Annotated in this window: 48 protein-coding genes, 1 tRNA gene, 1 rRNA gene and 1 other annotated feature; of the genes, 14 read left to right on the top strand and 36 right to left on the bottom strand. The window is 40.3% G+C overall.

What is annotated here, in order from left to right; translation table 11 throughout:
• A 16S ribosomal RNA gene (locus tag ACI3K6_RS11505) occupies positions 1–1017 on the bottom strand; the annotation flags it as partial.
• Between the two features lie 646 nt (positions 1018–1663).
• The gene (locus tag ACI3K6_RS11500; RefSeq protein ID WP_435554933.1) at positions 1664–2566 is read right to left on the bottom strand and encodes a DMT family transporter; all 903 of its coding nucleotides are present in this window, start codon (positions 2564–2566) and stop codon (positions 1664–1666) included.
• A 104-nt stretch (positions 2567–2670) separates the two neighbouring features.
• On the opposite strand from ACI3K6_RS11500, the gene ACI3K6_RS11495 reads away from it, so the two are divergent.
• From ACI3K6_RS11495 to ACI3K6_RS11460, 8 genes are all read left to right on the top strand, one after another.
• Positions 2671–3366, top strand: coding sequence for an MgtC/SapB family protein (locus tag ACI3K6_RS11495; protein WP_335478590.1), 696 nt, complete (start codon positions 2671–2673; stop codon positions 3364–3366).
• Positions 3367–3448: 82 nt separating this feature from the next.
• Positions 3449–3521: transfer RNA gene (locus ACI3K6_RS11490), tRNA-Ala, on the top strand.
• 137 nt (positions 3522–3658) lie between these two features.
• On the top strand, positions 3659–4225 hold the full coding sequence (locus ACI3K6_RS11485; protein WP_435554932.1) for a TetR/AcrR family transcriptional regulator: 567 nt from the start codon (positions 3659–3661) through the stop codon (positions 4223–4225).
• A 17-nt stretch (positions 4226–4242) separates the two neighbouring features.
• Positions 4243–5367: an aromatic ring-hydroxylating oxygenase subunit alpha gene (locus ACI3K6_RS11480; RefSeq protein WP_435554931.1), complete on the top strand. Its 1125-nt coding sequence runs from the start codon at positions 4243–4245 to the stop codon at positions 5365–5367.
• A gap of 26 nt (positions 5368–5393) precedes the next feature.
• The gene (locus ACI3K6_RS11475) at positions 5394–6728 is read left to right on the top strand and encodes an APC family permease (protein ID WP_435554930.1); all 1335 of its coding nucleotides are present in this window, start codon (positions 5394–5396) and stop codon (positions 6726–6728) included.
• Between the two features lie 215 nt (positions 6729–6943).
• Positions 6944–7273 (top strand): DUF485 domain-containing protein, encoded by a 330-nt coding sequence (locus ACI3K6_RS11470; RefSeq protein ID WP_435554929.1) that lies wholly within the window; start codon positions 6944–6946, stop codon positions 7271–7273.
• Positions 7270–8808 carry a solute symporter family protein gene (locus tag ACI3K6_RS11465; RefSeq protein ID WP_435554928.1) on the top strand — a complete coding sequence of 513 codons (1539 nt, stop codon included), beginning with the start codon at positions 7270–7272 and terminating at the stop codon, positions 8806–8808. The genes ACI3K6_RS11470 and ACI3K6_RS11465 overlap by 4 nt, the downstream gene beginning before the upstream one ends.
• A 300-nt stretch (positions 8809–9108) precedes the next feature.
• Positions 9109–9684 (top strand): RBBP9/YdeN family alpha/beta hydrolase, encoded by a 576-nt coding sequence (locus ACI3K6_RS11460; protein ID WP_435554927.1) that lies wholly within the window; start codon positions 9109–9111, stop codon positions 9682–9684.
• Positions 9685–9739: 55 nt separating this feature from the next.
• On the opposite strand, the gene ACI3K6_RS11455 is transcribed toward ACI3K6_RS11460, so the two are convergent.
• The 5 genes from ACI3K6_RS11455 to ACI3K6_RS11435 all read right to left on the bottom strand — a co-directional run bounded on the left by ACI3K6_RS11455 (position 9740) and on the right by ACI3K6_RS11435 (position 12810).
• Positions 9740–10105 (bottom strand): SCP2 sterol-binding domain-containing protein, encoded by a 366-nt coding sequence (locus ACI3K6_RS11455; protein ID WP_435554926.1) that lies wholly within the window; start codon positions 10103–10105, stop codon positions 9740–9742.
• Between the two features lie 148 nt (positions 10106–10253).
• Positions 10254–11423 (bottom strand): vitamin-B12 independent methionine synthase, encoded by a 1170-nt coding sequence (locus tag ACI3K6_RS11450; protein WP_435554925.1) that lies wholly within the window; start codon positions 11421–11423, stop codon positions 10254–10256.
• A gap of 17 nt (positions 11424–11440) precedes the next feature.
• Positions 11441–12154: a sulfurtransferase TusA family protein gene (locus ACI3K6_RS11445; protein WP_435554924.1), complete on the bottom strand. Its 714-nt coding sequence runs from the start codon at positions 12152–12154 to the stop codon at positions 11441–11443.
• 14 nt (positions 12155–12168) lie between these two features.
• On the bottom strand, positions 12169–12531 hold the full coding sequence (locus ACI3K6_RS11440) for a DsrE family protein (RefSeq protein ID WP_435554923.1): 363 nt from the start codon (positions 12529–12531) through the stop codon (positions 12169–12171).
• Positions 12532–12576: 45 nt separating this feature from the next.
• The gene (locus ACI3K6_RS11435) at positions 12577–12810 is read right to left on the bottom strand and encodes a sulfurtransferase TusA family protein (RefSeq protein WP_435554922.1); all 234 of its coding nucleotides are present in this window, start codon (positions 12808–12810) and stop codon (positions 12577–12579) included.
• Between the two features lie 153 nt (positions 12811–12963).
• Here ACI3K6_RS11435 and ACI3K6_RS11430 point away from each other — a divergent pair, with 153 nt between their 5' ends.
• Complete coding sequence (locus tag ACI3K6_RS11430) at positions 12964–13860, top strand: selenium metabolism-associated LysR family transcriptional regulator (RefSeq protein ID WP_435554921.1); 897 nt, start codon at positions 12964–12966, stop codon at positions 13858–13860.
• Positions 13861–13887: 27 nt separating this feature from the next.
• On the opposite strand, the gene ACI3K6_RS11425 is transcribed toward ACI3K6_RS11430, so the two are convergent.
• The 3 genes from ACI3K6_RS11425 to ACI3K6_RS11415 are packed head-to-tail and all read right to left on the bottom strand — an operon-like array spanning position 13888 to position 15642.
• The gene (locus tag ACI3K6_RS11425; RefSeq protein ID WP_435554920.1) at positions 13888–15024 is read right to left on the bottom strand and encodes a zinc-dependent alcohol dehydrogenase; all 1137 of its coding nucleotides are present in this window, start codon (positions 15022–15024) and stop codon (positions 13888–13890) included.
• Between the two features lie 14 nt (positions 15025–15038).
• Positions 15039–15398, bottom strand: a complete 360-nt coding sequence (locus ACI3K6_RS11420) for a spore coat protein (protein ID WP_435554919.1) — start codon at positions 15396–15398, stop codon at positions 15039–15041.
• 13 nt (positions 15399–15411) lie between these two features.
• Positions 15412–15642, bottom strand: coding sequence for a spore coat protein (locus tag ACI3K6_RS11415; RefSeq protein WP_335478546.1), 231 nt, complete (start codon positions 15640–15642; stop codon positions 15412–15414).
• A 105-nt stretch (positions 15643–15747) separates the two neighbouring features.
• Here ACI3K6_RS11415 and ACI3K6_RS11410 point away from each other — a divergent pair, with 105 nt between their 5' ends.
• The gene (locus ACI3K6_RS11410; protein ID WP_335478544.1) at positions 15748–15954 is read left to right on the top strand and encodes a hypothetical protein; all 207 of its coding nucleotides are present in this window, start codon (positions 15748–15750) and stop codon (positions 15952–15954) included.
• Positions 15951–16250, top strand: coding sequence for a spore coat protein (locus ACI3K6_RS11405; RefSeq protein WP_435554918.1), 300 nt, complete (start codon positions 15951–15953; stop codon positions 16248–16250). The genes ACI3K6_RS11410 and ACI3K6_RS11405 overlap by 4 nt, the downstream gene beginning before the upstream one ends.
• Before the next feature lie 30 nt (positions 16251–16280).
• On the opposite strand, the gene ACI3K6_RS11400 is transcribed toward ACI3K6_RS11405, so the two are convergent.
• From ACI3K6_RS11400 to ACI3K6_RS11345, 12 genes are all read right to left on the bottom strand, one after another.
• Positions 16281–17774, bottom strand: a complete 1494-nt coding sequence (locus ACI3K6_RS11400) for an acyl-CoA synthetase (RefSeq protein WP_435554917.1) — start codon at positions 17772–17774, stop codon at positions 16281–16283.
• Between the two features lie 110 nt (positions 17775–17884).
• Positions 17885–18625 carry a 3-oxoacyl-ACP reductase FabG gene (gene fabG / locus ACI3K6_RS11395; protein ID WP_435554916.1) on the bottom strand — a complete coding sequence of 247 codons (741 nt, stop codon included), beginning with the start codon at positions 18623–18625 and terminating at the stop codon, positions 17885–17887.
• Entirely contained in the window at positions 18622–19524 is a 903-nt protein-coding gene (gene phaZ / locus ACI3K6_RS11390; protein WP_435554915.1) for an intracellular short-chain-length polyhydroxyalkanoate depolymerase, read from the bottom strand. The genes fabG and phaZ overlap by 4 nt, the downstream gene beginning before the upstream one ends.
• A gap of 1 nt (position 19525) precedes the next feature.
• Positions 19526–20539 carry a 3-oxoacyl-ACP synthase gene (locus tag ACI3K6_RS11385; RefSeq protein WP_435554914.1) on the bottom strand — a complete coding sequence of 338 codons (1014 nt, stop codon included), beginning with the start codon at positions 20537–20539 and terminating at the stop codon, positions 19526–19528.
• A gap of 15 nt (positions 20540–20554) precedes the next feature.
• On the bottom strand, positions 20555–20734 hold the full coding sequence (locus ACI3K6_RS11380) for a hypothetical protein (protein ID WP_335478530.1): 180 nt from the start codon (positions 20732–20734) through the stop codon (positions 20555–20557).
• 12 nt (positions 20735–20746) lie between these two features.
• Positions 20747–21745 carry a branched-chain amino acid ABC transporter permease gene (locus tag ACI3K6_RS11375; protein WP_435554913.1) on the bottom strand — a complete coding sequence of 333 codons (999 nt, stop codon included), beginning with the start codon at positions 21743–21745 and terminating at the stop codon, positions 20747–20749.
• A gap of 5 nt (positions 21746–21750) precedes the next feature.
• Entirely contained in the window at positions 21751–22611 is an 861-nt protein-coding gene (locus ACI3K6_RS11370) for a branched-chain amino acid ABC transporter permease (RefSeq protein ID WP_335478525.1), read from the bottom strand.
• 18 nt (positions 22612–22629) lie between these two features.
• Complete coding sequence (locus tag ACI3K6_RS11365) at positions 22630–23337, bottom strand: ABC transporter ATP-binding protein (protein ID WP_435554912.1); 708 nt, start codon at positions 23335–23337, stop codon at positions 22630–22632.
• Entirely contained in the window at positions 23330–24085 is a 756-nt protein-coding gene (locus tag ACI3K6_RS11360; protein ID WP_435554911.1) for an ABC transporter ATP-binding protein, read from the bottom strand. The genes ACI3K6_RS11365 and ACI3K6_RS11360 overlap by 8 nt, the downstream gene beginning before the upstream one ends.
• Positions 24086–24157: 72 nt before the next feature.
• Positions 24158–25336: a substrate-binding domain-containing protein gene (locus ACI3K6_RS11355; protein ID WP_435554938.1), complete on the bottom strand. Its 1179-nt coding sequence runs from the start codon at positions 25334–25336 to the stop codon at positions 24158–24160.
• Between the two features lie 141 nt (positions 25337–25477).
• Positions 25478–28726, bottom strand: coding sequence for a winged helix-turn-helix domain-containing protein (locus ACI3K6_RS11350; RefSeq protein ID WP_435554910.1), 3249 nt, complete (start codon positions 28724–28726; stop codon positions 25478–25480).
• 88 nt (positions 28727–28814) lie between these two features.
• Entirely contained in the window at positions 28815–29564 is a 750-nt protein-coding gene (locus tag ACI3K6_RS11345; RefSeq protein ID WP_435554909.1) for a glucose 1-dehydrogenase, read from the bottom strand.
• Between the two features lie 124 nt (positions 29565–29688).
• On the opposite strand from ACI3K6_RS11345, the gene ACI3K6_RS11340 reads away from it, so the two are divergent.
• Positions 29689–29832, top strand: coding sequence for a hypothetical protein (locus ACI3K6_RS11340; RefSeq protein ID WP_335478513.1), 144 nt, complete (start codon positions 29689–29691; stop codon positions 29830–29832).
• Between the two features lie 32 nt (positions 29833–29864).
• On the opposite strand, the gene thrB is transcribed toward ACI3K6_RS11340, so the two are convergent.
• From thrB to ACI3K6_RS11325, 3 genes are read right to left on the bottom strand one after another with little or no spacing between them, the layout of a single operon-like run.
• Entirely contained in the window at positions 29865–30782 is a 918-nt protein-coding gene (gene thrB, locus ACI3K6_RS11335) for a homoserine kinase (protein ID WP_435554908.1), read from the bottom strand.
• Positions 30769–31839, bottom strand: a complete 1071-nt coding sequence (gene thrC, locus ACI3K6_RS11330) for a threonine synthase (RefSeq protein WP_435554907.1) — start codon at positions 31837–31839, stop codon at positions 30769–30771. The genes thrB and thrC overlap by 14 nt, the downstream gene beginning before the upstream one ends.
• Positions 31836–33131, bottom strand: coding sequence for a homoserine dehydrogenase (locus ACI3K6_RS11325; protein ID WP_435554906.1), 1296 nt, complete (start codon positions 33129–33131; stop codon positions 31836–31838). Before ACI3K6_RS11325 ends, thrC begins: the two co-directional genes overlap by 4 nt.
• A 278-nt stretch (positions 33132–33409) precedes the next feature.
• Positions 33410–33622, top strand: a binding site (T-box leader).
• 146 nt (positions 33623–33768) lie between these two features.
• Between ACI3K6_RS11325 and serA the strand changes: the two genes are divergently transcribed.
• Positions 33769–35412, top strand: a complete 1644-nt coding sequence (gene serA, locus ACI3K6_RS11320) for a phosphoglycerate dehydrogenase (RefSeq protein WP_435554905.1) — start codon at positions 33769–33771, stop codon at positions 35410–35412.
• A gap of 436 nt (positions 35413–35848) precedes the next feature.
• Here serA and ACI3K6_RS11315 read toward each other — a convergent pair whose 3' ends face one another.
• From ACI3K6_RS11315 to ACI3K6_RS11270, 10 genes are all read right to left on the bottom strand, one after another.
• Positions 35849–36982, bottom strand: coding sequence for an HAD family hydrolase (locus tag ACI3K6_RS11315; RefSeq protein ID WP_435554904.1), 1134 nt, complete (start codon positions 36980–36982; stop codon positions 35849–35851).
• Between the two features lie 353 nt (positions 36983–37335).
• Positions 37336–38754: an NAD-dependent succinate-semialdehyde dehydrogenase gene (locus ACI3K6_RS11310; RefSeq protein WP_335474628.1), complete on the bottom strand. Its 1419-nt coding sequence runs from the start codon at positions 38752–38754 to the stop codon at positions 37336–37338.
• Positions 38755–38794: 40 nt separating this feature from the next.
• Positions 38795–40162: a 4-aminobutyrate--2-oxoglutarate transaminase gene (gene gabT / locus ACI3K6_RS11305; RefSeq protein ID WP_435554903.1), complete on the bottom strand. Its 1368-nt coding sequence runs from the start codon at positions 40160–40162 to the stop codon at positions 38795–38797.
• An 86-nt stretch (positions 40163–40248) separates the two neighbouring features.
• Positions 40249–41622 (bottom strand): putrescine aminotransferase, encoded by a 1374-nt coding sequence (locus tag ACI3K6_RS11300; protein ID WP_435554902.1) that lies wholly within the window; start codon positions 41620–41622, stop codon positions 40249–40251.
• 25 nt (positions 41623–41647) lie between these two features.
• Complete coding sequence (locus ACI3K6_RS11295; protein ID WP_435554937.1) at positions 41648–43120, bottom strand: aldehyde dehydrogenase family protein; 1473 nt, start codon at positions 43118–43120, stop codon at positions 41648–41650.
• Positions 43121–43429: 309 nt separating this feature from the next.
• Positions 43430–45562, bottom strand: a complete 2133-nt coding sequence (locus ACI3K6_RS11290) for a sigma 54-interacting transcriptional regulator (protein WP_435554901.1) — start codon at positions 45560–45562, stop codon at positions 43430–43432.
• Between the two features lie 114 nt (positions 45563–45676).
• Positions 45677–45925, bottom strand: coding sequence for a biotin/lipoyl attachment domain-containing protein (locus tag ACI3K6_RS11285; protein ID WP_335474616.1), 249 nt, complete (start codon positions 45923–45925; stop codon positions 45677–45679).
• A 23-nt stretch (positions 45926–45948) separates the two neighbouring features.
• The gene (locus ACI3K6_RS11280) at positions 45949–46239 is read right to left on the bottom strand and encodes an SAV0927 family protein (protein WP_335474614.1); all 291 of its coding nucleotides are present in this window, start codon (positions 46237–46239) and stop codon (positions 45949–45951) included.
• Between the two features lie 24 nt (positions 46240–46263).
• Positions 46264–47553 (bottom strand): Glu/Leu/Phe/Val family dehydrogenase, encoded by a 1290-nt coding sequence (locus ACI3K6_RS11275; RefSeq protein WP_435554900.1) that lies wholly within the window; start codon positions 47551–47553, stop codon positions 46264–46266.
• 735 nt (positions 47554–48288) lie between these two features.
• A complete protein-coding gene (locus ACI3K6_RS11270) occupies positions 48289–49629 on the bottom strand; it encodes an APC family permease (protein ID WP_435554899.1) in 1341 nt (446 codons plus the stop codon).
• Between the two features lie 355 nt (positions 49630–49984).
• On the opposite strand from ACI3K6_RS11270, the gene speB reads away from it, so the two are divergent.
• Positions 49985–50929: an agmatinase gene (gene speB, locus ACI3K6_RS11265; RefSeq protein WP_335474607.1), complete on the top strand. Its 945-nt coding sequence runs from the start codon at positions 49985–49987 to the stop codon at positions 50927–50929.
• 45 nt (positions 50930–50974) lie between these two features.
• Here speB and ACI3K6_RS11260 read toward each other — a convergent pair whose 3' ends face one another.
• A complete protein-coding gene (locus ACI3K6_RS11260; protein WP_435554898.1) occupies positions 50975–54094 on the bottom strand; it encodes an efflux RND transporter permease subunit in 3120 nt (1039 codons plus the stop codon).
• Positions 54095–54189 lie beyond the last annotated feature (95 nt).

Here is a 54189-nt window from a genome sequence, read left to right as displayed (position 1 = left end):
GTCCTATCTCTAGGAGTGTCAGAGGATGTCAAGACCTGGTAAGGTTCTTCGCGTTGCTTCGAATTAAACCACATGCTCCACCGCTTGTGCGGGCCCCCGTCAATTCCTTTGAGTTTCAGCCTTGCGGCCGTACTCCCCAGGCGGAGTGCTTAATGCGTTAGCTGCAGCACTAAAGGGCGGAAACCCTCTAACACTTAGCACTCATCGTTTACGGCGTGGACTACCAGGGTATCTAATCCTGTTTGCTCCCCACGCTTTCGCGCCTCAGCGTCAGTTACAGACCAGAAAGCCGCCTTCGCCACTGGTGTTCCTCCACATCTCTACGCATTTCACCGCTACACGTGGAATTCCGCTTTCCTCTTCTGCACTCAAGTCCCCCAGTTTCCAATGACCCTCCACGGTTGAGCCGTGGGCTTTCACATCAGACTTAAAGGACCGCCTGCGCGCGCTTTACGCCCAATAATTCCGGACAACGCTTGCCACCTACGTATTACCGCGGCTGCTGGCACGTAGTTAGCCGTGGCTTTCTGGTTAGGTACCGTCAAGGTACCGGCAGTTACTCCGATACTTGTTCTTCCCTAACAACAGAGCTTTACGACCCGAAGGCCTTCTTCGCTCACGCGGCGTTGCTCCATCAGACTTTCGTCCATTGTGGAAGATTCCCTACTGCTGCCTCCCGTAGGAGTCTGGGCCGTGTCTCAGTCCCAGTGTGGCCGATCACCCTCTCAGGTCGGCTACGCATCGTCGCCTTGGTGAGCCGTTACCTCACCAACTAGCTAATGCGCCGCGGGCCCATCTGTAAGTGTCAGCCGAAACCGACTTTCAACTTACCAACATGTGTTGGTAAGAGTTATCCGGTATTAGCACCGGTTTCCCGGTGTTATCCCAGTCTTACAGGCAGGTTGCCCACGTGTTACTCACCCGTCCGCCGCTAACCACCGAAGTGGTTCGCTCGACTTGCATGTATTAGGCACGCCGCCAGCGTTCGTCCTGAGCCAGGATCAAACTCTCCAAAAAGAGTGATTAGCTCATAAAATAAAACGTTGGCTTCATTTCGTTAGAAATGAATATTATTGTTTGTTGACGTTCTTGTTTGTTTAGTTTTCAAAGATCAATTTTCGCTTGTTTATTTTATCTTTCGTTCAAAGCGACTTTTTTAATATATCACATCTCTCTTCATTGTGTCAAACAGTTTTTTTGTTTTTTTATTTCTCTGTTTGTTCTTCCGAAGAGGACGAGATTTAATATAACATGATTAAAATATGATTGCAATATAATTTTTACTTTTTTTACGATTTTTTTTATTATGGCTGTGTTAAAGAACAGTGTTGATTTTTTACACTCTGTTGATTGGAGCGGAAGGTGCGAAGACTCCTCGAAAATGCTAACGCATTTCCTTCGTGCGTGGGCGAAATTCTAGGAAGAAAATCAATGTCCTGTGGGAGTACGGTTCTGGAGAGACCCCGCAGGCGCAAGCGCCGAGGAGGCTCGCCGAAACGCCCACGGAAAGCGAAGCACCTGGAGCGGAAATCAACAGACAAGTTTAACAGAGCCTTTATTAAAGGATTTGTTAAACAGACTGTTAATTTCTGCTCCCATTCATAGGGTTTAAATTCAATAGTAACTTTAACATAGCCTAATTAAAAAGAAATACCCTGCGTTTTTAAGCAGGGCTGTTTATTTGCTTTTTTATTTTCCGCTCATCGATTACAAATAACAAGATGCCGCCAATCACGATGATTCCACCTAAGATTTGAGTCCAAACAACCTTTTCATCTAGTAAAAAATAGGCCAGTATGGTGGCTCCCACCGGTTCAAATAAAATGGCCATGGATATAGTTGAAGTACTAAGCCATTTTAGTGACCAGTTAAATAATGAATGCCCTAATAAGTTAGGTAAAAGAGCTAATAAAATAAAATAGATCCAATCTTTAGCCGGATAAGGATAAAGAGGTTGATCCGCAAGTAAGGCATATACGAATAATGTAATGGTACTCATAAAATAGAGTACAAATGTATATGTAATTAGGGATACTCTTTTTCGAACATCCTGACCAAATAGTAAGTAACCAGTCACAAAAGCGCAGGCAATTAGGGCAAGGAAGTCCCCAAATAATGCCGTTCCACTTATTTGAAAATCCCCCCAACTAATAACTACACTACCAGCAACTGCAATGATACCGCTGAGGATTGCTTTTCCTGATAACTTTTCTTTAAAGAATAAGTAAGTACCTATAAAAGCAAAGATTGGCTGAAGTGTTACTAATACTGTTGAACTTGCCACAGAGGTGTAGTTTAGGGATTCGAACCATAAAATAAAGTGAAATGCTAGTAAAATTCCTGCAATAGCGGAATAGAGCCAGTCTTTTTTTGTAATCAGCCTCAGTTCCGCAATATGTTTTTTTGTTAAAAATAGTGGAAGCATAAGGATTACCGAAAAAAATAAACGATAAAAGGCAATTGTCCCGGATGGAGCCGAGCACAGTTTCACAAATATGGCTGAGGCCGATACAGATAATACACCGATTGCGAGAACTGCATACGGATTTATTTTTGGTTCTTCCATAATGAACTCCTTTATGTGTAGAATCTTGTTAGGGTATTTTTTCTTTATCGTATATTAAATCATCAAAAATGAACAATAATTGAATTGAAAATGGACGTGAAAATATGAGCAGTCTTGATATGCATATATTAATAAAGCTTGGTATTTCTGCTGTTTTTGGTCTGATAATCGGTCTTGAACGTGAATTAAAAAGAAAACCAGTGGGATTAAAGACTAGTTTGGTCATTTCTGTTGTCAGTTGTTTATTAACCATTGTTTCTATTGAATCAGCTTATACTTTCCCAGTCTCGAAAGAAGTAAAAATAACCATGGATCCATTGCGTCTGGCTGCACAGATCGTGTCAGGAATTGGTTTCTTGGGTGCAGGTGTTATCCTTCGAAGGGGGAATGATAGCATATCTGGTTTAACCACAGCAGCTATGATCTGGGGAGCAGCTGGAATTGGGATTGCAGTGGGGGCCGGATTCTATGTTGAAGCATTTGTTGGTGTTGCTTTATTAATTATAAGTGTAGAGTTTATTCCTTTTATTATGAAGCTTCTCGGTCCGAAGCAATTGCGAGAAAAGGAAATCATGCTTCAGTTATTTATTAGAGATCAAAACCAGATTGATAAAGTCTTTTCTTCGTTACTTGAAAAAAAATATATTATCCGCCGAATTCGGATTAAGGATCTAGACGATGGTGATCATTTGGTAAAAATTTTAGTAGCTGTGGATTATCGGGAAAAGATTACAGATGTATATGCTTCAGTTTCCGTACTTGAAGGAGTTCAGAAGGTTGAAATTGAGAGTATGAGTTAGATAAAAAAATTTTTGCCTCCCCAAAATTTCCTCTTGCAAGTTTATAAAAATGAGGATATAATTTCACTTGTACCTGAAATAAGGGGGCTTAGCTCAGCTGGGAGAGCGCTTGCATGGCATGCAAGAGGTCGTCGGTTCGATCCCGATAGTCTCCATACATTTAGACCTTGCTTGTTAGCAAGGTCTTTTTTTACGTCTATTTTATTTTTATAATTAATTTTCAGAATATATTGACATTAAACCGTCCGGACGGTACACTGATGATGAAAATAATGTAAAGGCGGTGTTTATTATGAAAACCTCAGCAAGATCTAAAACTAGACAGGACATCCTGGATGCTGCATACGCGTTAATTTTAGAAGAAGGGGTAAGCCGGTTAACGTTAAATGCCGTAGCAGCCAAAGCCTCTGTTAGTAAAGGGGGACTGCTCTATCACTTCCCTTCAAAGGAAGCTCTTATTACTGGAATGATTCAAGATTTATTTGGCCAATTCAATCAACAAATGAGGCATGAAACTAACGAGGATGAACACTCCCCAGGTAAATGGACACGTGCTTATGTCAAAACTACTTTTTTAAGCGGAGAACGTGAAGAGAAGGAATTGCGCATCAGTGCTGGTCTGCTTGCAGCTTTAGAGAATCGCTCCGAACTGTTGCAACCTGCACAAGCTTTTTATCAAGATTGGCAAGAGAAAATGGAAACTGACGGAATTGATCCTGCCATTGCTACTGTATGTCGTCTCGCAGCTGATGGCCTTTGGTTTTCAGAGATGTTTGGTTTAGCACCATTACTTGATATGGACATGCGCGAAAGAGTAATCAATATTTTGTTACGTCTATCCAATGGAGAAGTAAAATAACCGTTTGGAGGGGTATTATGGAAAACAAAGTTAATCGTTGGAAGCACCGCTATAACGAGAAGGCAGAACTCTCTTATACAATTCCTTCTTTCCTATATATAGAGCCCACCATTTTGGCCGAAGAACGCGAGGCGATCTTTTTCAAAAATTGGTTTTATGTTGGTCATGTTGAAAAAGTGGCAGTCCCCGGAGATTATTTTACGGTCGAACTTTTTGATCAAAATCTCTTTGTAATGAAAGGAAAAGATCATGTCATTCGTGCATTTTATAATGTGTGCCCCCATCGCGGTCACGAATTAGTCCAAAGGGAAGGTAAAAAGTCAATCATTGTTTGTCCCTACCATGCTTGGACTTTTAAAACGGACGGACAATTTAACCATGGACGTGCTGTCAATCAGATGAAAAATTTTGATTTCAATGAGGCTTGTTTACGGGAAGTGCGGGTAGAACAATTGGCTAATCTATTATTTTTAAATTTAGATCCAAATGCCAAGCCATTGAACGCGATGATGCCTGGATTGGAAGAGGACATTTCTAAGCTGGTTCCCGACTTAAATAAATTAACCTTTGCACACCGGACAGAATATAAGATTAAAGCCAATTGGAAAAATGTCGTTGATAATTATTTAGAATGTCATCATTGCGCTGTGGCCCATCCAGAGTTTGTGGAGATTGTCGACATGAGCAGTTATAACATTACCAATTTCCCCTATCATACGTTTCAATCGGGAAAAGGCAAGAAGCGACTTGGCTGTGAAATAGAAGCGGATACAGAAGATAGTAGTATCCCTACCTATGCCTCTTATTGGCTGTGGCCAAATCTGATGATTGATGTTATGCCTGGTGAACCAGGTTTGATCGTAATGAGTGTTTGGCCAATTAGTCCAGAGTTTACTATTGAATACCTTGATTTCTATTACCTTAGCAAGGAACCCTCAGAAGAGGGCTGGGCAAATATTGTATACCAAGACAAAGTGCTAACCCCAGAAGATATCGCCCTAGTGGAAAGTGTTCAACGAGGCTTACATTCTAAAGGATATGTGGATGGCCGCTATGTGATTGACAAAAAAGGATCATTCATTAGCGAACACGCTGTTCACCATTTCCATGGTCTTGTCCTAAAAGCATTAGGGGCCATCTAATCAAAATATTAAGGGGGGAACACTTAATGGAAGCAAATAATGGTTTGAAAAAACAATTAAAGCTTTGGCACGTATTGGCTCTTGGAATGTCATTAATGGTGCCAACTACTGTTTTCGATGTATACGGAATTGCCTCAGGAGCCACACATGGTCATGTTCCAATGGCTTATCTCTTCAGTGTATGTGCCATTTTGTTTACGGTTTTTAGTTATGTTCACATGGTAAAAGTGTTTCCCAGGTCAGGTTCGGCTTACACTTATGCCCAAAAGGTATTCAATCCCCATATAGGATTTATTGTTGGTTGGGCTGCCCTGTGTGATTACATGTTCCTCCCGATGTTATATGCCTTAACCGTAAAATTGTACATGTCCTCCTTCTTTCCCGGAGTACCTAGCTGGCTATGGGTTGTCGTATCAATCCTGTTGTTCACCTCTGCCAACATTTTTTCTGTAAAAGTAACCGTATCCTTCAATTCTATCTTCGTGATATTTCAGATTTTAATTACCGTCCTGTTCGCTTATTTTCTTATTAGGGAGTTAGGAACTGGAACCAATTTTTCTCTTAAACCATTTTATTCCGCCCATCTAAGTTTTTCAGCCATCCTGGCAGGCTCTGTCATTCTTGCTTACACCTTTATTGGGTTTGATGCCCTGTGCACACTTTCCGAAGAAACTTTTGATCCTAAAAAAACCATTCCCCGGGCCATGATCATACAAACTCTTTTTCTAGCAGCTGTATATACTTCCATCACCTATTTCATGCAATTACTTTATCCTGATGTTTCAATTTTTCAAGACCCAGATGCTGCATCTTCTGAGATCGCTCAAAAAATTGGCGGCATTTTGTTCGCTACCTTTTTCGTTGCCATTACGGTTACCGGTAATATCGTGGGCGGCGTTGCGGCACAGCTTAGTACCTCTCGTCTTCTTTATGCAATGGGAAGAGATAATACCATCCCAAAGAAGATATTCGGATACGTTCATCCTAAAACAGGGGCACCAATTTTTAATGTCCTGTTATCAGGATTATTTTCGATGTCGGCTCTATTCCTCAGCCTCGAAACAGCAGTTTCCTTTTTTAATTTTGGAGCCTTTACCGCCTTTACCTTTGTGAATCTGTCAGTTATTTTCTATTTTTTCTTTAAGAAAAAGCAGCGTAATCCTAAAGCAATTTTGCTTTACCTCCTATCCCCTATTCTTGCTCTTTGCTTTATTGGATTACTTTGGGTAAATATGGATTTAAAAGCACTGACTTTGGGGATTATTTGGAATGTGATAGGTCTAATCTATTTAATATTTTTAACAAAAATGTTTAAACAGCAGCCCCCACAATTTATCCTTGATGAAAATGTAAGTGGTTAGTTTAAAGGCCTCCAACTAATATGGAGGCCTTTTCTATTAAATAGTAAATATTTAGTAATTTTCATATTTATGCAAAAATCCCCTTGCAACTCAGATTATTTTATAATTATAATTAAAAACGTAAGAATATTTCAAAAGTTATTAAAAGTCAGTTTTTAGAAAGGAGACGTTATAAATTTGTAGTACTGCAAATTTTGAAAAAGGGGGAGCTTCAATTGGAGGCTAAAAAATTTAACGCAAATTCCGAAAGCGATTACACGTCGATTGTCCAGTCTTCTTCGTTTCAAAGACTTCTCTCCGAAAAGAAAAAATTCATCATGCCTTTAACCATCTTCTTTTTCTGTTTCTACTTTGCCTTACCGATCATGACATCCTACTCCACTGTGCTAAACAACAAATTTATTGGAAATATTTCATGGGCCTGGGTTTTTGCCTTTTTACAATTCGTAATGACTTGGGGGTTATGCACGCTTTACTCTAATAAAGCAGCAAAATTCGATAAATTAGCCAACCAAGTCATTCAAGAAAAGGAGGCTAATTCATGAATACTCCTGCATTTCTAATGTTTCTTGCCATTGTTTTTGTAACGTTAATCATCACTTATTTCGCTTCGAAAAAAACCAAAAATGCGAGCGAATTCTATACTGCAGGCGGTGGACTTACAGGCTGGCAAAACGGAATGGCGATTGCCGGTGATTATATGTCAGCTGCTTCTTTCCTTGGAATTGCTGGTGCAGTTGCCTTAACTGGATTCGATGGGTTCTTCTACAGCATCGGATTTCTCGTTGCTTATCTGGTTGTATTATATTTAGTAGCAGAACCACTTCGAAACCTAGGAAAATATACGTTTGCGGATATGATCGCAGCTCGGTTTAATGCTAAAAAAATTCGTGGGTTTGCGGCCATGAATACAATGGCAATCTCGATTTTTTACATGATTGCTCAGTTAGTTGGAGCAGGTGCACTTATAAAATTATTATTGGGATTGGAATATACTACCTCTGTTTTGATTGTTGGCGTGTTAATGACAATTTACGTTATCTTTGGTGGAATGCATGCGACAAGTTGGGTGCAAATCATTAAAGCTGTCCTGTTAATGGGTGGAACATTTGTCATCTCAATTATTGTATTTGCCAAATTTAATTTCAGTATAACCGATATGTTTGCTCAAATGAAAACGGCCACTCCCCTTAAGGAAGCTTTTTTAAATCCAGGAGTGAAATATAAGGACGGGCTCGATACCCTTTCCTTAAATATGGGGCTTGTGCTTGGTACGGCCGGCTTACCGCATATTCTTGTTCGATTCTTTACAGTAAAGGATGCAAAAACAGCCCGCTCTTCAGTTGTATATGCGACTTGGATTATCGGCTTATTCTATGTCATGACGATTTTCCTCGGCTTTGGTGCTGCAGCATTTGTTGGGAATGATAAGATTATTTCTGCCAACCCTGCAGGAAATATGGCTGCACCACTATTAGCGCAGGCCTTAGGAGGAAATATGCTGTTCGCTTTCATTTCGGCGGTAGCTTTTGCAACAATCCTTGCCGTTGTGGCTGGGCTAGTGTTAACCGCTGCCAGCGCCTTTGCCCATGACTTTTATAATGAAATCCTAAAAAAAGGAAAGGCCACAGAAAAGCAGCAGGTTTCGATGGCTCGTTATGCGGCAGTCGGAGTATCAATTATTTCGATCATTTTAGCTTTAGGAGCGCAAACACTTAACGTGGCATTTCTTGTTTCGCTTGCCTTCGCAGTAGCTGCGAGTGCCAACTTGCCAGTTATCATTTACACGATCTATTGGAAACGATTCAATACTACCGGTGCAATTTGGGCCATGGTTATAGGGCTTATTTCCGCTATTGGTTTGGTGCTAATCAGCCCGAACGTCTTCAGTCCGGAAGTTGGAAAAGCCATTTTTGTTGGGGAACCGCTATTCCCACTTACAACCCCTGGTATCATTTCTATTCCACTCGGATTTATCGCAGGCTATCTGGGAACCATCTTCTCCAGTGAAAAAGCCGATATAAGAAAATACGAGGAAGTACTAGTTAAATCCAATACCGGTATTAACCTAGGTAAATAAGGTTTTGCTTAAAAAAGGTGCTGTCTGGTGACAGGCACCTTTTTTAATTTGATTGATTCAGCCACTCTGTATCTGGCCGTTTTTTGGATTTTCCCCTTATTTTGTGGCTGATAAACCTCTTCTATCTGACCCTTTTTTGTTCTTTCCTTCTTTGTTGGTCAGATAGACAATTTTCTACCTCGCTAAGGATGATTTTTATCCATATATTCTTGCCAAACATAAACATAAAGGCTATAATGCTTTTAATACCAACTTAATCAATCGGAATTTATGGGTTTAAATGAAATCGGAGGGGTTTAAATGAAACAACACAGTTTTCTGATCATTCACGGATTGGGCGGAAGTGGAGCAGAACATTGGCAAACATGGCTTGCAGGTGCATTAAGAGAAAGTGGATATCATGTCAGTTATCCAACTTTCCCCGATTTTGACACACCTTTCTTATACGATTGGTTAGAAGAATTAGAGGCCGCGGTGAAATCCATCCCGGAAGGCAATCAGTTAATAGTTGTTACCCATAGTCTTGGATGCTTGCTTTGGACGCATTATGCAGCAAAACAAAATGAGCGGATTGCTCACCAAGCCATTCTTGTTGCACCACCTTCTCCAAGCAAAGTCATACCGGTCGCCAAGTCCTTTTACCCAGTTCCGCTAAATCAATACGATCTTTCAAAAGCTGCCGAAAATACTATATTTGTTCATTCCTCCAATGACCCTTATTGCAGCCTGGAAGATGCAAAAGCTTTTATCAATCTTGGACTACCATCCAAAATCCTGCCAAATGCAGGTCATATAAATATTCAATCCGGTCATGGAAAATGGCAGTGGATACTGGAAAAATGCCTATTAACTGTAGTGCAGACAGTAACCATTTAATAGCGTATTGTGAACATAAAAAAGGCTGCTGAGTCTATTCTCAACAGCCTACCTTTTAAAATGGTTCTTTAATATTATATTTTCGGAGAATACTCTCAATCTTTAATCCAGTACCCACACTGCCTTTAACCTTCACCTTGCCAGTCATTAAAGCCATGGTTCCACTTTGTTTCCCTAACAAAAACTTTTTGAAATTATCATATGACAATTGCATCGCAACATCCGGTTCTACTTCTACCCCTTCCTTGATGGTTAGTTTCCCATCCTTGAAAAAATGCTGGTAGGTTCCAGTGTCCTCACCGGTAACATCATACTGAACTACTGCCTCAAAGCCTTCCATTGGACCTGGATTTGCATTAAAAACTTCATCAATTCGCACCATTAATTCAGCTAAAGAATACTCGGAAACAGCCTTTGCCATTGATTCATTCCTCCTTGAGAAAACAAAGTCTATATATTTATGATACTAGTACGTATCCGTACATTGCAATAAAAATTTTTTGAACTTTTGGAAAAAGGTGCCTGTCACCATACTGGGATAGACACCTTAATATATTAGTATCACCAGCTTATGCCAATACCATCTCACGCAGTTTATTAGCTGCTTTAGTCATGGCTTTTAGTTTTTCAAAGGCAATTTCATCGCTGTTCATCGGGCGCTGGGCAAAGGTACCGAAGCCACAGTCAGGATTTAGGAAAATTTTTTCGTCAGGCAGATATTTTCTAATTTGCTGAACACGATCGACAATGATCTCGAAGCTTTCAATCTCTTCTGTACGTGGATTGACAATTCCAAACCCGAGTTCTTTGCCGCCAAATTCGCGGACTGCATCAAGTTCCCCAGCACGTGGAGTCGCATATTCTAGTATTAATTGATCTACTTGAACATTCGACAAGTATGGGATTAGCGGGTAGTAAGGTCCACGAAGCAGAACCTGCTCCTGTGTACTCCAATTGCCGCGACAAACATGCACTCCAATCCTTGTACCCCTTCCAAGCATTCCCTCTGTCACTTGATTCATCAGATCCAGCGCAAAGGCAATCTCTTGTTCGGCATCCGCTTTTGCCGTCAATGCCCCACACATAAAGGTCCTATTTGCATTTTTTTGGGTAAATACAAGTTCAGTTAAGACTGGCTCATCGAATTGGACAAACTCAACACCAGCAGCAATCAAATCCTCCAACTCTTCCCGCAACACTTTAATAATGTCAATCGCCAAATCCTCTTTTGTCGGATAGGCATCCTTTGACAGGCCTTCTACCCACATGGCCCTTGTCAATAAATAAGGACCTGGTAATGCAATTTTAACGGCTTTGTCCGTATGCTTTTTTAGAAATAAGTAATCGGACAACCCCAGCGGCTTTTTACGGCTGATTTTACCTACCACTGCTGGATTTGACATTGAAAATGCCGGTACATCCAATGTACCCAAAATTTCTTCAAAGCTTGCTTTATCCTCCACATATTCCAGCAACTCAGACACAGTAAGCATCCGGACATTATGTAAATGCTCCGCCACGAATGAAATGAAATTATCACGTCGCTGCTCACCGTCAGAGACGATATCAATGCCAGCCTCTTCCTGCCATTTTAAGCATTGAAGCACTGCCTCATCCGCAATTTTTTGAAATTCTTCCTCGCTGATCCTGCCAGCACGTTTATCACGCATAGCCCGCTTTACTTCATTTGAACGCGGCCAGCTGCCAATGACAGTCGTCGGAAATTTAGGTAACCCCATTACTTGTTTACCTCCTGTTAAAATACAATCGAAAATTTGATTTCAATTGGAATTGATTGCTTAAGAGTTTGATAGATTGGAGAACGTTCCAACGTCTTCTTCCAAATCTCCTCAAGTACTTCCTCCGACTCTGGCGAAGATACATAACAAGTCCCTGAAATTAGATTCAATTTCGGACTGCCTTCCTCATCCAATTCCAAATGGTACAAAACATTCTCTAAGCGGCCTTTTAACGAGATCTCAAGATGGTCAATCTCAAGATTTCTACGAGAGGCTTGTGCTTTATAACCCACTGTTAAACACGAACCCAGTGAACCCAACAAATAATCAATCGCGCTGGGTGCGGGTACTTTTGGGCTAAAATCAGCCGGCTGACCGACTGAAAAAGAATGATTTCGGGAATGTACTTTTGCAGTAAGATCCCGTTCACCCCGTACACGAACACTCCATTGGTAGCCCTTAGCGGCCTGCAAATCCTGTTCCAACTCCCTTTGATCCGAACCCTTCCGAATAAAATAGCGAGTGGTATTTTCGCCCGGTTCAGAACCTAGAAATCCGTGTTCAACCATACGGCACCAAGCCGGCAAGTCTTCCGCAACGGTTCTTTCCCTGCTGCGTACCTCCAAGACCTCACCAGGTGCTAATGGATCCATTGCTTTTTTTATAATCAGCAAAAGACCTGACCCACAATCCAAATCTCCGCCATCACATATTGCCTGAGGATTGTACATATGTTTCTCCTATATTAATAAGTTATAGAGGCTGCGCCTTGACTTAGGAACTCTACTAATTTTGCACCGCCGACAATGGTGGCACCTTCAATCAAATTTTCTTCATCCAAGCCACGTTTTTTAAAGCAAGGACTGCATACCCACAGTGTTCCACCAGCTTCCACAAACTGATCCATTAATTGTTTTAACGGAGCGAAGCCTTCCTCATGAATGTCATCAGCATATCCTTTAGAAGCAAGGTAAGCACCATCAACATTTAAAAATACAACTGTTTCCTGGCCTGATGCCACTGCTGCGTTTGCCACAACAAAACCAACTGTTGCTTTATCAGGATTGTTCACTGCATTTGTTAAACTCACTAAAAATTTCCCAGCCATTTATGATTCCTCCATATTTCATAGTAATATATGTAAAAGGCAGAATTAGCCTTTTTCAATAAAATAATGACTTACTTTGCCAAAATCTTGCCTCTCTACTAGATTATGCTGCTGCAAACGGCACCATGCGGGCAAGTCCTCTCTTGCCCCTGGATCATACGAAATAACTTTAATGATTTGTCCTTGATCCATTTTTTTCATTGTTAAAAATAAATTCATAATCAATTCTCCGCAACCTGTCGGACCCGCATCATAAAGCAACTCAAATGGACGTTCCATAGACAACTCCTTTTCAATGGAAAAATGTTAGAATCTTTTTAAATAAAGTGCACTATTTTATTATAAAAAACTGGTATGCTATTATAAATTCAATTTATCTATTTCACCAATCAATACAAATCGATTTTATAAATAGCTAAGGAGAACATTTATATGGATTTAGATTTGCACCAGCTTTTTGTGTTTACAAAAGTGGTGGAACATAAAAGCTTTTCTAAAGCGGCTGAGGATATTTTTTTAAGTCAGTCAACAGTGAGTTCTCATATTCATGGCTTGGAGAAATCACTCAATCTTCAGCTATTTGACCGAATCGGCCGAGAGATTATATTAACGCCACATGGTGAACGATTGTATCAATGGGCTCTGAAGCTGCTGCTTTTAAAGGATCAAGCCATCATGGATTTAAAACAAGGCCTGACTAAATTACGAGGGATGATTAGAATCGCTGCTAGTTCTGTTCCTGGAGAATTTATGCTGCCTAAAATGGTAAAAGAATTTCGGGAGCTTTATCCGGATATTATTTTTCATATTGATCAAGCCTCTTCGAAAAATGTTGCTGAAAAGGTATTAAACGGGTCTGTAGATCTCGGAATTTTAGGAGAGAAGTACGCTAATGAAAAGCTCTGCTATATTCCCATTTTTAAAGAAAAACTGGTTCTTGTCACTTCTAAGCAAGTTGACATTTCCGGCCCTGTCCAAATACAAGATATCCTTCATTTACCGTTTGTAATGAGAAGTTCGGATTCAGGCACAAATGCGATTCTTGAACGATTTTTAAAAAAGAAACACATTACAAAGGACCAGTTAAATATAATTGCCTATATTGAAGATGGGCAAAGTTTAATGCAATTCGTTGTGCAAGATGTCGCTATTTCTATTCTTTCGGAAATAGCAGCAAGAGAATACCAGCGGCTAAACATGTTAGAAATGCATGAAATCTGTGATTTTGATGATGAAAGATTTTTTTATCTCGTTTATAATGTTCAGAAAACCCAATCGATTTTTTCCAAATTATTTATTGATTATGCACCTGAACTGATAAAAAAATAAGCGGGCTTAAATGGCCCGCAAACTTCATTATGGTTTTAAAATTACTTTAATACAATCCTCCATTTTTGTATCAAATACCTCGTACCCATGTTTTGCCTCGCTTAATGGCAAGACATGGGTAATGATATCACCCGGGTCCAGTTTCCCCTTATTGATCATGTCATACAAAAACGGCATGTACGGAATAACCGGTGCCTGTCCAGTTTTCAAGTCAACGTTACGATTAAAAATATCTCCTAGTGGAAAAGCATTGTACCTGCCGCCATAAACTCCGGTTATTTGGATAGTGCCGCCTTTCCGAACTGCCTGACTAGCAATGACGATTGCTCCCATTGCCCCGCCGTGAAGTTTCATTCCGGAAGCCAGAAACTCAAGTGGGGTCATCTTCCCGTCCATTCCTACACAATCAATGACAATGTCAGCCCCGCCCTTGGTAATTTCCAATAGATAATCGCCAACGTTTTCGTGGTCTTCGAAATTCACAATTTCGACCTTATTGGTTCGTTTGGCATGCTGCAGACGGTAATTTACATAGTCCACAGCTATTACCCGCTTGGCTCCCTTTAGCCAAGCAAATTTCTGTGCTAATAGACCAACAGGCCCACATCCAAGAATAATTACCGTATCTCCATCTTTTACCCCTGCATGATCGACACTCCAATAAGCAGTTGGAGCAGCATCTGCCAATAAGGCTAGCTTTTCATCCGGCACTTCGCAATTATCAGGAATTTTAAACGGGGTAAAGTTTCCAAACGGAACGCGCATATATTCTGCTTGTCCTCCGGCATAGCCGCCAGTTGTTTCGGAATAGCCAAAGAAACCGGACCCCTGTCCATGCGGATTGCCGTTGTCACATTGGCTGGTCAAATCATGGGTGCAATACCAACAATGACCACAACTCACATTAAACGGAATAATCACCCGGTCTCCTTTTTTTAACTTTGTCACTTCAGGTCCAACTTCTTCAACAATTCCCATTGGTTCATGACCAATAACGAAATCCGTAGGCAAATTGGGAATCATTGCATGAATTAAATGTAAATCGGAGCCACAAATCGCAGAGGAGGTCACTTTGACTATAATATCATCCGAATTTTTTATGACTGGATCCTTTACCTCTCTTACCTCTACATTCTTAATACCTTGGTATGTAACTGCCTTCATCGCTGGACCCTCCTTTATTTATTTGGCGTCGCAAACATGCCAAGGCGGTCTGTATCACTTGGAAATAACTTCAATTCAGAAATTTGGATGGCTGTTTCAGCAGATTTTAAATCCACGGGGAATTGTTCCTTTAGATTATGCGGGTTCAGCCAGCCTTTTTTTATCATCAGGTTTGAAACTTCAGTATGCAGATCAATCGCTGATTCCATTTGTTTATGGAGCATCCTGCGTAGCTCTGGATTGGCCGTTTCCGTGATAGCAAATCCATAATTTCGAATTCCAGTTTTAATACCTAGCAAAAAGTCCATGGCAAAAGCGGAATCTGCCAAATTGGGCATTCCTTCTGCATTTCGCGGATCTAAATAATCCTCCATTTTTTCACCCCATTTATTGTAATAATTGGCTTTGCTTATAAAATTGAATCAACTCATTAAGATCTCGCTTTGATTGCAGAACATCTTTTTCCATGAGGGATTTCAATTCATTATCAAAACAAATTCCCATCATTAGTTTGGATTTTAATAAACAAACCGTCTTAAAATTAATCATTTCATGGGTTTCCATTGTTTCATGTGGTGCCAAACCTGTCATTTTGATACCCTCCTGAATAATTATCATAGTATTTTCCCCCCTAATGTTTTTCATTTATACAGAGTGTATAAAGAAGAGTTAATTTTGAAAGGATAACAAAGGAAAAATCACGTTCGAATGGGGGCAGCAGCAATGACAAAGCATTTGGCTCTTCATGAAACATTGGATCTTCATGAGTTGCTTGCTTTTAAAAATCTCTGTTTAACCAAGGCAGCAACAATGAGTAAACTGGCTCAAGATGTCGAATTGCAAACGATTCTGGCTGATGATGTAACGGTGGGAATTCAGCATATTCAGGAGCTACAAAAGTTTTTAACGGATCGGAGGGATAACGAGTGAATGGATTAATCCAAAACATCATGGGGATGGGTGGATTGACAGATCAGGTAATAGCGACTGACTTTCTGATTTCTGCAAAAGCAGCGGTAAGAAATTATGCAGTGGCCATTACCGAAACTACTACACCAGAATTAAAAGCAGCGTTACGGGAACAGATGAATACGGCGATTGCCACCCATGAGAAAATTATTAATTACATGATAGCTAAAGGATACTATCACCCGCATGATTTGAGTGAACAACTACAGCTGGATTTAAGCATATCAGAAACAGCTTTGAATCTTGCTCAGAAATGACAAAGGAGAACCCCCAGTAGAGTTCTCCTTTTATACTTGAATATTTTTTAATTGATTTTTATCAATTTTGCCCACATGGGTTTTCGGCAATTCTTCTAAAAACACAAATTGTTTTGGAATTTTGTATCTTCCCAACTTTACCTCACAATAGCTTATTAATTCCGCCTCCTTAATCGAACATGATGGCTTTAGCACAATGAAAGCCGTAACCATTTCCCCCCATTTGGGATCTGGTAAACCAATTACTGCAACCTCATCGATTGCTCTATGTGCGTTTAGCCATTGCTCAATCTCGAGTGGATAAACATTCTCTCCGCCTGTAATAATCATATCCTTTTTACGGCCAACGATATAATAAAAGCCCTGTTCGTCTTTTTTTCCCAGATCCCCCGTATGAATCCAGCCATCTTTCCACGTTTCCCGTGTGGCGCGGTCATTGTTCCAATACAACGAAAAAGAATGTTTTCCTTTTATTAAAATTTCTCCCACTTCATTTGATTCTGCCTCTACCCCATCCTGTTTGACAATTTTCACGGAATTAAATAACATCGATTTCCCCACTGAGCCTCGTTTCATTTTTGCCTGCTCCGGACTAATATAAAAATTATTCGGACCGGCTTCAGTTAACCCGTAGCCCTCCTTAAAAGCTAGACCTTTTTTTAGAAAGGCATCATAAACGGTTAATGGGCAAGGTGCCGCTCCGGATAAGAAAATTTTCATTGTTGGGAAGCTGCTTCTCTGAAATTCTTCTGTTTGGATGAGCATATGATACATCGTAGGAACTAAAAGAATGATTGTACAGCGATATCGATTGATAGAGTCCACCGCCTTTACCCCCGTAAATGCCCCCCCGATGACAACCGTACCGCCAATCATTAGAATGGGTATACTTAATGCATTCAATCCACCCGTATGGAACATTGGCATATAGTTAATAGTTACTTCATCTTCAGCTAACCCCCAGCTGATTATGGTATTCATAGCATTCCACAAGATAGATTGATGGCTTAAAACAACTCCTTTTGGTTTACCAGTTGTACCTCCCGTGTAAATCATCGCCAGCGGGTCGGCTTCATCAATATCATCTATAAAACCAGCAGTACCTTGAAATACAGCTATTTTTTCATATTCCTCATTGCCTATATAAAACGATTCTGGCACCTGTTTGGCCAATGGATGATATCGATCACGAAATTCCTGATGAATTCCAATCATTGCTGGTTCGCAATCCTCTATGATCTCCATGATTTCATGTATGGAAAGCCGCCAATTAAGCGGCACAAAAATTGCACCAATTTTTCCACAGGCAAAGAGTAAATCAAAATAACATAAATGGGAAGGAGCAAGCAAGGCTACCCGATCCCCTTTGTTTACGCCATTATGCTTTAGCCAACCGGCAACGGACCGAGCCCGATTATTTAACTCTGCAAATGTCCAAGCTTTATTTGTCACTTCCTCTATAATGGCCTTCTTGTTTGGGGATAATCTTGCTCGATTTTCAAGCCAATCCAGTTCCCACATCACCGAACAATCGCTCCTTCACTAGTAGATGGAATTATCTTACTTGCTGTTAGTTACAGAGAAGTTACATACCTATTTCCATAAAAAAAGCGACCACCATGGGCCGCTCTTGATTACATCATAATTCCACCATCAACATGCAAAACGGTTCCGTTTATATAATTTGCTTCATCAGAAGCGAGGAATAGATAGGCATTCGCAATATCCTCCGGCTTACCTAAACGGGCAAGCGGCACCATTTGTTTCATTTGATTAAGGATTTTCTCAGGAACTTTGGCGGTCATTCCAGTTTCAATGAATCCGGGAGCAACCGCGTTAACCGTAATCCCCTTACGCCCGAGTTCTTTTGCCCATGTCTTTGTCATCCCGACCACACCAGCTTTAGTGGCAGCGTAGTTGGTTTGCCCAACATTTCCATAAACTCCAGATACTGACGATGTATTGATGATTCTTCCTTTTCCCTTTGCGATCATGGAAGGCAGAACAGCCTGAGTGCAGTGAAATACCCCCGTTAAATTAACATCCAAGACAGTTTGAAAATCCTCTGCTGTTAGCTTTGCCAGCATGGCATCTCGGGTTATTCCGGCATTATTTATGAGAATTTCAATATCACCGTATTGATCAATTACTTGTTCAATCATAGAATCTACACTTTGGCGATCAGAAACATTCACCTGGAAAAAACGAACCTCATATCCCTGTTCACGAAGTTCACTTGCACGCTCTTCCCCTTGTTCTTTATTGAAATCAGCCATGGCTACCTTTGCTCCTTCACGGGCAAAGATCTCAGCAGCCTTCAAACCTATCCCATTAGCTGCGCCCGTAATAATGGCCACTTTCTCTTGTAGTCTCATACTTGTACCTCACGATCCAAAAATTGCTCCATCGCATTTAATAATTGCGGCAGGTCATCTACTAAAGCTGAATGTCCGCAGTTTTTTAATTCAACCACTTTTGCTTTCTTCCCTAAATCCGCAATCAATTCGTTCGTCATTTCCCTTATCACAACCATATCCCGCTCACCAAAGAGAACTAATACAGGCACATGGATAGCATCTACTTTCCCGTTACCTTCAACTAAACCATTAGACAGGTGGCTGATATTAAACGTATTTAAGGCATGATAAACCTCGGCCAGATTACGCTGTGTCCGCATATCCTGAACATATTCCTCATAACGGTCAGGCTCCGGCTGATTATGTGTATAAATCACCGAATTCCAAATTAGTTTTAACATGGCGACATCATTGGTGTCATAAGCGGTTTGAATAGGAATGGTCCGCATAAGGTCTTGCTTAATTTCCTCATGCATTGTCAATCTGCGTGGCACTTCATTTTCCGTCAATTTCCCATCCAGCGGATATCCTCTAGTTGATGCGGAAGCAAGTAATATCAGCTTATTACAATAACCGGGATAATCAGCAACAAATTGCATTCCAACTGCACCACCAGTTGACCATCCGGCGATCGCGAAATTCGATAATCCAATTTGATCAACAAACAGCTTAATGTCATCTGAAAAATCTTTAATAGACATAATTAGTTGATGGTAGCTTGAACGTCCAAAACCTCTTAAATCAACGGCATATACTTTAAATTTATCATCCATGTTTTCGATTACCAGGTCCCAATGCTTAGAAGAGGTCATATTTCCATGAACTAATAATACCTTTATGTCTCCGCCTTCTCTTTCTTGATAGGCCAAAGTTTCCCCATTTGGTAAAAGTACTTCCTTCATGATCACTTCACTCATACTATTCACCCTGCCCCCATTTAATCGTTGTGGCTCCCCAAGCGTAGCCGATTCCGGCACTGACAAAAACAATAACATCGCCTTCCTTTATTTTCCCTTTTTCTAATGCCAACTCTAAAGATAATATTTGATCCATTTGACCAATATGGCCGAAATCCTCCAGATAAATCGATTGTTCCTCTACCAAACCTAATTGGGCTAGTACATAATCATGTGCCGAACGCTTCATATGCAGCATCGCTAAATAGGAGATCTCTTTCTCAGAAAATCCACTTTTTCGTAAGGATTTCCGAATCACCTTTAAAAAATTACCCATCGACTTTTGCTCCAACCGCTGCTTCATTCCAACAGGATCAAGGACGTCCAGTGTATTTAGCCGTCTGTCAAGTGCTTCATGAGTGATTGGATGCTTGGTCCCACCGGCAACAACCACAACATCTTCTGAAAAAGACCCATCCGTAATGAGCTCGGTTTCTAGCAGCAGATTTTTTTGATAATCCTTTCTCAATAAAATGGCACCGCCACCGGCACCAAGATTATACATAAATCTTGTTCTCTGATTCTTGTAATCAATGAAATCAACATTCCGATAGCCGCCCGCAAGCAGGACCGTTTGAATATTCGGATCAGCTATCATCATATTTTTAGCCACTTTTAAGGCCATCACCGTTGTACTGCAGCGAAGGGCAACATCAAAGGCCCAAGCACGATAGGCCCCTAGCGCCTCCTGAAGCTTAATTCCAGCCGTCCAAAGAGGATATTCCTTGTGTTCCTCCCCAATATAGATCACCAGATCAATCTCTAAGGGGTCGATGCCCGCTTTTTCAATTGCCCTTTGGGCCGCAATCCTTCCCATTTCACATGTATGATCATCTGATCCGGGAATATGTTTTTTCTTAATTCCCATTTTCCCTTCGACAATCCCAACTGGAAGACCTGCTAGTTCTGCAATTTCTTTCCCAGTCATCACGCCTTTTGGTAAATAAGTTCCGGTGCTGAGTATACCAATTTGCAACCATCACAACCTCCTCTATGAATCTTCTGCTATTTTTTTCATAAAAGTCATCGCCTCATCGATAGACTCAAATAGCGTTTCCCTTTCCGCTTGGACATGTGTTACCTTTATTCGCCATTGCTTGTTCCCAGTTTTCTTCTCCACAGCAGCTACTTGAAAGCGGACAACGAAAGAAGCAATTTGTTTTGTGTTCATTTGTCCCTCCTTTTAGCTCGCAGCCTTTTGCTCTTTTTTAACTGCAAGGCTTTTCTTGCGTTTCCAGGTTATTTTCTTTAGCGTTCCGACAATGCCCTGCGGAAAGAACATGACGACTAAGATATAAATAATCCCAAAGAATATAATCCATCGCTCGAAAATCCAATGCTCCTTTGCCAGCCCGGTTAACCAGTGATGCGAGAATTCAATAATTCCCGCTCCAATAATGGCTCCAATCAGTGTTCCCACACCGCCAATAATCGTCATCAAAAGGGCATCTAAGGTAATGTCCATGGAAAAAACACTCGTGTTGACGTATCGGAGGGAAATCGCATATAAAATTCCGGCAATCCCGGCTAGAATACCAGAAACAACACTAGCGGTAATTTTATAATGGAGAACGTGAAAACCAAGCGACTCTGTCCTTTGTTCGTTTTCTCTTATTGCCTGCAGCACACGTCCTAACGGAGAATTAGTAAATCGTTTTAAAGCAAAGAAAACAACGGCCATGAGGATAAGGCACAGAAGATAAAAGTTAGTACGATCAATAAAAAGTTCCGGAACTCTGAAGGTAAACCCATCATTTCCGAAGGTTAAGCTCCGCCATTTTTCTGCAAGGACTATAAATAAACCAGATAACGATAGTGTTAACATGGCGTAGAAGTGGCTTTTCAAACGTAAAGTTAACAAACCTACAAGAAAACTGACGGCAGCCGTTAAGATTACCGTTGTGAGAACCGCCCACAAAAAGTAGACCATTTCCGGCTCAAACCGTTTCATAAAAATTCCAAATGAATAGGCGCCAATCCCAAAGTACATCGCGTGACCAAACGAAACAATACCTGTGAAGCCGATTAGCAAGTCATAACTCATGGCAAACACTGAAAATACAAACACTTGGGTCAATAGGATCAATAGGTTTCTAGATTCATAAACATAGGGTAATAGGAAAAGGAACACAATAAGAATAATAAAAATACCATTCCATCTTTTATCGGCAAATCTTCTCATTTCCCTCACCCCTTTGCACTAAACAGGCCTTGTGGCCGAATAATTAAGACGACAGCCATCAACATCATATTGACCGCCAATGATAAATCCGGGACATAGTAAGCCATAAACGCCCCAGAAAGTCCTACTAAAATAGCTGCCAATACAGATCCCTTAAAGTTTCCCATTCCGCCAATAACTACAACGATAAAGGCTAATATCGCAAATTCCATTCCCATTCCTGCATGGATCACCCCGGAATATGGGCCAAGCAACATACCGCCAAGTGCGGCCATCCCAGCGCCAATCATAAAGACAAACATAAAGACTCTTTGGATATTAATGCCAAGTGCCTGAACCATTTCCTTATTCATAACACCAGCTTGAACAACGAGTCCGATTTTTGTTTTTTTTAGCATAAATTGCACACTGGAAAAGATTAGCAGGCCTATTAAAATAATAAACACACGATATTTAATAATATTGATATCCCCAATCTCCCAGCTTCCCTTCAAATAGCTTGGGGGTGCTGCAGTTATCTGGTTTGGACCCCAAATAACCTTTAGCATTTCTGACAAGACCATCATGAGTCCCAGGGTAATTAAAATCTGCTGAACATGGTTCCCATAAACTGGTTTTATCACCCATTTCTCCATCATGACCCCTAGAATAAACCCAGTTATAATAGCCCCGATAATTCCGATGATAAAGCTGCCTGTCTTCGAATAAATCCAAAGACCACTGTATGCTCCCCAGGCGAATAACCCGCCGTGGGCAAAATTTAATACATCCATTAAGCCGAAAATGAGAGTTAGGCCGGCGGCCAATAAAAAAATCAGCATGCCCGTTGCCAAGCCATTTAATGCTAAATTCATAAACAAGTCCAAGGAAGCTTTCCTCCTCTCCTAGGCAATTCCCAAATATTTTCGTTTCATTTCTTCATCTTCCTTTAATTGCTTCATCGTTCCATGGTTTACCGTTCTGCCATCATCAATGATGTAGAAACAATCACCAATTGTACTTGCCATCATAAAATTCTGTTCTATCAATACGATTGTGGTTTGGTCCTTCATTTGGAGGATGGACTCCATTACTTTCTCGACTACAATCGGTGCTAGTCCTTTACTTGGCTCATCAATTAACAGCAGCTCATTTTCATTTACACAGGCTCTGGCAATTGATAACATTTGCTTTTGCCCACCACTGAGCAGGCCACCTGGTTTTTTCCAAAACTTTTTTAAATCCGGAAATAACTTTAATATCCACTCCATTCGCTTAACCGTTTCCTGATTCTCCTTCTGAATTGCCACCTTCATATTCTCTTCAACAGTCAATCCGGCAAAGATTCCTTGATCCTCGGGAACATATCCAATTCCCTTTTTGGCAATGCTATAGGTTGGCAGCGCATGAATGGGTTCTCCTTTAAAAACGACACTTCCACTAGAAGCTGGATTTAAGCCCATAATCGTTCTTAATGTAGTTGTTTTTCCCGCACCATTTCTTCCAAGCAAAACCGTTACTTCGCCCTGTTTTACTTCGAAGGATACCCCTTGAAGAATATGGTATTGTCCAATATGAGTCTCGATCTCGTTAAGCTTCAATAGGCTACTCATAATGCCCTCCTAAATAAGCAGACTGGACGGTTTCATTCTTCATGATCTCCTCCGGTGTTCCATCCGCTAATAACCTTCCATTAAATAACACCATGACCGAATCCGATAGATCCAATATCATATCCATTTTGTGCTCAATTAAGATTATGGCCCGATTCCCTTGGTTCTTGATCCGCTTAATTACTTTTAGAATCGCTGGTACTTCCTCAAGGGACATGCCAGCGGTTGGCTCATCTAATAATAGAACCTCTGTCTCCAATGCCAAAAGCATCGCCATTTCGAGTTTTCGTTTTTCCCCGTGGGCCAGATTACTGGCAAGAGAATCTTTTTTTTCCTCCAAAAGCACAAGGCGGAGCCATTCTAGTGCTTTTTTTTCAAAATCCCGATATTTTTTATAATGGAATAGCATCTGATAACGGACTCCTGCTCGTGATTGAACGGCTAATCTCACATTCTCAAGCACGGTTAAATTTGGAAAAACATTGGTGATTTGAAAGGAGCGGCCAATCCCGGCTCTCGTTCGTTTGGTTGGTGAAAAAGCGGTAATGTCCTTTCCTCTATAAAAAATCTTTCCCTTTGTCGGCTGTAATTGACCACTCAAAAGATTAAAGAATGTTGTTTTACCTGCCCCATTCGGACCTATGATCGACTTAAAATGCTTTTCAGGAACAGAAATATTAACAGAATCTACTGCTGTATGACCGCCAAAAGTAATCGACAGATCATTAGTTTCAATTAATGTTGCCATTCGTTCACCACCTTGTGTTTAAAAATAAGGAAGGGGCTAGCCATAGCGTACCAAGTAACCCCTTCACCATTATTACTTTTTATTGCGAATCGGAGGTGCCGTTTCCTCCGGAGTTAATTCCCTAATCAATACAGGCACTGGATAAGAAACGCCCTCTTTTTTCTCGAGTTTAATCGCGTATAAGGGTTGTAATGCCTGATGATCCTCCGGACGATAGGTCATTTTTCCTTTCGGCGTATCAAAACTCATCCCTTCCATCGTCTCAATAAGTTTATCTGCATCTGTGTCTCCATTTGTTTTCTTTAATGCTTCTACAATTGAAATCGCTGCGCTCATTCCACCTGGAGTAAATAAATCCGGAACCTCACCGTTATATTTTTTCTTATGTTGCTCTACAAGCCAGTCATTGATTTTATTTTTAGGCAGATCGTGATAATACACAGTGAACCCTTCCATCCCAACAAGTGGTTCCATGGTTGATAGTGCAGCAATATCCGGGGCTCCCGTTGAAATTTTGATTCCTTTTTCCTGAACCTTCATATCGCCAATTTGCTTCCATGGAGAGTTAGCTCCAGCCCAAACCACGAATAGGTAATCCGGCTTGGCATCAATAATTTTTTGGATATTGGACGTGAAATCTGTTGCGGTCGGATCCGCATATTCTTCTTTGACAATTTGTGCCCCCAGCTTTTTGGCAGCTTCTTTAAAGGCAGCTACTCCATCACGACCAAAAGAATAATCAGGAGCAAGTGTTGCAATCTTTACACCTTTTTTCGCAATGGCGGCCGCTCCGGCCATGGCATCTTGAGATGAATTACGTGCTGAATGGAACATATACTTATTAAACTCTGAGCCTGTAATACTATCAGCAGCGGCTGGTTCTACCACCATAATTTTTTGATATTCCTCAGCGAGCGGCAAGACAGCCAATGTATCCGCAGAGCTTGACGATCCTACTAGGAAATCCACATTATCTTCTTCTAGTAGTTTGGTTGCCTTTTGCACAGCAACTTCCGGCTTTGTTTCAGTATCTTCTACGATAAACTCGATCTTTCTTCCGGCTACTTCCATCTTTCCATCTGTCGCATACTCAAGCCCTAGTTCAAATCCTCTTAATGTTTGCTTTCCGTAAGACTCTAAAGCTCCTGTTTTAGAAGCAAGAACGCCAATTTTAACTGGATCTTTTTTTCCTGCTTTGCCCCCTGACTCTGTTGAAGATTTATCAGAGCTGCATGCGCTTGCAAAAAGCATCGTAAAAATAAGGAAACCTAATAATGCCCACTTTCTCCTCACATTTCTTCCCCCTTAACTTTTTGTAGTCTTTGGTCATGCTTGAATTCAGAATAAATAAGAGCAGTTGCAAAAAAGTTACAAAAAAAAACAGCCCTTAATCTAAGGCTGCTTCGGAGAATATTGGAGTTGTTCCGAATCAATAATCATTTCGTACATATGCTTTGTTGGCTCTAGTGGAGTCACACCTAGTTCCTCTTCTAAAACCTCTAAACACTTTTGGTACCATTTCATGGCTTGCGGCCGATTATTTTTCCGATAATAACAATACATCATTAATCGGTAGGCTTCCTCCCATGTTTGATCCCTTGCTAAAATTTGCTCACACCAATAAATGGACTTATCATAATTCTCCCTGCGAACCATAATTTGTGCCATTTTTTCAGCCCCGCGTAAAAAATAGACCATCAAGCTTTCGCGTTTCCCAATGCACCAATCATCATATCGCCGATCTGGCAAATAATCCCCATAATATAAGCGCAAACCCTTCTCTAGGTACTCGATGGCCTTATCATGATCCAATTCATTAAGACCTATTTGAAGCCATTCCTGGAACTTGACCATATCCAATTCAACGACTGCCAGTGGATTCATGCCATAAAAACCGCCATTTCGGATAATGAAAAAGGGATCGGTTCTCGCCTTTCGTCCAGGCTCCAATACATGATGGAGACTGTTTAATGCTACTTTAAAATCCCGATCAGCACTTTTTTTATCTTGATTTGGCCACAGAATCCCTAGGATCTGTTCTTTGGCTAAAGGCTCATACTTCGTCACCAATAATTGAAAAATTTCCTTTGCCTTTTCACGCTGCCAGTCCTTATCGCCAATTTCTTTATCGCCAATCCAGATTTTGAATTGGCCAAGGGTCTGAACGCGAATGGAGTAGCCAGGATGCGAATCTAACGTTGTGATTCCCATCTCTTCAAGTGTTTTTGCCGCAAAATTGTTCTGAATACCTAGTTTAAGCGATTCCAAGAGAAGTGGAGCAAACACTTGTAAATCGTTTGGGCTGAACACGGAGCGTTTATGGAAAAAGAAATCATACTCATGTAATTGAACCAAACTTAAAAAAGGTTGAATGGCTTCCTTAAATAAATCTTGCTTTTTCTCAAGAAAATAGAGGTATGATCGCCAAAACTTCGTCAGCATCTGTCCATAGGAATCCTCACATTTTTCAAATAACTCGTCTGCTTGCTCTAAAAAAACAAGTGCTTTTGCATAGCGTTCATTATAAACACAAGCGATTCCCATACAAAGAATGATCAGGGCAGAAAGCCAAACATCATGAGCCTTTTCCGTTTCCTGCAAGGCCTTTCTACCTGCCACCATGGCCCGTCCAAATTCACCCTTTTTGCCATATAGGATACACAGCCCCATTAACGGTTCTGCTTTCCCACGGTCAATGTGAAGCTCCTCCATAATTTCCAAAGCTGTTTGATAACATTTTTCCGCTAATTCAATCTCATATTTATTTAATATTTGAACGGCATGCCCCATCCGAATCCAACCGCATGCCTCTACAAAAGGGGCCTTCAAACTATTCCCTTGCTGAATTCCTGCCTGTGCAAGCTTTTTTGCATTTTCCCCTTCCCCCGTAAAAGCTTCAATTAACGCTAATAATAAATCCGTCTCCCGATGAGCTTGTGGCAAAGACATCAGCTCAACCATTTTTATTTCTTCCTTTTTCAAATAAAGCAGATTCTTTGCTTTTTCAAAGCGCCCCGTCCTTAAATATAGCCTTGCTTCCAAATTACTATCAAAACTGGAGATATTTAATTTTTTTGCCTTCTCCAGCCACTTTTCTGCTTTTTTTGCCTTACCGGAATTAAGAAGGTTTTCAGATAATAACTCATACAACTTACCGTTCTCTTCTATCAAACCCGAGCATCTTTCACGATATTGAATGGCCTCATATAAAAGCTTTTCAGCATGAAACGGCTGGATTGTGTCTAAATAGATCATTGCTTTTCCTTCTAGCGCTTTACTCATTCCCAAATGGTCCTGCCTCTTTTGAGCCCCTGAGAATGCTTTATCGTAGCACATTTCTGCTTCATGATATTGGGAACGATAGCGATAAACCTCTGCCGTTAATAACCAGAGTACATAATATCTCTCCATCTCCGTATCAGGAATCATCTTCAATAAATCCATTAGACTTTCAAGCATCCCGCCACCTAGCATACCAAAACCTTTTTCTTGTAAAATAGCAGCCATCGCCCTTACATGCTTAATTTTTTTATAATGATATAGCGCCTTTTCCCATAACTCTTCTTTTTCATAATACCGAGCACATTTTTCATGAAATACAGCATATTGGCCAGGATGATTTTTTTGGAAACTATCTTCTAAAAATTCTTTAAATAAGGCATGGTAACGGTAGTGGTTGGGGCCTATTTTTTGAATAAATAAATTCCGATCCTTTAATTGCTCAAGCATGCCGCCTGCTGCCTGTATTCCGGTCACTTCGGCACACAGTTTCTCCTCTATTTCCTCAAAAATGGCAGTCTGTTCCAAGAATTGCTGAATGATGGGCGGTTGTTTTGAAAACACTTCCATAACTAAGTATTGAAAAAAGTCTTGTAGGGATTGGGATGAATGCTCAAACAAATCAGAAATGTCATTTTTTAGGGGAAGCTGCTGGGCAATCATACACAAGGCAATAACCCAACCTTCTGACATTTTATAAATCATTTGTAATTGATTGGGGGCCAGTTCTAATCCGTAAAGATCGGTTAACAATAATTCCATTTCCTCGATGTTTAGGATTAAATCCTCTCTTGAGATCTCTAAAAGTCGACTCGTAACCTTCATTTTAGTCAGCAACTTCCAAACTGGGCGGCTCCTGCTAGATATAACAAGATGTAAATTGTCAGGCATATGCTCCAATACATTCTCCATCCAGGCATTGATCGTATAGGACTGTTCAATTTGATGAAAATCATCCAATATCAAAGTAATTTCATGGTTAGTTTCAAGGACTTCGTTAATAAACAAGGAAGATAATAGACTTATCTCTTCATTGCGAATAAAGCGGTCCATTGTTTCAATATAGTTCAATAGCTCTGTACCAAAATCAGGGGCCATCCTTCGAATCGAATGGATCATATGAGAGAGGAACGGCAGAATATCATCATCCAATGATGAAATCGAATACCAGCTGCAGTCCATGCCTTCATCCTTAATAAACAAGGCAAGAGCTGTACTTTTTCCATAGCCTGCAGCACAATGAATAATCGTTAAAGGATATTTAGAAATGCCCTTTAATTTTTGCGTAAGCTTTGCCCTTCGAATTAAATCATCTTTGACAGTTGGGATACGGAGCTTTGTCTGAATGATCGGAAGCTTCATTGAATCTGGCCTCCTAAAATAAATTTTCACAATTTTTACATTATTTTACCACACATTTGGCTCCTTGTCCGAGAAATATCCCAGTGTTCTATTCCTCATACATCATTTTCCGCGTCATGCCCCCATCAACGATGAGGTTAATACCTGTTACAAAGTCATTTTCCTTTGCGGTCAGATAGAGGCATGCTCTGGCAATATCACTTGGTCGCCCGACCCGTTTGGATAAATGTTGTTCATGATCAATTGGAGTTAGTTTTTCGTAATCCCCTGTATGAATCCACCCTGGAGATATTGCATTTACCGTAATCCTGTCATCGCTTAAAGAAGCAGCGAGCGCATGGGTGATCGCAACAATTCCTCCTTTTGAAGCAGCATAGCTTTCGGAATTTGGCTCTGACATCAGGGCCCTTGTAGAAGCAATATTTACGATTGAGCCGCCTTGAGCATGATCGCGCATAATTTTGGCCGCTTCTCTTGAACAAAGAAATACACTTCGTAAATTGGTGTTGATCACATCGTCCCATTGCTCGATGGTTAACTCATAAAAAGGAGTGAACTCACTTTTACCCGCATTATTAATTAGTGTATCTACCGTTCCGTATGTATGTTTTGCTGTAGCAAAAAGGGTGATAATATCTGTCTCAGATCTGACGTCTGTTTTGATAAAAATGGCCTCTCCCCCCTGTTCTTTGATGCTTTGCACCAGATTTTGTCCGGCCACGGCATCCATATCAGCAAGAACCACTTTGCCTCCTTGTTCAGCATAAGCTTGGGCAACACCTTTCCCAATGCCATTTGCTGCACCGGTTACAACGATTACTTTATTTAAAATACTCATTTTGGTTCGCTCCCTTTCCATTGTCTCTAATCATACATACCCCTACTCTAACAAAAATTCTCCAGTTATAAATACAGTAATTCCTGAAAAAACTAAATTAATTAATTTTACAAGGAGGATTTTAATGATTGAAACTTGCTTTTATTGTTCAGATGAAATTGAGGATACAAAGTTTCATCATGTTTCCTTTATTTCTGCAAATCAGGAAAGAGATGAAACCCTTTGTGAGGAATGTTATAAGGAGTGGCTTCATGGGATTAAAGGGTAAAGGAAAGGGCAGCTATGCAAGCTGCCCCATTTCTATTTTACAAATTTTTCTGCCTCAACAACCCGACTACCTTCGTAATCAATTTGCAAAAGCTTCACTGTCATTTCGGGATAATGGATTTGTAATCCATCTGCCAAACGTTTTCCGCTGCCTTTTTCAATGAAACTAATCATGGTCGGCCCAGCACCGCTTAATGCTACCCCAAAAGCTCCATTTGATTTAGCAGTAAATTCTATGTCTTCATAGAAAGGAATCAGCGGCTTACGATAGGGTTGGTGGAACGAATCCTGTTGCATCATCTTTCCTGCCAACTCCCAGTCTCCCTTTAACAAAGCGGCGACTAAGAGGTTTGCTGTTGAAGATGCTTGGATGGCATCTTTACGTGAGAATGTCTCAGGTAGCACACCTCGTGAATCCTTGGTCAATAACGTTTCCTTTGGAATGACCACAGCAATTTCTATCGGAAGATTGGTGAATGACAGCATATCTACTCTATTTTGTACATAACAGCCAATCACAAGACCACCAAATACTGAAGCCCCGACATTATCAGGATGTCCTTCCATCTCAGTAGCTAAAAACAGCTTATCTTGTTTGGTTAATCCTAACTCTCCAATTAAATCAGCAAGCTCAATCCCTGCTACAATTGCAGATGCACTAGAACCCAAACCCCTAGCCAACGGAATTTCACTTTCCATTTTCACCTTGCATGGTGCTAAGACTTTCCCGAACTTCTTAGCAATTTGAATGGCTACCTGTGCGATAAAATGTTGCTCATCAGTTGGTAGATCCTTTAACTCATTTGAATCAGAGGTGAAGAACCAGTGATCGCTTTTTTCAACCTCTAAGGTTAAATATAAGTTTAAGGCCATTCCAATGGAATCAAATCCAGGGCCCAAATTGGCCGTACTGGCCGGCACCTTGATGATGAACCGATTATTTTGAGGCATGAAGGACAACCCCTTGAATATGGTCCTTCACTGCCTGTTCATCATTTGCCAATTGAGTTGGTTTAACAAGGCTATTGTTTATAGCTGTATCCGGATCCTTAAGACCATTACCGGTAAGAACCGCTACAATTTTCGATCCTTTGGCAATTTTTCCAGACTGAATACTTTTATAAACCCCTGCAATAGAAGCACATGATGCCGGTTCAGCAAATACACCCTCTGATGATGCAAGCTTTTTGTAAGCTGCCAAAATTTCTTCGTCTGTTACTTCATCAAACTGACCATCCGATTCTTGGACAGCGGCAACTGCCAAATCCCAACTTGCAGGATTTCCGATTCGAATTGCAGTCGCAATCGTTTCTGGATTTTCAAATACCCTGTTATGGACAAGAGCAGCTGCACCCGCTGCTTCAAATCCAAACATGCGAGGCAAGCCTGTACCTTTTTTCTCGGCAAATTCTTTAAAACCTTTCCAATAGGCACTGATATTACCGGCATTTCCTACGGGGATTGCTAAAATATCAGGGGCAAAACCCAATTGGTCGCAAACTTCAAATGCGGCTGTTTTTTGCCCTTCAAGACGATACGGGTTAACCGAGTTAACAAGGGTAATAGGCTCCGTTTCACTGATGTTCCGAACCATTTGCAATGCCTGATCAAAATTGCCCTCGATAGAGATAATTTCAGCCCCGTACATCATCGCTTGAGCTAGTTTCCCCATAGCAATTTTTCCTTCAGGGATGACGATAATACAATTAATACCGGCACGTGCAGCATAGGCTGCCGCTGCAGCTGACGTGTTTCCAGTGGAAGCACAAATAATCGTCTTGCTTCCCTCTTCCAAGGCCTTGGCTACAGCCATGACCATTCCTCTGTCTTTAAAAGACCCGGTTGGATTCGTTCCTTCCGTTTTTACATAAAGCTCCACTCCCCATTCTTCAGAAAGGCGTTTGAGTTTAATTAACGGAGTATTCCCTTCGTTTAATGTTAACTTTGGAGTTGCTTCACTAATTGGTAAATATTCTTTATACGCTTCTAATAATCCTTGCCATCTCATAATGATTTCCTCACCACTCTATATGCACTTTTTATTTCTTTTACTGCAGTTAAATCATTTAATTCTTGTAGAATTTGATCATAATTAGTTAGTGAAGCATGATGGGTCACTAACACAATTTCAGATGTTTCATGTTTCTTAATTGGCAATTGTAGAATTTTTTCAAAGCTGACGCCATGTTTTGCAAAAATGGATGTAATATCTGCAAATACCCCAACCTCATCCTGAACATGGATGCGAAGGAAATACTTGGAATACTTTTCACAGTCATCCTTTAATTGTTTAGGATACTGCGGAGTTACTGCACTTTTTCCATTCACACCTAGTCTTAGGTTTTTTATGACAGCAACTAAGTCCGAGACAATGGCTGTTGCGGTTGGCAGACTTCCTGCCCCAGGTCCATAAAACATCGTTTCTCCCACTGCTTCCCCATACACATAAACAGCATTATACTCATTTTGTACAGAGGCTAACGGATGGTTATCTGAAAGGAATGTAGGGGCAACACTGACTTCCACCTTTTCCCCTTCCCGGTGGGCATAACCAATCAACTTCAGCGTATAACCTAATTGTTTTCCATAACGGATATCTTCATCCGTGACCTTTGATATTCCTTGTACCTTTACATCTTCTAAATCAATGTGCATGGAAAAACCCAAGGTAGCTAAAATCGTCATTTTCCGTGCAGCATCTAATCCTTCGACATCAGATGTTGGATCGGCTTCGGCGAAGCCAAGCTGCTGTGCTTCCTTCAGAACTTCTTCATAGGAGCACCCATCATTACTCATTTTCGTTAAAATGAAGTTGGTTGTACCATTTACAATCCCCATCATCTGCGTAACTCGGTCAGAAGCCAGACCATCGACTAAACCTCTTAAAATTGGAATTCCGCCCGCCACACTCGCCTCATAGAATAAATCGCAGCCATGCTCGGAAGCAACTGTCAACAGCTCTGAGCCATGTAATGCCATCAAATCCTTATTGGCTGTTACCACGTGTTTCCCTTGACGCAATGCCGTAATTAAATAATCTTTCGTATCCTGCACGCCGCCCATTACCTCGATGACGACATTGATTTCTTTATCAAATAGAATCTCATCAGCATTATTTGTCAAAAGTCCAGGATCGATTTCCACCGGTCTGGGCTTTTGTACATCTTGAACAAGAATTTTTTTTATGACAACCGGACAACCGACTTGATGCATGAGTTTGTCCTGGTGATTTTTTATAATTTGAACTACACCCGAACCAACCGTGCCTAATCCTAACAACCCAATCGATATGGCCTTCACCTGTTACCCCTCCGCTCTGTCTACCTGCAGTGAACAAATGTATTTCTGTTGTAGACATTATATGATTCTATTCATTTTTTTACAATAGATATGTTTTCATTGTTTTACATTGTAATCGCTTACTACCTAGTTAAATCAAGATTCCTATTTTTTTAAAAATTTTTCGAAAAATTTTTTTACTTTATCTCTTTACAATCTTGAAGTTTTCCATGTAGAATAGTGCCTATATTTAATGTGATTTTTGAAATTTCAATTTATTCGCGTTATTCTATATATGATAAACAGTAATGATGAAGACGGCAATAAGGAATGGCCTCAGAGAGCCGGTGGTCGCTGCGAACCGGTGCCAGGTCTTATCAAGCCAGCCCTTCTGAACTGGCAGCTGAAACGCTTGAAGTAGGCATGCCCGGGTAAAACCGTTATGTAACTGAGGCTGCAGGTATCTTTATGCAGCAAAAGAGGGTGGCACCACGTTAATCCACGTCCCTCATAACATGACTATTAGTCTGTTATGGGGGACGTTTTGTTTTTATACATTACTTTTCTCATAATCTTCAAGGCGAAAAATAGAAAGGATGGATGCAAATGTCACTTACATTTTTAAAAAGTGAAAATAACAAAGGAGGAAAGATTAATCATGTATAAGGTATTAGTAACGGACGGAATTAGCAGCACAGGTTTACAAAGTTTAATGGACCATCCCAATTTTATAGTGGAAAGGCAGCCAACTCTGCCAGTCGAGGAACTAAAAACCATTATCGGTGAATATGACGCTATGATTGTGAGAAGTCAAACAAAGGTTACCGAGGAACTTTTAGAATCAGCAGGGAACCTTCGGGTGATCGCTCGCGCAGGTGTTGGTGTTGATAATATTGACGTTAACGCCGCTACTCGCAAAGGGATTATTGTTATTAACGCACCTGGCGCCAATACGATCGCAGCAACCGAGCACACTTTGGCGATGATGCTTTCACTAGCACGAAAAATTCCACAAGCCCACTTAAAAACTACTTCTGGAGAATGGGACCGCAATTCCTTTAAGGGTGTAGAATTATATAAAAAGACACTTGGTGTTGTAGGGATGGGAAAAATCGGTACTGAAGTCGCCAAACGTGCTAAAGGCTTTGGCATGCATATTTTGGGATTTGACCCATATTTGACTGAAGACCGTGCCAAAAAACTGGGCATTACGAAAGCAAGCCTAGATTTGATTGCGGAGGAAGCTGATTTTATCACGATTCACACACCATTAACGAATGACACTCGCGGCATTATTAATGATGAATTTTTAAGCCGTACTAAAAAAGGCGTACGTTTTGTCAACTGTGCCCGTGGTGGAATTATTGATGAAAAAGCATTGGTACGTGCCATTCAATCCGGCCATGTCGCCGGGGCCGCCCTTGATGTTTTTGAAAAAGAACCAGTAGCGGATCCAGAATTATTGCAAAATCCAAATATTATCGTCACTCCACACCTTGGTGCTTCCACTGTTGAGGCACAAGAAAAGGTTGCTCAGGAGGTAAGCGCAGAAATCATTGAAATCTTTGAGACACAATCCATTCAAAATGCAGTCAACATGCCACAAATGTCCGGTGAGGCACAGGCAAAACTGCAGCCATATTTGCTGCTAGGCGATCAAATTGGACAATTAGCTGTGCAATTATTAAGGAAAAAAGCGCCTACGAAAATTGAAGTCAATTACTTTGGCGACTTAGTGGATGAAGATACGAAACTATTAACTCGCACCATTTTGCGTGGCATTCTTTCCTATCATTTAAGTGATTCTGTTAATTTAATTAACGTATTGCACTTATTGAAAGAGCAAGGTGTAACGTACAATGTCGCGAAAAATCCTAGCAATAAGGGCTTTGCTAACTATATCGAGCTAGTTGTTACACATAAGGAAGAGACGGCAAAGATCGGTGCTACCGTATTAAATGGCTACGGCGCGAGGATTGTAAAAATCAATCAATACCGCATTGACGTGAAGCCTGAGAAGCATTTGCTATATATTAAGCACCAGGACGTTCCGGGTATGATCGGTAAAGTAGGATCATTATTAGGCAATTACCTGATTAATATCGGAACAATGCAGGTTGGTCGAACAGAGGTTGGCGGAGAAGCGATCATGGTATTGACGCTAGATAAAACCTTGAATGCGGATGTAATCACTGACCTAACGATGATTGAAGGTTTAGATGAAGCACGCTTACTGGAGTTGAGCAACGTGGACTCTTTTGATGCAGATCGTGTTGAGCCGCAGAAGGTGGAAAGCAGGTAATTTAATAGAATCAGATTGGGGGACGCCTTGGTTGGGCGTTCCTTTTTTTGGGGGCGGGGTGTATGGGTGTGGAATCTATCATAACGACCTAGGAACTCCTATTTTGGCTTAGGTGGGCTTTATGGGGCCTTCATAACGAACTTGATACTACTTTTTTGGCTTCGGCGGGCTTTATGACGCCTTCATAACGACCTTAACCAAAATCGTCTCTATGAATACAAAATTACTCTATTTTTAGCTAAAAGGCAGTAATTGGCTACTGAGGTTTCGTCATCTTAACTTTTCAAGTCGACTAGATAGCATATTGGCGACCGTTCAGCTGTTAATTTCTATCACACAGTCTCCAAGAGACCCTATTGGCAACCCTTTCTCCTCTTCTATCAATAAAACAGTCGCCAAGAACCCTCATTGGCGACCCTTCTCCTGCTTATTTCAATCACATAGTCTCCAAGAGACCCCGCAAATCTACCACTGAATCTAATATATAATCTGCACCGTTCTCCTCAAATTCACTTCTGGCATCTTGTCCGGACAGACCGGTTAATACTGCAGCAAATTTACTTCCCAACTGTCGTGCAGCTAAAAGATCAGCTAATGAATCGCCGACAATTAAAACAGAATTACCATTGTCAATCGGGAGCTTAGTTTCCAGACACTCTTTAACCGTTGCTTTCTTTTCTTTAAGCCCCATAATATAAGTGAACGGATGTGGCTTGGATAGAGAGCTACATTTTGGAATTGCTTGTTCTGCTTTTAAGACATCATCTGCCGTTACAATTCTATTTTGGTCAAAGTATGGCAGCCATTTTAAGTGTTTGAATGGCTCAATTGTTTCCAATTCAGGTCTTCCTGTGCCGATCCCAATTTGAATTCCTGAAGCAATCAGGAATTCAAACAGCCCGGCAATATCCTGCTTAGGTGCAAGGGTGGTCTCATTGGCAAGAAACCCTGCCTTCCCAGTTTGCACTGAAGGATTCCCTGTTGAAGCGACGATATTATCATCCCCAACATACCATTCCTGTGACACATGCTCACATACAAACCAAAGATCACCTTTTTCAAAGCTGGTTGTTTTTACTCCAAGCTTCTCCCCTGCCAATTCATTTAAATAGTTTAGGAGTTCCTGCTTTACAGCATTTGTACGTCCAAATTCCGTTAAAAATAACTCAAAATCCAGCTCAACCTGATAATGGCTAAGTACATGACCTATTTCTAATAATACTTCACGATTGATCGGTACCTGGCACCATCTCGCTACTTTTTCCATTTCCTTATCCTTGATTTGGGATAGCAGGTGGATGAGTTGATGAGTGAAAGATAGGTAAATCATGTCCCAGTTGGCGTTAAGGCCACGGGATTTCATGAGTTTAAGGACCTTGTCGTTAACAAATACTTGGTTTCGAATGTTTAGAATTTCGTCCTCGTTGTAGGTGGTTTTAAAGTTTTTAGGGGCAAGAGCTAGGTAATTGCGGCTAGTGAGCATTTCCCAAACAGTGAGAGCGGAGGCATCGAAGTACCGTTCTTCACTTAGGAGCACCCCGTCTACGTCAAATAAAATTGTTTTAAACAATTTCTACTCCTCCTTTTCTATATATACTTTTACACGTTATCGTACCACAGCAAACACCTTTAATAAAAGAAAATCGTTCAATTCGTTTGACATTTTAAACAGGGTGTTTTATCACATGGCAAAAAGGCCCTCCCACCTGAAAATGAAGACCAGAAAAAGCTTGTGCAAAAAAGTTTTGTTAACGCATGGATATTTATATTTAAGTCGTGACATGGGCTTTAATAATAAGGAAGATGTCTTAAAAGCTCATTGATATAGAACCGGGGGATCATGCTTCTATCGATACCTGAGTGATTCAAAAAAGCAATCAAAGAAGCCGTGCAAGACCCCTTTTTGCACGGCTTTCTTCCTATTTAAATATCTAATCCGATTGAAATATATTTTACCTCTAAAAACTCTTCAATTCCGTGTCCGCCTTCGCGTCCTAAACCACTCTCTTTATATCCGCCGAACGGTGCTTGTGCAACTGATGGAAGAGCATCATTCAAACCAACGATTCCATATTCCAGCTGTTCAGTGATTCTAAATGATCTGCTTAGGTTTTCCGTATAGACATAAGCAGCTAAGCCAAACTGGGAATTATTAGCACGTTCGATTACTTCTTCCTCTGTTTTAAACGTTGCAATTGGAGCAAGTGGACCGAAGATTTCGTCCCTCATACACTCCATGTCATCATTAATGTCCGTTAAAATTGTTGGAGCATGGAAATAGCCATTGTCATGAGCAGGTGCTAGTCCTGAATAGGCCACTTTACCACCTTTTTCAAGCGCATCCTTTAAAAGAGCTTCAACCTTTGACTTGGCTGATTGATCGATTAATGGACCGATATCAGTTCCTTCTTCCAAGCCATTTCCGACCTTCATTTTTTCCAATTCGGCTTGGAACAGTTTTACGAACTCATCCTTTACTCCCTCTTGGACATAAATACGATTCGTACAAATACATGTTTGTCCCGCATTACGGAATTTTGATTGAACCAGACCGGCCGCAGCTTTTTCTAAATTAGCATCATCCATAACAATAAATGGAGCATTACCGCCAAGCTCAAGCGACACTTTCTTCACCGTTTCAGCCGCTCCGCGCATTAGCGTTTTACCTACTTCTGTTGATCCTGTAAACGTAATTTTTGTTACGCGCGGATCCTTTAACCAAGTATCACCGATCTCTGATGATCTTCCTGTGATGACGTTAAGAACACCAGCTGGTAATCCTGCTTCATGGGCCAATTCAGCCATTTTTAAAGCAGTTAATGGTGTTTGATTCGCTGGTTTTACAACACAAGTACAGCCTGCAGCTAATGCCGGACCAACCTTGCGTGTAATCATAGCCGCTGGGAAATTCCAAGGAGTAATCGCCGCTACTACCCCCACAGGCTCTTTTCTTATTAAAATCCTTTTATTTGGGACAGATGCTGGGACAGTTTCACCGTATACACGTTTCCCTTCTTCAGCGAACCAGGAAATAAAGCTGTTGGCATAAATTACTTCTCCAAGTGCTTCTTTTAACGGTTTACCTTGTTCCATTGTCATGATTTTGGCAATTTCAAGCTTATGCTCATCAATCAAATGATACCATTTCATTAGGATATCGAAACGCTCGCCTGCCGTCTTTTTCGACCAAGTTTTAAAGGCTTCATGGGCAGCATCAACAGCTTTTTCCGCTTCATAAGCACCACCGGTTGGAACTGCCCCTAATACTTCCTGTGTCGCAGGATTAGTAACTTCGGTAAAAACTTCATAATCGTTGCCAACCCATTTTCCATCAAGATACATTGGATAGATTTGATATTTTTGCTTTACTGAATCCATGCCCCTACCTCCCTGACGCTACTGCAGAATCATTCAAAAATACAGCTTCAAAGGCTTCCTCTAAAATGTGTAACCCTTCCTCTAACTGTTCGTCTGTGATGGTTAATGGCATGAGCAAACGAATAACGTTGCCGTATAGCCCCGCACTTAATAACATCAGTCCGCGCTCCCCGGCCGCTTTAACAATTTTTGAAACGGCTTCTTTATCAGGAGTTTTTGACTGACGATCCTTAACAAGTTCCATGGCAACCATCGCACCAAGACCGCGTACATCTCCGATTGCCTCAAAGCGCTCTGCTAACAGCTGCATTTTTTCAATAGATCTTGCTCCAATCTTTTCAGCACGCTCATTAAGGTTTTCACTCTCGATTATATCCAGTACAGCAAGGGCAGCACGGCAGCCTAATGGACTTCCAGAATAAGTTCCGCCAATTTCTCCAACATTTGCTGCATCCATAATTTCAGTGCGGCCAATGACGCCACTAATCGGTACACCAGCACCCATTGATTTGGAAATCGTCATTAAGTCCGGTACAACGCCAAAATGTTCAATTGCGAAGTTTTTGCCTGTACGTGCGAAACCAGTTTGAATCTCATCTGCAACAAATACGATGCCATGTTTTGTACAGATCTCTCTTACCTTCTGAACAAAGGCGATATCAGGCACGATAAAGCCTCCCTCACCTTGCACCGGCTCCATTACAATGGCTGCAATTGTTTCAGGTGCAACTTCAGCAAGGAAGAATGTTTCCAATTGTTCAATAATCATGTCGCTATATTGCTGTTCAGTCAATCCATCCGGACGACGGTAAGTATAAGGGTATGGTGCTTTATAAACCTCTGGAGCAAATGGTCCAAATTCAAATTTGTATGGCTTTACCTTACTGGTCATCGTCATAGTCATTAACGTTCTGCCATGGAAGCCTCTTGTAAATGATATGACCCCTTGACGATTCGTATACTTTTTAGCAAATTTAACTGCATTTTCAACAGCCTCAGCGCCGCTGTTAAAAAAGGCAACCTGCTTATCATGATCGCCAGGTGCGAGCTTGGCAAGTCTTTCAGCAAGTGTAATATACGAATCATACATCATCACATTGAAACCAGGATGGATAAAATCACTGGTTTGTTCTTGAATAGCCTTTACCACCTTTGGATGGGAATGCCCGACGTTTAGTGTTCCAATAGCACCAGCAAAATCAATATAGATATTACCGTCAACGTCTTCAACAAGGGCCCCTTGTGCTTTTTTTATAAAAGATTGACAGTTATTGCTGATTGATTTAGGTACATACTTATTTCTTCGTTCTAAAATTTCCTTTGACTTAGGACCAGGTATTTCAGTTTGAAGCTTAACAAATTTCTTTTCCACTTTCATGCTCCCTCTCTTCGTGTAATTACAAAATTTAGATGAGAAGCAACCGACAAAAAATTGCCGATTGCTTTTTCAGATAAGGATTAGGCTTTAATGTTACTTAAAACATCTTTAAAGATGCTGACTACTTTATCAACTTCTTCGTAGCTGATGGTTAAAGCTGGCTCAATACGAATGGTTTTTGAATTGATTAATGTACCTGCAACAAGAACGCCATGATCGAACATACCTTTGGAAACATCATAGCCGATTTCATCTTTATGGAATTCGATACCGATCATCAAGCCTTGACCACGGATTTCTTGAACTAGATCTTCGTGACCTTCAGAAGCCTTTTTCAATTCATTTAAGAAGTACTCACCGACAACAGCAGCTCTTTCTGGAAGGTTTTCTTCTATTAAAACACCAATTGTTGCGATAGCAGCCGCACAAGCTAGTGGGTTACCACCGAAAGTGGTTGTATGCATGAACGGATTTTCGAACCAGCTCTTGAATACTTCCTCACGAGCAACAATGGCACCAGCAGGCATTACCCCGCCGCCAAACGCTTTTGCCAAACAGATGATATCAGGAACAACATCATATAATTCAGCAGCAAACATTTTACCAGTACGGCCCATACCAGTTTGTACTTCGTCAAAAATCAATAATGCGCCATATTGGTCACAAAGCTCACGAACTTGCTTTAAGTAACCGTCTGGAGGAAGAATGATACCGCCTTCACCTTGGATTGGTTCAATGATAACAGCTGCAACATCTTCACCAACTGAAGCACATACTTCAAAGGTTTTGCTCATCATGTCGATATCGCCAAATGGAACGTGACGGAAACCAGGAATTAATGGAAGGAATGGCTTACGGAACATGCCCTTTGCTGTACCAGATAATGAACCAAGACTTTTTCCATGGAATGCACGAGTAGTAGAAATAAACGTTGTTCTCTCACCGTACATTTTTGCAAGTTTAAGAGCTGCTTCAACACTCTCAGTACCACTATTTGTAAAGAATGCATATTTTAAATCTCCAGGTGTAATATCACCTAAAATTTTTGCTAACATAGCACGAAGTGGATCTAATAAGTCCTGGCTATGAAGGGCTTGACGCTTCAACTGATCTGTTACTGCTTTTACTACTTTAGGATTACGGTGTCCAACGTTGTAAATTCCGAATCCGCCTAAACAGTCGATATATTCCTTACCATTTACATCTTTAAAGCAAGCTCCATTATCAGACCATTCAACTGCGGCGAATTGGCCACCCTCTGTAACCGTTTTACGATAAGCAAGGAATCCAGGGTTTACGTTCTCGCGGAAACCATCAACTGTTTCCTTCGTAATCCAGGCAGCTTCCTCCTCAGTAACTTCTTCCTTTTCAATTAAACCTAATACTTTATTAATATATTCAGTTACCTGTTTCTTTTGTTCTGTCTTTGTCTCACTTGTAAAATCGATACTCATAGTAATCTTCTCCCTTATGTTTATATTAGTTTGAAAACCAACCAATTGGTTCAACTTGTAAGTTAATATTGATTTGTTTAATTTCTTGGAATTCATCAAGACCGAATGTTCCTAGGCTGCGGCCGATTCCACTTTGCTTGTATCCGCCCCATGGTGCTTCATTATAAGTTGGATGGTAAGCATTGATCCAAGTGATTCCTGAACGAATCTTCTTAATCACACGCATGGCTTTGGCGCCATCATTTGAAAATACTCCGCCGGCTAAGCCGTAAACTGTATCATTTGCCAGTTTAATAGCTTCTTCTTCATCCTTAAATTTTTGGATACAGACAACCGGTCCAAAGATTTCCTCTTGAACAATTCTCATATCTTGCTTCACATCAACGAATACAGTTGGTTCAACGAAGAACCCTTTATCCAATCCGTTAGTAGTAATGCGATTACCACCGCATGCAACAGTAGCTCCTTCTTGCTTTCCAAGGTCAATGTAATAGAGAACTTTTTCCATATGCTGTTGGCTTACTAGAGGTCCCATTTCGGTTTCAGGGTCATTTCCTGGACCAACCTTGATTTGTTTTGCTCTTTCCACATAACGCTCAACAAATTGATCGTAGATACTTTCTTCTACTAGGATTCTTGAGCCGGAGGAGCAAACCTGACCAGATCCGGCAAAGATACCGAATAATGCATAATCGACAGCGGTTTCAAAATCAGCGTCAGCGAAGATAATGTTAGGTGATTTGCCGCCTAATTCTAAAGAAACCTTTTTCATGGTATCCGCAGCAGTTTTCATGATTTGCTTTCCTGTTTTCGTACCGCCAGTGAAGGAAACCATATCTACCTCTGGATGTGCAGAAATTTCATGTCCCACAACTGGACCAGCGCCCATAACCATGTTCGCCACACCTTTTGGCAGCCCAACCTCTTCAAAAATTTCAAAGAGTTTCATAGGAGTTACCGGTGTTACTTCAGAAGGTTTATAGACAATTGTATTTCCGGCAGCAAGAGCAGGAGCGATTTTCCAAACACTCATTAACATTGGGTAGTTCCAAGGAACAATCAAACCACATACGCCGACTGGTTCACGAACAACCATTGCTTGCATTGGATCAGCAACATGGTAAGTTTGGCCGTCAGGATTTCTAATCAATCCGGCATAATAACGGAAACAGGAAGCGGCATCAGCCATGTCAAATCCAGCTTCTCTTAAAGGCTTTCCATTATCTTGTGTTTCCAGCTGTGTTAACTCTTCGGCTCTTTCATCTATTTTGTCAGCAATTTTTAATAGATAGGAGGCTCTTTCCTGTGCGGACAGATCAGACCAAACACCGTCATCGAAGGCTTTCCGAGCTGCATAGATTGCTGCACGTGCATCTGCAACGGTTCCTTCAGGTGCATAGGCGATTACTTCACCATTTGCAGGATTAATGACTGGGCGTGTTTCCATATTTTCTGAATCGCGCCACTCACCATCAATATACATCTTCAGGTTGATCACTTGATTTTTCACTTCGACCATTAATCAATTCCTCCTTTGAATTAGCTGTTGGAATAAATCCAAATGCTTATTTTTGAAATGCCTTGCATCCTCCGTCTAGAGATCAGCAGGCTGATTTCCCTTATTAATTACTAATGCAAGAACTGTGCCAAAATTAAAATATCTCTGGAATACGTTGTCGACGTATAGATCTTGTTGTTTCGACAAAATTCTTATTCAAATTTGCATAACATTATTATTATTTGCATAATTATCAAAATATTAGAAAAAGGCCATTTCAGATGATAGAATTCTGAAACGGCCTCTAGGTTAGATTGGCATATTTTCTATTTTTATATTTTTTTCCGTTAGTATTTTTTGATATTTCCTACTAACAGATGATTGACTGATTCCTAAAGCTTTTGCAGCCTTAGTGGTCGTTTTATACTGATTCATAGCCATGACGATCAATTGTTCTTCAACATGCTCAATGGCTTCCTGGAGCGGAATGACCCGTGTAATCACAGGCTTCATCTTTTTATTTTCAAAGCCCAAGGATAAAAATTGACTGACGAACTCGGCATCAATAGCCTGATGATCGGCGGTTACTACTAATCTTTCAATAATATTTTGTAGTTCCCTGACATTACCTGGCCATGGATAGAATTCTAGTACATTTACGGCATCAGGAGTTAAATGATAATTACGTTCATATTTTTCATTTAACTGCTGAAGAAAATGAAAGGCCAGCAGCGAAATATCCTCTGTCCGTTCCCTTAACGGAGGTATGCTAATCGGAATAACATTCAAACGATAGAATAAATCTTCGCGGAATCGTCCTTCCTCCACCATTTTTTCCAACTTTTTATTTGTGGCTGCAATAATTTGGACATCCACCTTAAACGATGTGGTACTACCTACAGGAATTACCTCTTGCTCCTGGAGTACTCTTAAAAGTTTAACCTGCAAGTGCATTGGCATTTCTCCGATTTCATCAAGAAAGAGAATACCTCCATCTGCCTGCTTAAAATAGCCATCCTTGCCGTTTTTATCAGCGCCAGTAAATGCTCCTTTTGCATAACCAAATAATTCACTTTCCAATAAATTTTCAGGAATCGCGCCGCAATTCAATTTTAGAAACGGTTTGTCAGAACGTTTTCCCAACTGATGAATGGCCTGGGCAATGACTTCTTTTCCGACACCGGATTCACCATGAAGCAAAACGGTAGATGAAAAATCAGCAATTTTCTTCACCTGATTCATAATTTTTTCCATCTTTGGGCTGCAATAAATCATCTTTTTCAGGAACCGATCTTTGCTCTTAAAATCATCCAGTTCTTTCTTATATTGCTCGGAAATTTTTCTGATTTCATGCAATTCAGTTTTTAAACGAGATGTTTCGGTTATATCCCGCGAGGCAATAATAATTCGGTCGAGTTCGTGCTTATCATCAAATACCGGATTGCCGACAGCAAGAATTTTTCTCCCTGTTCTCGTTTCCTGTACTACGGAAACTTTTTTACCCTTTTCCCTGACAAGTCTCGTAACAGAAGGTGTAAATAATCCTTGGTCCTCTAATTCTAGTATATTTTTTCCAAGCAACTCTTTTAAATCAACATGCCAGAATTCCTGAATAATATTTTCACTGTATCGAATTAACTCGCCTTTTGCATTAACAACTAGAATTTCATCGTAAATACTCGATAATATGGCATTTAAATCCTTATTTAAATCCTTGATATGCTCAATTTCCATCGCCATTTCTTCAACCATTGGCAAGTCCTGTACGATGATGACAACCCCTTCAATCTCATCATCATAGCCAAAAAACGGGCTGTAATCTACGAGTACACCATTTCCATTGTTAAATTCCAAATTGTTGAGAATTGTCTTGCCGTTCGTAAATACTTGATCAATTTTTTCACGATTAAAAATAGCCTCACCAGGCAAATTTAAAACGTTTTCAACAGTAGAGCGAATCATTTTTAATCCGGAATCATTACAATTAATAATCCGGCGCTCTCGATCCAAAACGAATATGCCCATTGGAATCGACGCCAGCATAATTTTCAGCAAATCTAGGCCTTTATTTTCCTGCTTAAACATCTCTGCTAAAATATCTTCTCTTCTAATGTAGCCAGCAATTTTCTTATCCTCACCTTTTATAAAAGCAAAAGGTTCACCGATAATCTGAAATAGTGAAGGTAGAGCAATTTGCTGACTAAGGCGGCAAATGCCATCTAATGATTTAGAATGTTCAAGCAAGAAATCTATTGAAAAATTTTCATTCTCCAGAGTCTGACGAAGATGTTCGTTCCATACTATATAAGCAAATAGCTGATCCTGTCTTTCTAAGAATATAAAGGGTTCTTTATTGTTGTTTAGAGTCGACTCTAAAACGCCTTCTTTATCTAGATTGACTGATATAATCGGCTTTATTTTTTCCATTGCGACAAAAAACATTGTCTCATCCCCCTTAATTCCTATCACTCTTATACTATCACTTTTTTCAGAATAATAAAAACAAAAGAACACCAAAAAAGAAGATGTCACCCATCTTCTTTTTTTTAGGTTATTTTAGTCGCTTCCGGTTACAAATAGATCCTCTTTAATATACGCTAAAACCATTCCAGGAATGACGTAATCGCCTTCTTGCACCTCTAATGATTCGACCTCGCCGCTCACTCCCGTCTGAACCACTTCTTCATGACCTTCCTCAGATTTAATCACAAATAATGTTTCCCATTCATAGATTCTTGCATCTCTTTCGATGGAGATTTTCTCAATCTTCCCATAGCAAGGACTCGTAACCACTCCAAAGTACAAATAGATCACCTCTGTCGTTCATTTTAATATTGTTCGTGAAATGGACGGGGCTGTAAAACCATACTAAAGAATTCCTGAAACTCCGGTATGTCCACTTGCTCAATACCTAGTTTTTGCGCCCAGTGGTCATCAGCATAGGTGTCATCTTGACAGAGCAAAACCATATTGCCCGTTTGAATTGAAGTCACCATTGCTTTGCCAAAAAAGTGATCTGAATATCCAATTGTTAAGTCATAGCGATGATTATTCGAAATTAGGCAAAAATAGTGCAACAATTGCTTTTCCTTTTGCTCTGTTAAAATATCTAACTTCATCCATTCATTCCTCCTCTTAATAAATCAATATTTCAACCATCCTCTTAGCCTTGAAGTTTCTGCTAACTTTTGAATTCCTTCGATATAGGCGGCAATTTTCATATTGACATTGTATTTTTTCGCAGTGTTATATACATTTTTAAAACTAGTTTCTATTTTTTCTTTTAAACGTTCATCCACAAGTTCTTCTGTCCAGTAATAGCCTTGGTTGTTTTGGCACCATTCGAAGTAAGAAACGATTACACCGCCGGAATTGGCAAGTATATCTGGAACAACGAGAATATCACGATCATCTAGCATTGTTAACGCGTCCTTCGTTGTTGGGCCATTTGCTGCTTCGATCACAATCTGACAGTTGATACGATCCGCATTATGTTTATTGATAACACCGGAGATCGCTGCCGGAATTAATATATCGCATTCTTTTTCCAATAATTCTTGATTAGAAATCGAGTTGTTAAAACGGTTAGAAACAATGCCGAAAGAATCGCGGCTTTCTAGTAGGTACGGAACGTCGAGACCGTTTTCATCGTATATGCCACCCAAGACATCACCAACACCGATAACTTTTGCCCCTAATTCATATAAGTACCCTGCTAAATAACTACCGACGTTACCAAAGCCTTGAATAATAACGCGAGTATCTTTTAAATTCATCTTTCTTAATTCACAAACCTTTTGCAGTGTATACAATACACCTTTAGAAGTAGCGGTTTCTCTTCCTTTTGATCCACCAAGAGCAATCGGTTTACCTGTGATAAATCCTGGAGAATCGAATTCACGAATATGGTCATATTCATCAAGCATCCATGCCATGATTTGCGAGTTTGTGTACATATCTGGAGCTGGGATATCTTTTGTAGGACCAACCAGTTGACTTACCGCTCTTACATAACCTCTGCTCAAACGTTCCAACTCGTCCATACTCATTTTACGAGGATCACAAATGATTCCACCTTTTGCTCCGCCGTACGGTAGATCTGTGATACCACATTTTAGGCTCATCCAACCTGCCAATGCTTTTACTTCTTCCGGAGTTACATCTGGATGGAAGCGAATTCCACCTTTTGTTGGACCAGCTGCATCGTTATGTTGAGCACGATATCCTTCAAAAATTTGTACCTCACCATTATCCATGCGAACCGGAATACTTACCTCCAAAAATCTCATCGGCTTCTTTAAGAATTCAAATACCTGCGGTGGATAGTTCAGAATCTCAACTGCTTCTTTCAGTGTTTCTTGGAATTCAAGTAATGAATTATCTTTTTCCTTTACAACTTCATTTTTCTTTTGATTCAGAGAATCAATCGCCATTTTAATAACACCTCATTTTTTGTAGTTATTAAAGGTATAAGCAAGTTTCGTGCCAACATTAAAAAACCGTTAAAATAAACGGTTCTTAATTTTTCATGAAAGCGATTTTATGAAAATTTGGTGAATTTATTCAGAATTGCATAATTTCCTGTAAGCGTTTACAAATATGAGATGATACGGTTTTTTTATGATTAGCGACTGTAGGACTGATTTTTTCATATATGGATCGCCTTGGAGCATCATTGGCGACCGATGGAATGGGCTCCTTCTATTTCTGGTCGCCTAGAAGACCCGTTGGCGACCCTTTCAAAGATAAAACCAGATGAATAGTCGTTAATGACTAACCATTACGACCTGTCTTATTAAAATCTCTTTCTCATGGTCGTTATGAACTCTCTATAACGACCTTCCCTTTTTATTTCTCCGACTCACGGTAGTTATGAACTCTCTATAACGACCTTTCCTTTTTATTTCTCCGACTCATGGTCGTTATGAACTCCCTATAACGACCTTTCCTTTTTATTTCTCTGACTCCCGGTCGTTATGAACTCCCTATACGACCTTTCCTTTTTATTTCTCTGACTCGCGGTCGTTATGAACTCACCATATTGACTCAATCATTAGGAAATAATTCCATTCACTTCACAATAAAAAAGCATTTCAGAAAAATGTAGTGCCTATCCTAAAACAGACACAAAAAAACGCATCCCCGTAAGAATGCGTTTTCTTAAATCTTTAAGCTTCCTCAGCTTTAAACTGTGGAGGTGCCACTTTGAATGCTTTTGTTAGGTAAAGCAGGTAAATAAATCCGAGCGAGAACCAAGCTATTCCCATAATCAGAGAGCTCTTTTCGAGATTCACCCACAGGACCCCTACAGTAGCAGCACCGATTAATGGCAATAGAACGTAGTTAATAAATCCTTTTGGTGTTTTATGCATTCTATTCCGAACCGCATAATGATTAATGACGGACAAATTAACGAACGTAAAGGCCATTAAGGCACCAAAATTGATTAAAGATGTAGCTGTTACTAAATCAAAGAAATAGGCTGATAACGAGATGACTCCTACAAATAAGACGTTAAACGCAGGAGTTCGGTATTTTGGGTGTACATAGGCAAACCATTTTTCCGGGAATACTTGATCACGGCCCATAACATATAAAAGACGTGATACACTCGCATGAGAAGCCAGCCCTGATGCAAGGGTGTTAATAAATGTTGTACAAAGAAAAATTGATTGGAACAGTTTACCGCCAACATATAAAGCAATCTCTGGAAGTGCTGCATCGGGATTTTTAAACCGAGAAATATCAGGGAAAAATAATTGAATAAAGAAGGATGTGGTGATAAAAATAATCCCGCCCCATAAAGCTGTTAACAGAATAGCTTTGGGAATTGTTTTTTCCGGATTTGGCGTTTCTTCTGACAACGTGGTAACAGCATCAAAGCCTAGGAATGAAAAGCAGAGAACCGTTGCCCCAGTAACCAGTAATGGTAAACTCATCCCTTCTTTAAAGAACGGTTGAATACTAAAAACAGTACCCGTCCCTTCTCCACCATTCAACCCCTTCACAACCAAGATAATAAATACGATCATAATCAAGATCTGTACACCGACAAACAATGTATTAAAATTTGCCAGGATATTTACGCTTCTTAAATTAAGGTAAGTAACAATACCTACAAAACCTATAACCCAAATAAGATCAGGAACCGATGGAAATAATGCATTTAAATATAGTTTTGTTAATAAAGCGTTTACCATTGGCAAAAATAAATAATCTAGTAAAGACGACCAGCCGACAAGAAATCCTAAGCGACGGCTAATAGCTTTTTGAGTGTACGTATAGGCTGAACCGGCCTGCGGAAACACTTTGACAAGTTGACCATAACTTAATGCTGTAAATAACATGCCAACCAAGGCAATAATATATGCTGTTGGGACATGACCTTTTGTCAATCCCGAAACAATTCCAAAAGTATCAAACACCACCATTGGTGTCATATAGGCCAAACCCATGATGACAACCTGCCAAAGTTTTAACGATCTTTTCAGCTTTACGCCATTTTCCACGTATCATTCCCCCTTGTATGTTTTAAAGCGTTTTCAAACCTTGAATACCCCTTTGTATTTGAGAAATTTCTTATTCCTCCCTTTTTGAAAAATTCAATAAATTTTACATGCAATTATTATGCCAAACAGAGATTTCCACAAAATCCACCATATAAAATAAGAAAATTCAACAAAATAAGCAGATGTAGAAAATTCAGAATTATTCAATTGTGCATATTCTATTCCGTTTTAAATAAATATTTGGTATTACTTATTATATATACAGCTAATTTTCTGCATTTTTTTGAATTGGCATACTACTTGCATATCAAATATATGTAATACGTAATACTAATGACAAGCGGGGGATTTAAAAATGAAATATCCATTATCACCTGATGTAAAACCTGAATTTTGTACTACTGGAACCTTTATGAGATTGCCTTCCAACAGAGAAAAGGCAAAATTAGCAATTGTGGGAGTACCATTTGATACGGCAGCTTCCTTCCGTGTTGGGGCTCGCTTTGCTCCACAAGCGATTCGTCAAGCTTCCATGACTTTATTTCCATATCATCCCATTCATAAAGTTTATCCATTCGATGACTGTAATGCAATCGATATAGGTGATGTCTCCGTCATCCCACACAATATCCATCGCAGCTATGAAATCATTGAAAAAGCGATGACAGAATTAATGGAACAAGGCATTACACCAATTGGCATCGGCGGAGACCATTCCGTAACCTTAGCCAACCTTCGTGCTGCAGCTAAAGTTCACGGCCCTGTTGCGATGATCCATTTTGACTCACATACAGATACTTGGGATACTTATTATGATGAAAAATATTGGCACGGTTCTCCATTCATTCGTGCATTTGAGGAAAACCTGCTTATTCCGAATAAGGTGTTCCAAATCGGCATCCGCGGTACTTTGAATCATCCTGGGGACATTGATGCAAGCACAGATCTTGGCTACCAGGTGATAACAACACCTGAGTTAAAACAACGCGGATATCAAGATGTGATTAGAGAAATGAAAGAAACCATCGGGGACACACCATGTTTCCTTACCTTTGATATTGATTTTGTTGATCCATCTTGCGCCCCTGGTACTGGAACACTTGAAGTTGGCGGCCCAAGCAGCTTTGAAACCCTGCAAATGATTCGTGCCCTAACTGATTTTAACTTTATTGGCTACGATTTAGTCGAAGTATTGCCACCCTATGATCCAACACAAATTACATCTTTATTAGCAGCAACCATTATTCATGATTTTGCCAGCCTTGCTGCATTAAAATTAAAACGGGAAGCTCACGTATAAAAAAAGCCGATTCCAAACTTATTGGAATCGGCCTTTTTATGTTAATTACTTTGGAACACTTAATGTAGTGTGACTATTAATCACAGTTTTCTTATGAAGCCATTCATAGATGATAGGAATGATAATAAAGCTATTAAGGGTTGATGTCACCATTCCTCCAATGACTACAATTCCAAGTGTTTGAGAAATAACGGTATCGGCATTATGTGAAAACGCCAGTGGCAACAAAGTCAATATTGTTGCAGCTGCTGTCATTAAAATAGGTCTGATCCTTGAAAGACTTCCATTTAAAATAGCTTCTTTTACAGGCATTCCCTCCCGTCGATTTCTTTCAATTTTATCAATCAACACAATACCATTTGTTACAACAATGCCAGTCAGCATCAAAACCCCAATTAGAGCAGCTAAATTCCATTCACCATGGAATAAAATCAATGCTATGACTACACCGCTTAAAGCAAGCGGGATACTTAAAAGAACTGATAATGGTGCCCGCCAGCCTTTAAAAATCGCAGAGGTAATCAGTAAGACCAATAGAATGGAAAAGGCAACGGCAACAGACATATCAAAAATCATTTGTTTTACTTGTTCAGAAATTCCACCTAATGAGTACGTCACATCTTTAGGAAAATTCATTTTACTTAAAGCTTTCTCCGCTTGAACTGACACTTTACTGATGTCATTTGATGTAATCTGTGCTGTCACAAGGGAGAATGGTTGACCATCCCTTTCACTTATGGAGGATGAAGACAGATCTTTTTCTATCTTGGCTATTTGGTCAAAACGGACCAGTTGTCCATTCATACCCATTAGCGTTTCAGCACCCAGAGATGATAAGACATCATTCGGAGTGGCATTTAACGTAATCGTTGAATTTGCTCCTGTTGCGATTTGATCCAGATATTGGTCAACAGGAAGTGCTTTATGATCGACCGTAATCATAGAATCTTTGGAAGCTGACATATAACGATTGATTACTGTTAAAATATCCGCAACTTGTACCCCTTTTGCTTGAATCGCTGTTTGGTCAAATGTCACCTTATACTTTGGTGAACCATTGGTTAAATCCACTTTTCCATCGACACTCAAGCCCCGGATCTTCGATAATTTTGCTCTCGTTTCTTGGGCCACTTGATCCAACGTTGCTTGATCTGAACCTGTAAACAAGATTCTCATTTGCGAATCATCACCGGAAATGTTCTGGCTTGTTACTGTATAAATGACATTATTAGATAATGTCGGTAGCTGTTTTTGCAATTGTTTTATAACCGGATCAACATCCTTGGCATTTTTCAGCACAACTGAAAGGTTTGCAACATTTGGATAAGTGATAAAACCACCACCTTGATCAAACACGTCATCACTTTGTGGTGTCATTGTCGAACCGAAATTGGCCGAATAGGCTGTGATCTTAGAATTTTGTTTTAATGACTCTTCAATTTTTTGAACTTCAGAATCTACTTGAATTAATGTACTTCCCTTAGGCAACTCTGCTTTAATAGCAATCTGTCCTATTTTTCCACTTGGTAATAAACTTACTGGAAGAAATGCTGAATAGACCCCTGCTCCTATAAAAACTAATATTGAAACAATAATCATTGCCTTTTTGTGTTTAAAGGCCGATAGCAAAATCGGTTTCATTTTTGAATCAAGTTTGACTGTTTGTTTTTCTACATTTCCGCCTTTCCAGCCCATAAAAGCAAGAGCTGGAATGACAAGCATCGCTACAAAGAATGAGATAACTAGGGCAATGACAACCGACCAGGCAAATCCGCTATAGGATGCACTGATAATCCCGCCAACAAACGCAATTGGTATATACACTGCAATAGTCGTTAGGGTGGAGCCTAATATCGCAGGAATCATTTCAACTACAGATGAGGCAAGAATGGAGAGTAGATGTTTATCCTTCGATTCTTCTCGCTTTCGATACATGTTATCCAAAATAACAATCGAGTCATCGACAATACGCCCCATCGCAACTATCAAACCGGATACCGTTAAAATGTTTAACGTGATCCCCATGGATTTTAAGAAAGCGGTGGTCGCCAACAAGGAAATCGGTAGCGAAATCGCGATTAATAATGTCGATCTTACATTTCGGAAAAAGAAGAACACACATATCATAGAGAATAAACAACCCAGCAAACCTTCACGAACTAATCCGAAAAGAGAACTGTTTAATTCTTTTTCCCGATCAAGTAACACCTGGAAGGAAACATCTTTTGGATTGATCGTGTCCAAGTGAAGATGAGCAACACGATCTTTTACTTTGTTAGCAACATCTGTAATATTGGCGGAAGGCGTCTTAATCACATTTAATGTGACACTCGGTGCTCCATTCGTCCGAGAAATAGTTTTTACATCATTTAAGGAATGAGTAATGGTCCCAAACGCTGAAACCGGAATGAGTTTTCCTTCCTTATTCTTAATTGTAACGTTCTCCATTTGCTGCACCGTTAATGACAGTCCATCAAACGATACAGGTATCGATAATTGGTTGTTCAAAATATTCCCCTGTGGCAAGGATGGAACAGCCAAAGCAAACGACTTATTCACATCATCCAAGGTTAATCCGTTTTTCACCAGGTCTTTCAAACGGACGGTTAATACATAGCCATCTTTTGCTCCTCCAAAAATGGATACATCGGCTACACCTGGAACAGATTTTAATTGTTTTACAATTTCCTGGGTAGCGGTAGAGCGTAATGTTGGTTCATCCAATTTCGAACTGGTAACACTATAGGTTAGAATTGGAAATGAACTTGTTGTTAGTCGTGTTACTAGGGGCGTGCTTGTAATGGTTGGCGGAAAATCTGCATTCGCCAATGCTTTGTTTACCTGATCTTCTGCTAGTTTCATGTCAGTATTCATGGAAAAATACAAACTCATAAATAACCCGCCATCATAAGAAGTGGTTTCAACATTGGACAACCCATCCACTGCTTTAACAGCACTTGCCAGATTGTCGGTAACCTGTTGTTTCACCTGTGCTGCTTGATAGCCTGGCACTCTCATACTTACCGAGAGAGTCGTATTAGTGATTCCCGGCAAATAATCTCGCTGCATTTGGAAAGCAGAAATACCTCCCCATGCCAAAATAATGACAACACAAACAATCATCAAAATACCTCTTTGCATAGTTGCCTCTATTAATTTTTTCATGATATCCCTCCTCATATATTTTCTAAAAATCAACTTCAAAACTGGATATCTTAACTATAGAGAAGGAACTTGTACGAAATCTGAATAAAACATTA

It is taken from the genome of Neobacillus solisequens (assembly GCF_051233465.1).
In the GTDB taxonomy this organism is placed as follows: domain Bacteria; phylum Bacillota; class Bacilli; order Bacillales; family Cytobacillaceae; genus Neobacillus.
Note: the sequence above shows the minus strand (reverse complement) of the source record. Positions and strands in the feature narration are given on the sequence as shown.

What these genes read in the sequence shown, in the direction of transcription:
- ACI3K6_RS11350 (WP_435554910.1), bottom strand. Translation starts at nt 28,726, where the DNA reads ATGAAGCTTCCGATCATTCAGACAAAGCTCCGTATCCCAACTGTCAAA.
- ACI3K6_RS11495 (WP_335478590.1), top strand. Translation starts at nt 2,671, where the DNA reads ATGAGCAGTCTTGATATGCATATATTAATAAAGCTTGGTATTTCTGCT.
- ACI3K6_RS11380 (WP_335478530.1), bottom strand. Translation starts at nt 20,734, where the DNA reads ATGAACACAAAACAAATTGCTTCTTTCGTTGTCCGCTTTCAAGTAGCT.
- thrC (WP_435554907.1), bottom strand. Translation starts at nt 31,839, where the DNA reads ATGAGATGGCAAGGATTATTAGAAGCGTATAAAGAATATTTACCAATT.
- ACI3K6_RS11355 (WP_435554938.1), bottom strand. Translation starts at nt 25,336, where the DNA reads ATGCTTTTTGCAAGCGCATGCAGCTCTGATAAATCTTCAACAGAGTCA.
- ACI3K6_RS11465 (WP_435554928.1), top strand. Translation starts at nt 7,270, where the DNA reads ATGAATACTCCTGCATTTCTAATGTTTCTTGCCATTGTTTTTGTAACG.
- ACI3K6_RS11500 (WP_435554933.1), bottom strand. Translation starts at nt 2,566, where the DNA reads ATGGAAGAACCAAAAATAAATCCGTATGCAGTTCTCGCAATCGGTGTA.
- ACI3K6_RS11260 (WP_435554898.1), bottom strand. Translation starts at nt 54,094, where the DNA reads ATGAAAAAATTAATAGAGGCAACTATGCAAAGAGGTATTTTGATGATT.
- ACI3K6_RS11340 (WP_335478513.1), top strand. Translation starts at nt 29,689, where the DNA reads ATGATTGAAACTTGCTTTTATTGTTCAGATGAAATTGAGGATACAAAG.
- ACI3K6_RS11440 (WP_435554923.1), bottom strand. Translation starts at nt 12,531, where the DNA reads ATGGCTGGGAAATTTTTAGTGAGTTTAACAAATGCAGTGAACAATCCT.
- ACI3K6_RS11410 (WP_335478544.1), top strand. Translation starts at nt 15,748, where the DNA reads ATGACAAAGCATTTGGCTCTTCATGAAACATTGGATCTTCATGAGTTG.
- ACI3K6_RS11310 (WP_335474628.1), bottom strand. Translation starts at nt 38,754, where the DNA reads ATGTATCTTGATGGAAAATGGGTTGGCAACGATTATGAAGTTTTTACC.
- ACI3K6_RS11360 (WP_435554911.1), bottom strand. Translation starts at nt 24,085, where the DNA reads ATGGCAACATTAATTGAAACTAATGATCTGTCGATTACTTTTGGCGGT.
- ACI3K6_RS11415 (WP_335478546.1), bottom strand. Translation starts at nt 15,642, where the DNA reads ATGATAATTATTCAGGAGGGTATCAAAATGACAGGTTTGGCACCACAT.
- ACI3K6_RS11430 (WP_435554921.1), top strand. Translation starts at nt 12,964, where the DNA reads ATGGATTTAGATTTGCACCAGCTTTTTGTGTTTACAAAAGTGGTGGAA.
- ACI3K6_RS11485 (WP_435554932.1), top strand. Translation starts at nt 3,659, where the DNA reads ATGAAAACCTCAGCAAGATCTAAAACTAGACAGGACATCCTGGATGCT.
- serA (WP_435554905.1), top strand. Translation starts at nt 33,769, where the DNA reads ATGTATAAGGTATTAGTAACGGACGGAATTAGCAGCACAGGTTTACAA.
- thrB (WP_435554908.1), bottom strand. Translation starts at nt 30,782, where the DNA reads ATGCCTCAAAATAATCGGTTCATCATCAAGGTGCCGGCCAGTACGGCC.
- ACI3K6_RS11445 (WP_435554924.1), bottom strand. Translation starts at nt 12,154, where the DNA reads ATGTACAATCCTCAGGCAATATGTGATGGCGGAGATTTGGATTGTGGG.
- ACI3K6_RS11450 (WP_435554925.1), bottom strand. Translation starts at nt 11,423, where the DNA reads ATGGGGTTACCTAAATTTCCGACGACTGTCATTGGCAGCTGGCCGCGT.
- ACI3K6_RS11460 (WP_435554927.1), top strand. Translation starts at nt 9,109, where the DNA reads ATGAAACAACACAGTTTTCTGATCATTCACGGATTGGGCGGAAGTGGA.
- ACI3K6_RS11345 (WP_435554909.1), bottom strand. Translation starts at nt 29,564, where the DNA reads ATGAGTATTTTAAATAAAGTAATCGTTGTAACCGGTGCAGCAAATGGC.
- fabG (WP_435554916.1), bottom strand. Translation starts at nt 18,625, where the DNA reads ATGAGACTACAAGAGAAAGTGGCCATTATTACGGGCGCAGCTAATGGG.
- ACI3K6_RS11280 (WP_335474614.1), bottom strand. Translation starts at nt 46,239, where the DNA reads ATGAAGTTAGATATTTTAACAGAGCAAAAGGAAAAGCAATTGTTGCAC.
- phaZ (WP_435554915.1), bottom strand. Translation starts at nt 19,524, where the DNA reads ATGAGTGAAGTGATCATGAAGGAAGTACTTTTACCAAATGGGGAAACT.
- ACI3K6_RS11275 (WP_435554900.1), bottom strand. Translation starts at nt 47,553, where the DNA reads ATGGCGATTGATTCTCTGAATCAAAAGAAAAATGAAGTTGTAAAGGAA.
- ACI3K6_RS11480 (WP_435554931.1), top strand. Translation starts at nt 4,243, where the DNA reads ATGGAAAACAAAGTTAATCGTTGGAAGCACCGCTATAACGAGAAGGCA.
- ACI3K6_RS11475 (WP_435554930.1), top strand. Translation starts at nt 5,394, where the DNA reads ATGGAAGCAAATAATGGTTTGAAAAAACAATTAAAGCTTTGGCACGTA.
- ACI3K6_RS11425 (WP_435554920.1), bottom strand. Translation starts at nt 15,024, where the DNA reads ATGAAGGCAGTTACATACCAAGGTATTAAGAATGTAGAGGTAAGAGAG.
- ACI3K6_RS11435 (WP_435554922.1), bottom strand. Translation starts at nt 12,810, where the DNA reads ATGGAACGTCCATTTGAGTTGCTTTATGATGCGGGTCCGACAGGTTGC.
- ACI3K6_RS11300 (WP_435554902.1), bottom strand. Translation starts at nt 41,622, where the DNA reads ATGAGTATCGATTTTACAAGTGAGACAAAGACAGAACAAAAGAAACAG.
- ACI3K6_RS11365 (WP_435554912.1), bottom strand. Translation starts at nt 23,337, where the DNA reads ATGAGTAGCCTATTGAAGCTTAACGAGATCGAGACTCATATTGGACAA.
- ACI3K6_RS11290 (WP_435554901.1), bottom strand. Translation starts at nt 45,562, where the DNA reads ATGTTTTTTGTCGCAATGGAAAAAATAAAGCCGATTATATCAGTCAAT.
- speB (WP_335474607.1), top strand. Translation starts at nt 49,985, where the DNA reads ATGAAATATCCATTATCACCTGATGTAAAACCTGAATTTTGTACTACT.
- ACI3K6_RS11420 (WP_435554919.1), bottom strand. Translation starts at nt 15,398, where the DNA reads ATGGAGGATTATTTAGATCCGCGAAATGCAGAAGGAATGCCCAATTTG.
- ACI3K6_RS11375 (WP_435554913.1), bottom strand. Translation starts at nt 21,745, where the DNA reads ATGAGAAGATTTGCCGATAAAAGATGGAATGGTATTTTTATTATTCTT.
- ACI3K6_RS11455 (WP_435554926.1), bottom strand. Translation starts at nt 10,105, where the DNA reads ATGGCAAAGGCTGTTTCCGAGTATTCTTTAGCTGAATTAATGGTGCGA.